The 48,239-nt window shown below is 44.6% G+C and carries 45 protein-coding genes and 3 tRNA genes; 22 read left to right on the top strand and 26 right to left on the bottom strand.

Going from position 1 to position 48,239, the window contains the following annotated elements:
• Nucleotides 1–21: 21 nt before the first annotated feature.
• The 8 genes from JFC07_RS13290 to JFC07_RS08175 form a co-directional block, all read right to left on the bottom strand.
• Complete coding sequence (locus tag JFC07_RS13290) at nucleotides 22–144, bottom strand: hypothetical protein (protein WP_265090564.1); 123 nt, start codon at nucleotides 142–144, stop codon at nucleotides 22–24.
• Between the two features lie 8 nt (nucleotides 145–152).
• Nucleotides 153–356: a hypothetical protein gene (locus JFC07_RS08145; RefSeq protein WP_191690133.1), complete on the bottom strand. Its 204-nt coding sequence runs from the start codon at nucleotides 354–356 to the stop codon at nucleotides 153–155.
• 30 nt (nucleotides 357–386) lie between these two features.
• On the bottom strand, nucleotides 387–1,271 hold the full coding sequence (locus JFC07_RS08150) for an N-acetylmuramoyl-L-alanine amidase (RefSeq protein WP_198328824.1): 885 nt from the start codon (nucleotides 1,269–1,271) through the stop codon (nucleotides 387–389).
• 6 nt (nucleotides 1,272–1,277) lie between these two features.
• A complete protein-coding gene (locus JFC07_RS08155; protein ID WP_198328825.1) occupies nucleotides 1,278–2,051 on the bottom strand; it encodes an MOSC domain-containing protein in 774 nt (257 codons plus the stop codon).
• Nucleotides 2,052–2,250: 199 nt separating this feature from the next.
• Nucleotides 2,251–2,664 (bottom strand): ribosome silencing factor, encoded by a 414-nt coding sequence (gene rsfS / locus JFC07_RS08160; protein ID WP_068406254.1) that lies wholly within the window; start codon nucleotides 2,662–2,664, stop codon nucleotides 2,251–2,253.
• A 149-nt stretch (nucleotides 2,665–2,813) separates the two neighbouring features.
• Nucleotides 2,814–3,707 (bottom strand): nicotinate-nicotinamide nucleotide adenylyltransferase, encoded by an 894-nt coding sequence (locus JFC07_RS08165; RefSeq protein WP_198328826.1) that lies wholly within the window; start codon nucleotides 3,705–3,707, stop codon nucleotides 2,814–2,816.
• Nucleotides 3,708–3,908: 201 nt separating this feature from the next.
• A complete protein-coding gene (pta, locus tag JFC07_RS08170) occupies nucleotides 3,909–6,065 on the bottom strand; it encodes a phosphate acetyltransferase (protein ID WP_198328827.1) in 2,157 nt (718 codons plus the stop codon).
• Nucleotides 6,066–6,175: 110 nt separating this feature from the next.
• Nucleotides 6,176–7,405: an acetate/propionate family kinase gene (locus JFC07_RS08175; RefSeq protein ID WP_144297849.1), complete on the bottom strand. Its 1,230-nt coding sequence runs from the start codon at nucleotides 7,403–7,405 to the stop codon at nucleotides 6,176–6,178.
• A 535-nt stretch (nucleotides 7,406–7,940) separates the two neighbouring features.
• Here JFC07_RS08175 and lptM point away from each other — a divergent pair.
• The 4 genes from lptM (at nucleotide 7,941) to JFC07_RS08195 (ending at nucleotide 11,880) form a co-directional block, all read left to right on the top strand.
• Nucleotides 7,941–8,252, top strand: coding sequence for an LPS translocon maturation chaperone LptM (gene lptM / locus JFC07_RS08180; protein WP_191690119.1), 312 nt, complete (start codon nucleotides 7,941–7,943; stop codon nucleotides 8,250–8,252).
• Between the two features lie 123 nt (nucleotides 8,253–8,375).
• Nucleotides 8,376–9,710, top strand: coding sequence for a diaminopimelate decarboxylase (lysA, locus tag JFC07_RS08185; protein WP_198328828.1), 1,335 nt, complete (start codon nucleotides 8,376–8,378; stop codon nucleotides 9,708–9,710).
• A 223-nt stretch (nucleotides 9,711–9,933) separates the two neighbouring features.
• Nucleotides 9,934–10,821, top strand: a complete 888-nt coding sequence (dapF, locus tag JFC07_RS08190) for a diaminopimelate epimerase (RefSeq protein WP_144297846.1) — start codon at nucleotides 9,934–9,936, stop codon at nucleotides 10,819–10,821.
• A 6-nt stretch (nucleotides 10,822–10,827) separates the two neighbouring features.
• Nucleotides 10,828–11,880, top strand: a complete 1,053-nt coding sequence (locus JFC07_RS08195) for a tyrosine recombinase XerC (protein ID WP_198328829.1) — start codon at nucleotides 10,828–10,830, stop codon at nucleotides 11,878–11,880.
• A gap of 34 nt (nucleotides 11,881–11,914) precedes the next feature.
• Here the strand turns inward: JFC07_RS08195 and JFC07_RS08200 are convergent, their stop codons facing one another.
• The gene (locus JFC07_RS08200; protein WP_198328830.1) at nucleotides 11,915–12,802 is read right to left on the bottom strand and encodes a carbon-nitrogen hydrolase family protein; all 888 of its coding nucleotides are present in this window, start codon (nucleotides 12,800–12,802) and stop codon (nucleotides 11,915–11,917) included.
• A gap of 297 nt (nucleotides 12,803–13,099) precedes the next feature.
• Here JFC07_RS08200 and JFC07_RS08205 point away from each other — a divergent pair, with 297 nt between their 5' ends.
• Nucleotides 13,100–14,839, top strand: coding sequence for an RNA polymerase factor sigma-54 (locus JFC07_RS08205; protein ID WP_198328831.1), 1,740 nt, complete (start codon nucleotides 13,100–13,102; stop codon nucleotides 14,837–14,839).
• Between the two features lie 430 nt (nucleotides 14,840–15,269).
• Nucleotides 15,270–15,650 carry a ribosome hibernation-promoting factor, HPF/YfiA family gene (hpf, locus tag JFC07_RS08210; protein ID WP_068406286.1) on the top strand — a complete coding sequence of 127 codons (381 nt, stop codon included), beginning with the start codon at nucleotides 15,270–15,272 and terminating at the stop codon, nucleotides 15,648–15,650.
• Nucleotides 15,651–15,921: 271 nt separating this feature from the next.
• On the opposite strand, the gene thiS is transcribed toward hpf, so the two are convergent.
• From thiS to JFC07_RS08230, 4 genes are all read right to left on the bottom strand, one after another.
• A complete protein-coding gene (thiS, locus tag JFC07_RS08215; protein WP_102077024.1) occupies nucleotides 15,922–16,122 on the bottom strand; it encodes a sulfur carrier protein ThiS in 201 nt (66 codons plus the stop codon).
• Between the two features lie 66 nt (nucleotides 16,123–16,188).
• On the bottom strand, nucleotides 16,189–16,560 hold the full coding sequence (locus tag JFC07_RS08220; protein WP_068406292.1) for a DUF423 domain-containing protein: 372 nt from the start codon (nucleotides 16,558–16,560) through the stop codon (nucleotides 16,189–16,191).
• Between the two features lie 63 nt (nucleotides 16,561–16,623).
• Nucleotides 16,624–17,487 carry an RNA polymerase sigma factor RpoH gene (gene rpoH, locus JFC07_RS08225; RefSeq protein ID WP_197488882.1) on the bottom strand — a complete coding sequence of 288 codons (864 nt, stop codon included), beginning with the start codon at nucleotides 17,485–17,487 and terminating at the stop codon, nucleotides 16,624–16,626.
• A 240-nt stretch (nucleotides 17,488–17,727) separates the two neighbouring features.
• Nucleotides 17,728–18,210, bottom strand: coding sequence for a sulfurtransferase TusA family protein (locus JFC07_RS08230; protein WP_068406298.1), 483 nt, complete (start codon nucleotides 18,208–18,210; stop codon nucleotides 17,728–17,730).
• A 432-nt stretch (nucleotides 18,211–18,642) separates the two neighbouring features.
• On the opposite strand from JFC07_RS08230, the gene JFC07_RS08235 reads away from it, so the two are divergent.
• Nucleotides 18,643–20,184, top strand: coding sequence for a M48 family metallopeptidase (locus JFC07_RS08235; RefSeq protein ID WP_227678280.1), 1,542 nt, complete (start codon nucleotides 18,643–18,645; stop codon nucleotides 20,182–20,184).
• A 63-nt stretch (nucleotides 20,185–20,247) separates the two neighbouring features.
• Here JFC07_RS08235 and JFC07_RS08240 read toward each other — a convergent pair whose 3' ends face one another.
• Both JFC07_RS08240 and rpsU read right to left on the bottom strand, forming a co-directional pair.
• Complete coding sequence (locus JFC07_RS08240; protein ID WP_068406303.1) at nucleotides 20,248–20,697, bottom strand: GatB/YqeY domain-containing protein; 450 nt, start codon at nucleotides 20,695–20,697, stop codon at nucleotides 20,248–20,250.
• A gap of 174 nt (nucleotides 20,698–20,871) precedes the next feature.
• Nucleotides 20,872–21,087 carry a 30S ribosomal protein S21 gene (gene rpsU / locus JFC07_RS08245; RefSeq protein ID WP_010195908.1) on the bottom strand — a complete coding sequence of 72 codons (216 nt, stop codon included), beginning with the start codon at nucleotides 21,085–21,087 and terminating at the stop codon, nucleotides 20,872–20,874.
• Nucleotides 21,088–21,612: 525 nt separating this feature from the next.
• On the opposite strand from rpsU, the gene JFC07_RS08250 reads away from it, so the two are divergent.
• From JFC07_RS08250 to crcB, 4 genes are all read left to right on the top strand, one after another.
• Complete coding sequence (locus JFC07_RS08250; protein ID WP_227678279.1) at nucleotides 21,613–22,041, top strand: hypothetical protein; 429 nt, start codon at nucleotides 21,613–21,615, stop codon at nucleotides 22,039–22,041.
• 144 nt (nucleotides 22,042–22,185) lie between these two features.
• Nucleotides 22,186–22,713: a c-type cytochrome gene (locus JFC07_RS08255; RefSeq protein ID WP_198328833.1), complete on the top strand. Its 528-nt coding sequence runs from the start codon at nucleotides 22,186–22,188 to the stop codon at nucleotides 22,711–22,713.
• A 94-nt stretch (nucleotides 22,714–22,807) separates the two neighbouring features.
• The gene (gene tsaD, locus JFC07_RS08260; protein ID WP_198328834.1) at nucleotides 22,808–23,845 is read left to right on the top strand and encodes a tRNA (adenosine(37)-N6)-threonylcarbamoyltransferase complex transferase subunit TsaD; all 1,038 of its coding nucleotides are present in this window, start codon (nucleotides 22,808–22,810) and stop codon (nucleotides 23,843–23,845) included.
• A gap of 60 nt (nucleotides 23,846–23,905) precedes the next feature.
• Nucleotides 23,906–24,277 carry a fluoride efflux transporter CrcB gene (gene crcB, locus JFC07_RS08265; RefSeq protein WP_198328835.1) on the top strand — a complete coding sequence of 124 codons (372 nt, stop codon included), beginning with the start codon at nucleotides 23,906–23,908 and terminating at the stop codon, nucleotides 24,275–24,277.
• An 83-nt stretch (nucleotides 24,278–24,360) separates the two neighbouring features.
• Here crcB and JFC07_RS08270 read toward each other — a convergent pair whose 3' ends face one another.
• The 4 genes from JFC07_RS08270 to potA form a co-directional block, all read right to left on the bottom strand.
• Nucleotides 24,361–25,251 carry a LysR family transcriptional regulator gene (locus JFC07_RS08270; RefSeq protein ID WP_198328836.1) on the bottom strand — a complete coding sequence of 297 codons (891 nt, stop codon included), beginning with the start codon at nucleotides 25,249–25,251 and terminating at the stop codon, nucleotides 24,361–24,363.
• A gap of 118 nt (nucleotides 25,252–25,369) precedes the next feature.
• Complete coding sequence (gene potC, locus JFC07_RS08275; protein ID WP_198328837.1) at nucleotides 25,370–26,188, bottom strand: spermidine/putrescine ABC transporter permease PotC; 819 nt, start codon at nucleotides 26,186–26,188, stop codon at nucleotides 25,370–25,372.
• Nucleotides 26,188–27,096: a spermidine/putrescine ABC transporter permease PotB gene (gene potB / locus JFC07_RS08280; RefSeq protein ID WP_198328838.1), complete on the bottom strand. Its 909-nt coding sequence runs from the start codon at nucleotides 27,094–27,096 to the stop codon at nucleotides 26,188–26,190. The genes potC and potB overlap by 1 nt, the downstream gene beginning before the upstream one ends.
• Nucleotides 27,096–28,370 (bottom strand): spermidine/putrescine ABC transporter ATP-binding protein PotA, encoded by a 1,275-nt coding sequence (potA, locus tag JFC07_RS08285; protein ID WP_144297835.1) that lies wholly within the window; start codon nucleotides 28,368–28,370, stop codon nucleotides 27,096–27,098. The genes potB and potA overlap by 1 nt, the downstream gene beginning before the upstream one ends.
• A gap of 464 nt (nucleotides 28,371–28,834) precedes the next feature.
• Here potA and JFC07_RS08290 point away from each other — a divergent pair, with 464 nt between their 5' ends.
• A complete protein-coding gene (locus JFC07_RS08290; RefSeq protein WP_198328839.1) occupies nucleotides 28,835–29,473 on the top strand; it encodes a carbonic anhydrase in 639 nt (212 codons plus the stop codon).
• A 131-nt stretch (nucleotides 29,474–29,604) separates the two neighbouring features.
• Entirely contained in the window at nucleotides 29,605–30,174 is a 570-nt protein-coding gene (gene gloA, locus JFC07_RS08295) for a lactoylglutathione lyase (protein ID WP_227678278.1), read from the top strand.
• 77 nt (nucleotides 30,175–30,251) lie between these two features.
• On the opposite strand, the gene JFC07_RS08300 is transcribed toward gloA, so the two are convergent.
• The 3 genes from JFC07_RS08300 to ribA form a co-directional block, all read right to left on the bottom strand.
• Nucleotides 30,252–30,722, bottom strand: coding sequence for a c-type cytochrome (locus tag JFC07_RS08300; protein WP_198328840.1), 471 nt, complete (start codon nucleotides 30,720–30,722; stop codon nucleotides 30,252–30,254).
• A gap of 490 nt (nucleotides 30,723–31,212) precedes the next feature.
• Nucleotides 31,213–32,220, bottom strand: coding sequence for an oxygen-dependent coproporphyrinogen oxidase (gene hemF, locus JFC07_RS08305; RefSeq protein WP_068406326.1), 1,008 nt, complete (start codon nucleotides 32,218–32,220; stop codon nucleotides 31,213–31,215).
• A gap of 18 nt (nucleotides 32,221–32,238) precedes the next feature.
• Complete coding sequence (gene ribA, locus JFC07_RS08310; protein ID WP_068406328.1) at nucleotides 32,239–32,922, bottom strand: GTP cyclohydrolase II; 684 nt, start codon at nucleotides 32,920–32,922, stop codon at nucleotides 32,239–32,241.
• Between the two features lie 531 nt (nucleotides 32,923–33,453).
• Between ribA and dxs the strand changes: the two genes are divergently transcribed.
• Together dxs and JFC07_RS08320 are read left to right on the top strand one after the other, a co-directional pair.
• Complete coding sequence (gene dxs / locus JFC07_RS08315; protein WP_198328841.1) at nucleotides 33,454–35,502, top strand: 1-deoxy-D-xylulose-5-phosphate synthase; 2,049 nt, start codon at nucleotides 33,454–33,456, stop codon at nucleotides 35,500–35,502.
• 263 nt (nucleotides 35,503–35,765) lie between these two features.
• Complete coding sequence (locus JFC07_RS08320; protein ID WP_068406329.1) at nucleotides 35,766–36,593, top strand: inositol monophosphatase family protein; 828 nt, start codon at nucleotides 35,766–35,768, stop codon at nucleotides 36,591–36,593.
• Between the two features lie 50 nt (nucleotides 36,594–36,643).
• Here the strand turns inward: JFC07_RS08320 and JFC07_RS08325 are convergent, their stop codons facing one another.
• Nucleotides 36,644–38,083, bottom strand: a complete 1,440-nt coding sequence (locus JFC07_RS08325; protein WP_193030066.1) for a WS/DGAT/MGAT family O-acyltransferase — start codon at nucleotides 38,081–38,083, stop codon at nucleotides 36,644–36,646.
• 259 nt (nucleotides 38,084–38,342) lie between these two features.
• Entirely contained in the window at nucleotides 38,343–39,182 is an 840-nt protein-coding gene (locus JFC07_RS08330; protein ID WP_193030068.1) for a thiazole synthase, read from the bottom strand.
• Nucleotides 39,183–39,562: 380 nt separating this feature from the next.
• On the opposite strand from JFC07_RS08330, the gene tnpB reads away from it, so the two are divergent.
• Complete coding sequence (tnpB, locus tag JFC07_RS08335) at nucleotides 39,563–40,714, top strand: IS200/IS605 family element RNA-guided endonuclease TnpB (protein ID WP_193030070.1); 1,152 nt, start codon at nucleotides 39,563–39,565, stop codon at nucleotides 40,712–40,714.
• 242 nt (nucleotides 40,715–40,956) lie between these two features.
• Complete coding sequence (gene gspE, locus JFC07_RS08340) at nucleotides 40,957–42,513, top strand: type II secretion system ATPase GspE (RefSeq protein ID WP_193030072.1); 1,557 nt, start codon at nucleotides 40,957–40,959, stop codon at nucleotides 42,511–42,513.
• A 123-nt stretch (nucleotides 42,514–42,636) separates the two neighbouring features.
• On the opposite strand, the gene JFC07_RS08345 is transcribed toward gspE, so the two are convergent.
• Together JFC07_RS08345 and JFC07_RS08350 are read right to left on the bottom strand one after the other, a co-directional pair.
• Entirely contained in the window at nucleotides 42,637–43,131 is a 495-nt protein-coding gene (locus JFC07_RS08345) for a RidA family protein (RefSeq protein WP_102077047.1), read from the bottom strand.
• 74 nt (nucleotides 43,132–43,205) lie between these two features.
• Complete coding sequence (locus tag JFC07_RS08350) at nucleotides 43,206–43,961, bottom strand: DUF4442 domain-containing protein (protein ID WP_102077048.1); 756 nt, start codon at nucleotides 43,959–43,961, stop codon at nucleotides 43,206–43,208.
• 337 nt (nucleotides 43,962–44,298) lie between these two features.
• Here JFC07_RS08350 and JFC07_RS08355 point away from each other — a divergent pair, with 337 nt between their 5' ends.
• The 5 genes from JFC07_RS08355 to JFC07_RS08375 all read left to right on the top strand — a co-directional run bounded on the left by JFC07_RS08355 (nucleotide 44,299) and on the right by JFC07_RS08375 (nucleotide 47,998).
• Nucleotides 44,299–45,741 carry an McrB family protein gene (locus JFC07_RS08355; RefSeq protein ID WP_226928765.1) on the top strand — a complete coding sequence of 481 codons (1,443 nt, stop codon included), beginning with the start codon at nucleotides 44,299–44,301 and terminating at the stop codon, nucleotides 45,739–45,741.
• An 18-nt stretch (nucleotides 45,742–45,759) separates the two neighbouring features.
• Nucleotides 45,760–47,379: an McrC family protein gene (locus JFC07_RS08360; RefSeq protein ID WP_082894337.1), complete on the top strand. Its 1,620-nt coding sequence runs from the start codon at nucleotides 45,760–45,762 to the stop codon at nucleotides 47,377–47,379.
• Nucleotides 47,380–47,621: 242 nt separating this feature from the next.
• Nucleotides 47,622–47,698 (top strand) — tRNA-Pro (locus JFC07_RS08365).
• 108 nt (nucleotides 47,699–47,806) lie between these two features.
• A tRNA-Arg gene (locus JFC07_RS08370) sits at nucleotides 47,807–47,883 on the top strand.
• Nucleotides 47,884–47,922: 39 nt separating this feature from the next.
• Nucleotides 47,923–47,998 (top strand) — tRNA-His (locus tag JFC07_RS08375).
• Nucleotides 47,999–48,239: the final 241 nt, after the last annotated feature.

Genomic DNA, 48,239 nt, shown 5'->3' on the forward strand with positions numbered 1-48,239 from the left:
GCTTATTCTCCTGTTAGTGGATTATAAGCAGTTACACAGAGTTTGGGAAACTCCCCCACTTTCAACAGAAATACTTAAAGTGTAAGCTCCATTTTCTGCTTTCGCTAGCATACGAAGATCATAAAAGATGATTTCTTTATCCATATTTTTTCCTAATCAGCTTTCCCTTTCTGCGCCTCAGCAATCAACTCATGAATCTTTGCGCTTTCTCTTAACACACAAGCCTCATAAGCCGACAGCTGCTCATGTTCTTGTTCTTTTTTTATTTCCTGTTCTTGCTCCTGCCTTGCTTTTTCTTCCAGATATTTCTGTAGCTCGTCTTGCTCATTTTTCTCGTTGTATTGTGAGTTGCTCATGGCTTATGTCTCCTACTATTTTTTTATCCATTAATAAAAGTCATCACGACCAGCATACTTCTTATTGAGTGCACGTAGTATCGCATACGTTTCTAAATCCAGCTCGCCCGTTGGCTGCTGCGGACGGAAATGCAATTGAAAGGCATACACGACATCGCGACTGGCTTTATCCCACGCGTCTGTGTCATTGATTTGATAACCATAATCGCGAAACGCTTGCTTAATCTCAGGTATCGTTGCCGCGGCAAACGCGTCTTGATTCATAAAGAATTGCTTATCAAACTCATCATACCAAGCCCCAATGCCGTACTCCTTATGCAGTCGCTCCCAAGGGAATTTAGCACCAGGATCGATTTTACGCGACGGTGCCATATCCGCATGACCGATGATATTCTTTGCTGAGATATTATATATTTTCGCCAAGTCTTGTACCAGCTGCGCTACTTTTCGAATCTGAACCTCATTAAATTCGACATAGTGCTCATAAGGATGATAGTCGAGCGCACCGCTTTTTAAGGCGTCTCGATATTCAGGTTTGATGCCTGGGTTGACAATCTCGATGCCGATAGAGGTATCGTTGAGTATCGTTCTACCAGCAAAACCGCCCGTGCCAGCATGCCACGCGCGTTCGCCCTCGGGCACTAAGTTATAAATTTTATTATCGTTATTATCCAAAATCAGATAGTGAGCGCTGACGTCACCAGTAGTCAAAAGCCTAATAGCGCGGGCATTATTACTCACCGTATAATGCAAAATAATGGTTTTGATACGCTCGCTTTTGCCCGTAGCTTGATAGGTTTCGCTATCGATGACGAAAGGCTCGCTGGTCGCTATTTGGACATTATGAGTGGTCACGCAGCCAATGAGGGGCAGCGTTAAGGCACATGCGAATGCTAAAAAGATATTTTTTGCCATGAAATGCTAACCCTTCCTAATTTTCTTTGCTAAAACCTTTTTCCAGCTTTCTTCTAAACATTCAATCGCCAGCCACGGCTCAATCACTTTTGCTGCAAACTTCTCTTTTGAGTTTGATAATTGCCATAGCTTTTCAAGTGTCGCAAAAGGATAGGGGCGTTCGATGAGATAAACCGGCAAATCAGCGTGAATCATACCATCACGTACAACCTGAAAATACCAGCCAGCGATACCTTGTTTGGTCACCCAAGAGGCGATATTTGGCACTTTGTTCAGTTTAAACTGTCCGATTTGGTCATTGATTTTGTAGCAGGGGCGGCGAGGTTGCACGATGCGAAGTTGGACGCTGTTGTTATTATCAGTATTGCCATATTGCCCACCGTATTGAAAAATATCCCCAATACACACCGTCGACTCATCCATTGCAGGCAGGCCATTGACCGCCTCAGTCGTTAAGTTTTCACCCAGTGTGCCAACGCGTACCTTTAAGCCAAACTCTGTATTTATCTTGTCATAAGTTGACGTCGCTAGCTGATGTACAGCTTTTAGCGGGCCGCCATGATGGCGTCTATCGGCTTGTTCATCAGTGCTCAGACCCATGAAGTTGACCGCAACCGCTTCTTTGATGGGTGCCTTATCAATGGCGCTCATCTGCTCACGGGCAAATGGCATGGCTTTGCCAGCACGCACGCAGGTTAAATTGGCGATATGTAGCGGTAAAGGTTGATTGAAATCAGCACTATTTTTTTGGCTAGAAGATGCTATTTGCTCTATGCTCATGGATTATCCTAATCGATAGGGATTTATTAGGCGAGTGGTTAACTCATTAGAGGTGTTAAAGATGGCTATTATCTTAGCCTAATCGGGCATGTGATTATATGGCTTTAGCGATTTAACCTTTATCTGTACCAAATTTTAAACAAAAAAAGACCAGAGTTGACTCTGGTCTTTTTTTAAACAGTGCTGTTAACAAACAAGATTATTTATTTTTATTACGGCGACCTGCGGTTTTCTTCTCACGCGGTACAGCGACCAGCTCAGCCAATTGATCAGGTGACGACCATAGGCCTTCTAAGTCATAGAACTCACGCGCAGCTGGCGTCATCATATGCACGACAACAGAGCCCAAATCAATCAGCGTCCAGTCAGAATCGGTACCGCCTTCACGGCCAAGTGGCATAAAGCCCGCTTGCTTAACTTCAGCGCCGACGCTGTCTGCCATCGCACGGACGTGGCGTTTTGAAGTACCGTCAGCGATGACGATGCGCTCCATCACGTCCGTTAGATTTTCTACGTTTAAAACAGTGATATTTTTTGCTTTCATATCGTCAAGCGTGTTTTCGACTACCGCTAAGCATTCTTTTAAGCGTTCTTCAGTCATGGTATTGGTCATAAATGGTCTTCTCTTCAATCATAAATATTAAAAATAAAATAGTAAATCATCACATTGCTTGCTCACGAGCCCTTGAAAAATAGGTAAATAGGCAGGTGTTTTTACGGCAACATGGATAAAATAGGTAAAGTTAAACGTATAAGGCGATTTTAACGGAATTGAGCAGCAGAATATAGCTGATGGTCGATAATATATTGATAAACGGCAGGATTTAGCCATTTAGCGAACGAATTGGGTACAGTCGGGTTAATGATAGCATTTATTGGCTTTAAAGTTGCGTTTTGCGAACCTTGCTTGCGCAGCTGTTGACGTACTTGGGTGCTTGATATCGCTGCCACAGGGCGCGGGTCTATATAAATGCGTCCTTGAGCGGCGTTTTTCAAGTTACTGCTGGCTGTTAAAGATTTTAAAGCTGGCGCGACAAGGTCAGTAGCCGAGTCAGTGATGAAGTGTTGCAATGCTATGGGAAGCTGAGATTGCAGTGCAGTAAGGTTTGACGTTACTAAGTCTTGATTAATAAGCTTTTCTTGTGCAATAGTATTTTCATCATTATTATTAATAATAGGGTCATTTTCAGCAATGCTAAGCCGATTAAATACCCATAAATTGACATGATCGGTCAGCGTCAAACCGTCTTTCCATTTATCCAAACTCTGCGCGCTGTCCATGCCCATGATAAATATCAGGCTATCGTGCGGGTAGCGCGCGCGTAAGGTTTTTACGCTATCAATGGTATAGACCGGCGGCGTTTGCCACAGCTCAAGCTCATTGATTTGTAGCGGGGTATCTTTTATAGCCAGCTTTAGCATGGCCAGACGGTGCTTAGGGTCGGTGCTGTCTGCTTTAAAAGGCGACCGCGCATTGGGCAATAATGACAGCTGTAGCTCGCGCTGTTGCTGCTTTGCTAGCGGCAGTAGACTTTGATAAACATACAGCGCCATTTGCAGATGACCATTATGCACAGGATCAAATGAGCCGCCCAAATAGGCACGAATGGCGGGTTTGGCGTTTTTCGTTAGGTGATAGTCTTTAGAATGAGGCATAAATAAATGAGCAAAAAGCGCTGCGAATGGACAGTGTCGTTAAGTGAACTATAGCATTATTGTCGAGCGCTCAGTAGGGTCGTATGTTTTAAAGCCCTAAAGATTTAACAAAAATAGTCCATAGAAAACCGACCATCATGATGATAGTCGGTTAAATGTATAGCGATTAAGCATGACTGTAAATTATAAGCTGTAACGAGATTAAATCGCGTCGCTATGCGCTTGGATGGCGGTCAGGGCAATGGTATAAATAATATCATCGACCAACGCACCACGCGATAAGTCATTAACGGGCTTATTCAAGCCTTGCAACATCGGTCCGACACTGACCACATTGGCGCTACGTTGTACGGCTTTATAGGTGGTGTTACCAGTGTTTAGGTCAGGGAAGATGAAGACGTTTGCTTGTCCGGCAACCGGTGAGTCAGGGGCTTTTTGTTTACCGACGCTCATGACCGAAGCGGCATCATATTGCAATGGGCCATCGACGGCGAGGTGCGGCGCACGCTGACGGACGATTTCGGTTGCACGAATGACTTTTTCGACATCAGCGCCCGTACCAGATGAACCCGTTGAGTAGCTAATCATCGCCACTTTTGGATTGATACCAAAGGCGGCGGCAGACTGCGCCGATTGAATGGCGATTTCAGCGAGCTCTTCGGCGTTCGGGTCAGGATTAATGGCACAGTCACCATAGACCACCACTTGCTCAGGTAGCAGCATAAAGAACACTGACGATACCAGCGAATACTGCGGCGCGGTTTTAATCAGTTGAAACGCAGGGCGCACGGTATTCGCTGTAGTATGTATCGCTCCAGAAACGAGACCGTCAACCTCGTCCATTTCGAGCATGGTCGTACCTAAATAAACCGTGTCTTTGAGGTATTCAGCAGCGACTTCGGCGTTGGTTTTACCCTTACGGCGCTCGACCACGGCATTGATATATTTATCCATATCAAGGCTATCAGGGTCGATAATCTCAAGGCCCTCAGGCAACACCAAATCGCGATTTTTCACTACTTGCTCGACCTCACTACGCTTGGCAATCAACACGCAGTTGGCGATACCGCGACTTTGGCAAATGCACGCCGCTTCCACCGTACGTGGCTCTGAGCCTTCTGGGAGCACGATACGTTTTTTGGCATTTTGCGCTTTTTTGACCACTTGATGACGAAATGCCGAAGGAGACAGGCGCATCTCATACTCTTGGCTAAAGTACTCTTTAATCCAGTTGAGGTCTAAATGCGCGGCGACATAACGTGCCACTTCTTCAGCGCGCTCGGTATCATCGCTTGGAATCTCAGAGCTCATATACATCAGGCTTTGTACGGTCTCATAACTGTCACTTTCGACACTCATGATAGGGATGCCGGTTTTGAGCGCCGACTGCCAAAGCTCAGCGACGGTTGCGCTTGGTACCACACCGCCCGTTAATACCAGTCCTGCTAAAGGGATGCCGTTGATACAAGCAAGCCCTGCGGCCAACAGTAAGTCGTCGCGGTCACCCGGCACAACGATAAGCGTACCACGTTTAAAGACTTCATCAACGCGAGCGACCGAGCGCGCGGTCAAACTGATGCGGTTGATACGGCGCGATTTTGCCTCACCGACGTTTAACCAAGTGGCGTCGAGCTCAGCGGCGATATCCCACGTACGCGGTACAGAGAGCGAATCACTAAAGGGCACCACGCCGATTAAGCGAAACTCTTCGGTATTAAAGTGCGGTGACAGGCGCTGTACTTCTTGCATAAAGCCCTCGTCTAAATTGACGATGGCTTCGCCTGGGGCGACCATCTGATTTTCGAGGGTGCTTTGGGCGTTTGGCAAATCGTGCATCCGCATCAAGATACAACCAAGCGTGCGCTCACTGGCTATACCGCCAAATTCACGGGCGTAGACGTCAAGCTTGTCAGCCAGATAGGCAGGTTTACTGGTATCGGCGGTGCTGACAAAAATGATTTTAGCATCTAAGGCATGGGCAATGGCGCGGTTGATTTGCGACGCATAAGAGGTCTCAGTCGTCGATACTAAGCCTTCACAAATTACCACATCGTAGTCGTCGCCTAAGGTATGATAATTGACGACTACTTCTTCCATCAAATCATCAAGATTGTCGTCGCCAAGCATACGCTCAAGGCGCTGACGGCTGATAGATTTGGGTGGATTAAGACCAAAAGCGTGCATTGCCAGCGCGCTTGAGCTGTCTAAACTGTTTTGCTTATCTAAGGTATCGTCTTGTAAAAACGGCTTCATAAAGCCAGCTTTGATACCGTTATAGTCAAAGGCGCGAATCAAGCCTAACGCCGCTGACGTCACACCGATACCGCGACTGATGGGCACAAGTAAAAAAGTTTGCATAATGTATCCTACTATTTATTTTATTTTTTAAGCGCGTTTTATCCTTGTGCCATACAAACGCTCCCTGTTTTCTTATGGCACAAGTAATGGTTTGTTTAGCAATCTGATGCTTACAAACCTAAGGCTTCGCGCGTTTCTTGGGCAATGCGGCATTCTTCATCGGTTGGTACCACCCACAGCTCAATGCTGCTATCGTCGGCATGGAAACTGCCTTCTTTGCCACCGACCAAGCTGGCGTTTTTAGTGCTATCTACCTTGATACCAAAATGCGGCATCATCTCTAAAATACGCGTCCGTGTGGTCACTGAGTTTTCCCCAATCCCGCCGGTAAAGACAATGCCGGTAAAGTCAGGTAGCGCACAGCTTAAGCTGGCAAGGTACTTAGCGACGCGGTAGCAGAACATCTCAATCGCAAGCTTAGCATCTTGATGACCTTCATTTGCTGCTTGCTCGATAGTACGTAAATCATTGGATAAGCCTGAAATACCCAGCAGCCCACTTTCGTTATTGAGCATCTTATCGGTTTCTTCTAAGCTCATGCCTAGCTGGCGCTTGAGATGAATATGCAAGCTTGGGTCAACATCGCCGCTGCGCGTGCCCATCATCAGCCCTTCAAGCGGCGTCAAACCCATACTGGTATCGAGACTTTCACCATTATAGACAGCCGTCGCCGAGCAGCCATTACCTAGGTGCGCGGTCAACCAACCATGTGGCGCTTTAGCACTGGTGATTTCGCTGGCGCGTTCTGATACATAAGCGTGCGAGGTACCATGAAAGCCGTAACGACGGATTTTATATTCATCATAAAGGACTTTTGGCAGTGGATAACGAAAGGCAACAGGTGGCATGGTTTGGTGGAAGGCGGTATCAAATACCACCACTTGCGGAATCTCGGGATAAATTGCTTGTACTGCTTCGATACCGAGCGCATTGGCAGGGTTATGGAGCGGTGCTAATACTTTTAAGCGTTTGACTTCTTCTAACACATGCTGATCGACACGCACCGCTTCTGAATACTCGCGGCCGCCATGCACCACGCGGTGGCCGACAGCAATAAAGTGATATTGCTCAAGTAACTCAAGGATTTTTTTCAAGGCCAGTTCATGACGACCGCCAGCGATGGCGATTTCTAGCTTTTCACCATTTAGCGTTGTGTGTTTGATGCGCGCAGTGTCGAGGCCTAAGTTTTCTGCCAGACCTGTGATACGCGTAGCATTGTCTTCGCTGATGAGTGCGTATTTGATTGAAGAGGAGCCGCAATTAAGGACTAAAGTGGGGTTGGTTAGATTCGATGTTTCAGAGTCTTTATCATTAAAATTGGTGGTTACGCCAGCGCTCATACTCTATCCTTAGAAGTTATTTTTTGGGTGGTGATTCGACATCGATAGTCACCGATTACATAAAAAAACCAGCCATATTCTTGTCGCCGTAAGCCAAACAGCTGCCATACGCAACAATCCTATCGCTGATTTTTATCATTGCTGCTGCAAGGGTTCACTATAATGTACCATATTTTGAGGTTTATACCACGATAACTATAAGGCTTTAATTATGCCGTTTTATACAAGTGTACACCGAATACCATCAACCGCTGCCAGAGATAATAGGATAAAAGCTGTTTTTATAAAATTGTAAGTAAGTTTGTCTGTGGTTCTCTGTCTGTAGCTATTGATAGCGTTTATAAAATCCCATTTTGCCTAGCGTTAGTCGTTAATTCTTATAAATTTATGCGCCAATCAGCAGCAGGGGGCGCACAACTTTATCGAATAATGCTATGATTAAAAAATTGTCCTATTTTTCTACTGCAGCCTTATTTTCGCTGATAGTGATTGTTATCGCCTGCAAACCATTGCAAGATGAAAGGTTAGCCATTCTATGTTTACTATACGCCGTACCTCAAATTTTAACAGCGCTAATTTAAGCGTTGACGTCAAACCTGCTGTTTATCAGGTAACCATAGCGACGCTGGTAATCGGGGCAACTGCGTTGGCAGGTTGCGGACAAAAAGGCGATTTGTATTTAGCAGAATCGAGTAGCCAAACGGTAAAAGACAATACGGCTGTGCTTGAGAGCACCAGTCATCCGCAAGATGCCGCCTTTGCTAAGCTCAATGACAATGCAAATAACGAGCCAGATGCCGAAGATTTTCAGCTGCCTGCGCCGAGTACGGATCCTAACGATTATTAATGCTTGTCTATTAGTATTGGTTTATTAAAAGCCAAATATTCAAACGATTCTTAGCCTATTCAAGCTGCTAAACCCCTAAATTGTTTACTCCCTTAATACATTGATTATATTAGAGACAACTTTATGAGTCAGTCAGTCACGACCAAAACTGAGCAAGGATTGTATGTGCATCCTGAAGCCTTAACCGCCCATTTGCCCGCGCTCGATTATCGCGATGGCGCGTTATATATGGAGCAGGTAAGTATTGATGAGGTGGTCAAGCACTATGGTACGCCGTGTTATGTCTATTCAAAACAAGCAATTTTAGACGTTTATCAGGCTTATACCACAAGCTTTGCCAACCTAGAGCATCAAATTTGCTATGCGGTGAAAGCAAACTCTAACCTTGCCGTACTTGGCATCTTGGCGCAAGCAGGGGCAGGATTTGATATTGTCTCACGCGGTGAGTTGATGCGCGTATTGGCAGCGGGCGGGAAAGCTGAGCGCGTGGTATTTTCAGGCGTTGGCAAAACCTATAGCGAAATCGAATATGCCCTTAACCAAGGTATTGGCTGCTTTAACGTTGAATCGATTAGTGAATTGGCGCTGATTAACGAAGTGGCAAAAGCGCTTGATAAAACAGCGCCGATTTCATTGCGGGTCAATCCAGACGTCGATGCCAAGACCCATCCGTATATCTCAACCGGTTTAAAAGACAATAAATTTGGCATCAGCCATGAAAATGCCGTTGCGGTTTATGAACAAGCGGCACAGTTGTCGCATATTGATATCGTCGGTATCGACTGTCATATCGGTTCGCAACTGACCGAGGTCGCGCCATTTGTTGCAGCGCTTGATAAAGTGATTGAGCTGATATATAGCTTGCGAGCTAAAGGCATTAAGCTGCGTCATATCGATTTGGGCGGCGGGCTTGGCGTACGTTATATCGATGAAACGCCAGTGTCTATCGAGGAGTTTGCGCAAGCGTTACTACCCAAACTGGGTGAGCTTGGTTTAACGGTATTCTTCGAGCCGGGTCGTAGTATCGTGGCCAACGCCGGTGTGCTCTTAACTAAGGTTGATGTGTTAAAACCAACCGAGCACAAGAACTTTGCCATTGTCGATGCGGCAATGAATGACTTGATACGTCCAGCGTTATATCAAGCAGAAATGGCGGTGATTCCAAGTGTTTTACCTAAAGAAGGTATTGATAGCGATGACACGCAGCCATGGGATATCGTTGGCGCGATTTGTGAAACCGGTGACTTTTTAGCAAAAGACCGCTTATTGTCATTAGCAACAGGTGATATTTTAGCCATTACTGGGGCTGGCGCCTATGGCTTTACCATGAGTAGCAATTACAATTCACGCGGTCGTGCTAGCGAAGTGATGGTAGCCGATGATAAGCATCAACTGATTCGCAAACGCGAAACGCTTGAATCTTTATATGCTAATGAAGTGTTGTGGCAGGATAAATAACTCTTTTAACCAATTTAGTGCTTACGAGTTTTTTAATTAAAAAAAACCCATTGTGATAACGACAATGGGTTTTTTATTGCCTGCTTTAATGAAGGTTTGGATAAGAAATATTTATTCGGTGATAGAGCTTTAACTTAGCGTTTGATAGCGGTGATAATTATGATTGTATCTGACAGCGTGCTAATATAAGGCATACATAAAAATAGGATAGGATAACAAGGATATGCTAATAGAATTTACAAAAATGCATGGGCTGGGCAATGATTTTATGGTCATCGATTTGGTGACCCAACGCTTAGAGTTGACCAAGGAATTGGTACAGCTGTTGGGTGATCGTCATTTAGGCATCGGCTTTGATCAATTGCTCGTCGTTGAGCCGCCAATGCGCCCCGATGTTGATTTTAGTTATCGCATTTTTAATACCGATGGCACAGAGGTTGAGCAATGCGGTAATGGCGCGCGCTGTTTTGCCCGTTTTGTGCAAGCGCGTAAACTGTCATTTAAGCAGCGTCTGCGCGTTGAAACGGCGAGCGGGATAATCTCCTTAACGACCGACCGTTATGGCTGGGTCGAGGTTGATATGGGTAAGCCCAAATTTGAGCCAAGTGAGATTCCCTTTACCCCAAGAGCGACGACCAAAATCCAAAATGCCTATCATCTAAACGTTAATGGTACGCCGGTGCAGCTTTATGTCGCCAATATGGGCAATCCGCATGCGGTCATCAGGGTTGATAATGTCCTAGAAGCTGATGTTGAGACCTTGGGTAAAGCCATCGAATCACATCCGGCCTTTCCAGAGCGCGTCAATGTCGGCTTCATGCAGGTCATGAATCAGCGTCATATCCGTCTGCGTGTTTATGAGCGCGGCGTTGGCGAAACCCAAGCTTGTGGTACGGGCGCTTGTGCAGCGGTGGCGGTTGGTATCCGTGAAGGCTGGCTTGATGAAGGCGAAGACATACGCGCGCAGCTTTATGGCGGCAGCATGATTATCAAATGGCAGCCGGGTTATTCTGTGATGATGACTGGGCCAACGGCGTTTGTCTATGAAGGGGTGTTTAGCCCAGATGGCTTAATGGCGCAAGCAGGCATTAAGCCTACTCCAGAAGGCTAATAGATAATGACGACAACGCCTAGCTCGAATATTCAGTCAAACATTACATCAAACACTAAATCAAACACTAAATCAAACACATGGCTATCGGCAGAATTGGCAACAACCATCGAAGCAGATAGTACGCTACGTGAACTGCTAGCGCCAGTGCATCGTTGGCTAAATACGCTGTCGGTACGCAATCACTCCGAGCACACATTGGTGGCTTATTTTGCAGGTCTAAATCAATTGGCGCTGTTTTTACGCGGCAAACGTCTGACATGGACGCGTTGTGATAAGCGGCAGTTAGCCCAGCATATCAGCCAACGCCTAGATGAAGATAAGCTGGCACTGGCGAGCGTTCAGCAAGAGCTATCGGCTATCCGTCATTTTTATGGCTGGTTGATAAAAGAGGGTTTAGCGCGTATTAACCCGACTACGGGCTATCAGCTTAAGCGCAGCCCTAGACCGCTGCCGTCTATCGCCGATGTGGATTTATTGACGCAATTGCTTGACCAAGAAATCCCTGATACGCCAGAGCAGGCGCGCTTGTGGTTGCGTGATAAGGCAATGTTCGAACTGCTTTATAGTAGCGGTCTGCGTGTTGGCGAGTTGGTGGCGCTCGATATGGCCGATATAGACTTGGCTGATTTGCGCGTGCGCGTGACGGGTAAGGGCAACAAAACGCGCTTAGTACCTTTAGGCATCAAAGCCGCCGAGGCGATTAAACGTTATCTACCGCACCGCAATCTTTGGGTAGAGCAGATGGACAATGCGTTGTTTATCAGTGAAAAGTTAGGTACACGTTTATCCACGCGGGCGGTGCAGCAGCGACTCAAAGTTGCGGCTACGCGGGCTGGGATTGCGCAAAATATGTATCCACATTTATTGCGCCACTGCTTTGCATCGCATATGCTATCTGGCAGTGGTGATTTGCGCGCGGTACAAGAAATGCTCGGTCATAGCGACATTAGTACCACGCAGATTTATACTCATGTTGATTTTGCTAAATTGACCCAAGTTTATGATCGCGCCCATCCGCGTGCGTCGCATACGCAAAATGGTGTTGATGTTACTTAAGTTCTGGTCATTTCTTAAGCATTTAATCCTACATTTATGCCAAACGGTGACAGTCAAAGATTGGCATCTTTTGCCGTCCTTGCGCTTGTCCTGCTTTATCTAAGTTTGCTAATACCAAGGCATAATTTTTATTAGCAGAGTTTTTTAAGTCACTATCCTCATAGCTATTGATAATCGTGCCGTCATAAGCAGTAATCGTGCTATGTCCCCATGTTTGCCGACTATCGCCATTCTTATAAAGATGCTCACCACCTTGTGCGGCACCAATCACCATACACTGACTGTCTAATGCCCGCGCGCGTAGCAATAGCGACCAATGTGCCTGTCCCGTTAAATAAGTAAACGCCGATGGCGCACTTAACACCTCTGCGCCCGCCTGCCGTAATCGCTGCGCTAAGGCTGGAAAGCGTAAATCAAAACAGACCATCATACCGAGCTGATAAACGGCATCATTTGCTTCGAGTGGAACCACAACCGTTTGCGTGCCAGGCTCAAAAGTCGCCGCTTCATTATAGCTGCCTTGTTTATCGGCAACGGTTGCAGTGAATAAATGAATTTTGTCGTAGCGTGCCACACGCGTACCATCGGGCGCAAATAGCTGACTGACTTGACGTAGCCTTCCATCGGGCACGATGACGCCATCAGGGCGATAAGGGCAGGGCAGCGAGCCTGCTAATAGATAAATACCAAAAGCACGTGCATACTCGGCCATTGCGTCGGATAGTTCATCAAAACGCTCGGCAGTGGCAAACTGCCGACCCATGCTACAGCAGTTTTCTGGTAAAACGATTAACTGCGCGCCTTGCTTACTTGCCTCGCTAATAGCAGCTTTTATATCGGCTAAATTGGCTTCGATGTCTTGCTGACTGCTCATTTGTACAGCAGCAACGGTCAGCGGTTCATTTTTAGTAATCTCATTCATAATATTATTCTCAATTTTTAAGCTTTATAGGGCTTTACTCTTAGTTATTTTTATTCTGTTATATTTAAAAGCTTGGCATCCCTGCAAAGCTATTGCAGTTTTATAAGGTGAACAAAAGCTAAAAATGGCTTACCTGAACAGAATATAAATTATCATAGCAACATTGTAGCAAAAAATGCTATCGTCATGACCTGATAGGCTAAAGCGCTTATTAGTGATGATAAGCGTTAATAAGCGCAGGCTTTAACCAGCATAACATATAGAATCTCACCACGATCGAAAGGTAATCAGTCACCCATGAGTATGTCGTTTGGATTGGCGACCACGCTAAATACCTCGCAAAAGCTAACCCCGCAAATGCAGCAAGCCATCAAATTGCTGCAGCTCTCTAGTCTTGAGCTTGCGCAGGAGGTACAGGCGAAGCTTGATAGCAATCCTTTGCTAGAGCGTGTGGAAGAGGATGAAGATGACTATGATAATTTCGACAGTTACGACAGTCATAAGGGTGAGCCGCTCAATGAGTTTGGCGAGCCATTAACGCTAGATAGTTGGAACCGAAATGCTAGCGTTGATTCGTTTGCTAAATCTACCCACTCTTTGGATGATGGTTTCGACTATTCTGACAATAGTAGTGATAAATATAGTAGTGCTGAATACAGTAGCGATAGCTTAGATAAATTACAGCAAGCCAGTTTTGATGATGAAGCAATCGACAACCATACCGTAGAGGGCGACGATTATAGCGGTTTTGGCAGCGGTAATTATGCCTCTGCCGCGATAGGTTCAGAGAGTCTTTCATCTCATTCGGCTAACGGCAAAAATGAAGACTTTGATAGCTATCAGGGCAGTACCAGCGCTACCATTCAAGACCATGTACGCTGGCAGCTGAACTTTAAGCGCCTCTCCGAAACAGATACACTTATCGCCGAATATCTCATGGATTCTATGGATGAAATGGGCTTTATACGCCTTGATATCGATGAGTTGTTACAAAGCTTTGATACCATTGCCAGCTTTTATCAATGGGACGAGCGCGTCGAGTACGATGAGGTCATGGCGGTACTGCGCATTATCCAATCGTGCGATCCGCTTGGCGTTGGCGCACGCAACCTCAATGAGTGCTTAGCGCTGCAATTGTCCAAGCTTGATACGAATACAAAATATCTTAAAGAAGCCCAAGCGCTTCTCTCAGCCAGTGAGCATTTGGTCAGCAATAATATCAAAGCCTTGACTGAACTCACCGGCCTCGCGCCTGAACAAATTACTCCAGCGCTTAACCTGCTACGTACGTTAAATCCATCACCCGGCCTACTATTTCAAAGCAGTCAGCCCGATTATATGCAGCCGTCAGAAAGCTACGATATTCCTGATGTATTAGTCACGCCGATTCGCCGCCACAATAGCAATCACACCACTGATAACAAAAATGGAAACGACACGACTGCGCAAATAGATGGCTGGCAAGTGCGCCTCAATCCTGACACTTTACCTAAGTTGCGGGTCAATCAAGAATATGCCAATTTGGTCAAACGTGGCGATGACAGTCCTGACAATCAATATCTGCGCGAAAATCTCACCGATGCGCGCCTGTTTATTCGCAGTATCGAAGAGCGCAATCAAAACCTTTTAAAAGTAGCAACCAGTATCGTACGCTACCAGCAAGAGTTTTTGCAACATGGCGCAACTGCCATGCAGCCCTTGATTTTAAAGGCGATTGCCGAAGAAGTTGATTTGCACGAATCGACTGTCTCGCGCCTGACTACAAGCAAAACCATTTTGACGCCCCAAGGGTTGTTTTCCCTGAAGCATTTCTTCTCATCTCACGTCAGTAGTAGTGACGGAGACATCTCCTCGACCGCCATCAGCGCCATGATTAAACAGCTTATCGCAGATGAAGACCCGAAAAAGCCATTATCTGATAGCCGCATAAAAGATTCTTTATTTGCAGAAGGCATTGATATCGCCAGACGAACGGTAGCCAAATATCGTGAAGCAATGAATATCGGATCATCCACTCAGCGCAAACGAAAATATTAAATGTTGTCATTCAACGACTTATAAATGTCATACCACCAGAATTAAGCTAATTCAAACGTAAATAAAAAATAAAATTTTTTGATTATATAGAAACATTTATGAAACATCATTTTTTATTACATTTACTTACAATTTGATGGCTTGCTACTCTTTGGTTTTCATGACAAATTAGAGTCATACCAACAACGAAAACCCAGTATTGGTTTGGTCGATTTAGTTAATTTAACAAATGATAAAAATGTATTGTAATTTTTTATTTTAATAAAGGAGTAGAAGAATAAAGCAGTGAGCGAATAGAAAATGACAAGCCAAACTTTATGATAAGAAAGGTACTGGATGAATTATTGGTAGGGCAGCATGACAAAAGCTATAAAGCTAACTCACTGCTGATTGTACGTAATAATATAAGCAATAATAAAAGGACGATAATATGAATGTTTCTATCAGTGGTCACCATATCAGTGTTACCGAAGCCATGGACAACGCCGTTCGCGAAAAGCTTGTAAAAGTAGAACGTCATTTCGATCAGATTCAAAGTATTCAGGTAAAATTATCGCTAGATAATAGCGGCTCAAGTGAAGGTGGGAAAAAAACCCATAAAGCCGAAGCGATTATGCGAGTTGCAGGTCAAGAAATGTTCGTCCAAGCCTGCGAAGACGATATGTATAAAGCCATTAATGAGATGGCAGACAAGCTTGATAGACAAGTACGTAAATATAAAACCCGTCAGGATCGTAAGAAAACTCAAGGTCCAGGGCGCGATGAACGCTACGAAGAGCTGACAGTTGATGATGCAGCACCTGTCATGTAATGGGTTCGTCACTGCTCTAAGTAGTATTCACTACAGCAACCGATCTACATAGTAGCTGACTTTATTATTATGACTGTTTGATAAATATAGCCTATAAGATAATTATTATAATTGGCGTATTTACTAAGTAATCATATTGAAATGATAGCTCGTAAAGTTGCTTTATTTGTTAAGAGCACGACAAATAAAAAAGACCTCAACGTATCAACGTAAGAGGTCTTTTTTATTGCTTAATTTTTATCCATGAAAAAATTAGCGGGCTAATATTCGCTTAACCACCACCAACTGCTTGTACCACTTCTATATTCATACCTTCAACAATACGCATTTTATCAAGCTCACTTTTTGGAATAAGTTCACCATCGATTTCAACCGCATAGCGGCCTTTACTAAGTCCAAGCTCATTGACGACCATTTGGACGGTTTGATGCGTGGTCTGCAATTTTTTACCATTAACACTAATATTACTCATAATATGTGCTCCCTAAAAGTTAATAATCCTTTGTTACTCATCCATTAATCCATTTCTTTATTCAACTTAAGCAGTATGGCCTAAGCGAAATGTCGAGACCGCAAGCCATAGCCAACCGGCAATCATAAGCATACCGCCGATAGGGGTAATCGCTCCAAGCCAGCGCGGTGCCCCAAGCGTCATGGCATATAAACTGCCCGCAAAAATAAGTGCGCCGATTTGTAGCAGCCATGCTGTGGTTTGGGTCGTATAATTAAGGCGAATAAGAATACCAACGAGCAATAGTCCAAGCCCGTGTACAAACCAATATAGAGTTGCCGTCTGCCACCATTCAAGCTGCTGGATACTGACCGAATTTTTAAGCCCATGAGCGCCAAACGCGCCCAAGGCGACGGCGATAGCCATATTAATAGCGGCGATACTTATCCAATTTAGCATGGTAAAACTCGTGTTATAAATAGGATTGTTATCATAGGTAAGTTTTAACTAACAAACTAAAGCTTATTGGATATCATCGGGCAAAATAACGCTATCGATGGTCATGGCTTCACGGATTTTATCCATGGCGTTTTTTTCGATTTGGCGTACGCGCTCTGCTGAGATAGAGTAAACCGCTGCTAGTTCATGTAAGGTTGATTTTTGCTCAGAAAGCCAGCGCTGCTCAACGATATCGCGTGAACGATCATCTAGCGTATCCATCGCTGCTAGTAGAGCGGATGAGTTGTTCTCTTCCCAGTCATCCTCTTCAACCATCTCTGCAGGGTCGATACCATCTTCTAAAAACAGCTGCGGCGCGTAGCGACCATCGTCATCATCGCTCGATTGCGCTTCAAACGACGCATCATACGAGGTCAAGCGCGACTCCATTTCTAGCACTTGTTTACGCGTTACGTTTAAATCATTGGCAATGGCATCGGCTTCTTCGAGCGTCAGCTGATTGTTGGTCTTTTTCAGACTGCGTAAGTTAAAGAATAGTTTACGATGTGCTTTAGTGGTTGCAACTTTCACAATACGCCAGTTACGAATGACAAATTCGTGAATCTCAGCTTTGATCCAATGCACAGCAAAGGATACCAAACGCACGCCTTTATTAGGATCAAAGCGTTTGACCGCTTTCATCAAACCCAAGTTACCTTCTTGGATTAAATCGGCTTGCGGCAGACCATAGCCTGAGTAGCTACGGGCAATATGAATCACAAAGCGCAAATGCGACATGACAAGCAGACGCGCTGCTTCAACATCGCCCTCATCATAATAGCGGTGAGCAAGTTCTTGCTCTTGAGTCGGTGTCAAAATCGGAATTTGATGCACGGTATTAATATAAGCGCCCAAGTTTACGCCAGGCGCCGATAAATGTGTTGGCATAGCAGGCACTAAGTCACGGGTACGTGTATCGCCAAGTGCGCTCGCATCGTAAGGCGGACGCGCCGCAGCGGCTTTCAAGGCCGCATCGCGTGCTTCGTTTTTTTCAGGTGCTGCGCTGTCTTTTTTACGGGTATTTGCAGCGTTATTAGAAGTATTAGCCATATTCTTGACCTTGGTTAAATAGATAAGCAATGAGTCAGATAAAAATCTTATAGTTATAATTGTAAAGGATAGCGCCGCTTAGTTGCTATCAGTTTTGGTAATGATGAAGTGATATATTGTATCAACAGCAGTACTGGTTTTTGTTCCTAGCATTTTGTCGCTACTTGCCGCTGTTGCTTGATTGATAAGCAATAATAAGGGATTTGCTGTGCCTGTTTGCTGGCTCTGCTGACAAAAAGCGCTGATATCAGCTTGTGAGTTTGGGTCCGTGGCAACGACATATAGCGATTCACCAACCGCTACTTCTCGTAGCGCCACTTTAGTTTTTAATAGCGGCATAGGGCAGGCAAGACCGCGCCCATCGACCATATTTTTAATTATGATTGGCTGTCTTTGCTCTGCGCTATCCGTCGAGTTAAGATTTTCTACTAAGTTAAGAGTATCTGCTGGCAATAAATCGAGCAGCTGCGTTATCGATTGTTGCTGCGCGTCAGATACGGTTTCGACAAAACAAATAGGATATGAGTCTCGTACAATGACAGATTGGTTATCAGTAGACATAAAATAAACCTTTAAAATATCAATGTTTGAGAAAGTATCACTTGTAGTCCATGGATAACAAGCGCTTACCACGACCTACTATTATAGCAAATTGCCACTACTCAATTGCAGTTGAATATAGTTATCATAATCATTGGTCAATCAGTATATCTAATAACAACCGGGCGATAGGATAAACTTTACATTTAATACTTCGCTTTATAACGCTTAAGTTTACACAAGCATGTTGCACAAGCGTGACGCGTGGCAGCGTTATTGGTAGCCAGATGCAGACGGCAATTGACCTTAACTAAACAAGCTCGTATAGTCAAAAAGACGTTAGGATTACTCGGATAGGATACGCACTTGTATTATTTTCATAGACCAGCATTGCTTAAAAAATCGCTGTTTAAAAGAACGCTAAAAACGTTAACAGGCGTTTTTGTACTAAAGGTGGGTATATCGGCTACCTTGCTGGCACTGGCCACTACTGCCAATAGTGCTGGCACGCAAGTCGCGCCATTTACTTACGGTTCCTGGCAGACGTCAAGTGCTGAAGAATTAGATTTACCCAATTTGCGCGGGCAGGGGCTAAGCTTTGCTGAGCAATATGAAAATAAACTGCTTGGGGAGTGGTCATTAAGAAACATCAATAGTCGCGCGAAGATGGAGCACGACCCTTGGATTTATGAAACCATAAAAGAGATGACGTGGCGGCTAAATGCGCAAGCTCGCCAGCAAGCGCCGCTAGGTTTGGTTATCATTGATAACCCTAGTATCAATGCTTTTGCAGCGCCCGGCGGGGTAATTGGGCTCAATACTGGAACGATACTGGCGGCAAGCAGCATGGATGAGCTTGCCAGCGTCGTTGCTCACGAGGTGGCTCATATTAGCCAGCACCATTATGAGAGCGGCGCGGATGAGCGCAAAAAAGCCTTGCTGATGCAAATAGGCGGCATGCTGGCAGCGATTGCAGCCTCAGCGGTCGATGGCGATGCGGCGGCGGCAGTCATGATGGGCAGCCAAACCGCTACCATGAATAGCAGCATGGCTTTTAGCCGTAGTAATGAGCGTGATGCCGACCGTGTGGGCATGCAAATCATGAACCAAGCGGGTTACGATCCACGCGCCATGCCGCGCTTTTTTGCAACCATGAATCAAAAAAGCCAATTGAACCAAACCGCCAATCAATTCCTGCCCAGTTTTGTGCGCTCGCATCCTTTGAGTAATGAGCGTTTAAGCGAATCGCAAAGCCGCGCCCAGCGTTATGATGCTCTGCCTTTATCCAAGCAGCAGCGCCATCAAGCGTTGTTTGATTTGCTCTATTGGCGCACGCAAAGCACCGGCGAGCATGTCTCTGAAACCGCGTTGACGACCGCTGCTAAAAATAGCGTTGGCGCAAAATTGGCGCTGATGTATTGGTATGGCGAGCAGCAGCGTTTTGGCGAGGCCAATGAGATATATACCGAGCTGTCAGCGCTACCCGCAGCCCAGCGGCAAATACTCGAGCCGTTATTGTCCATAACCCAAAGTCAAATTCTCACTGAGCAGAATAAATGGCAACAAGCGGCTGAACTGCTTGAGAGTCAGCAGCGCTTATATCCTGAACGCCGCGACTTGCGTCTTTATTTAGCGGAAGCACTGACCAATAGCAATCAGCCAGCCAAGGCGCAAGCACTGCTTAAGCCACTGACCGAGCAGCAGCCAAGCGACCGCTATGCGTGGCAAAGCTTGCAATTGGCCAATGAAAAAATCGCCAAAACTACCGAGTCGCCGCAACTGGCAAAAATTGCCACCATCAATGCGCTGCGTTATCGCAGTCATGACCAGCTGTGGAGCGGACATTATGAGCGCGCGCTGACTTCCTTAACGCAAGCCAAGCAATTGACCGAGCAAATGCAAAAAACCGCGCAAGCGAGCAGCGCCCGACCGTTACTTGCCAGTATTAATGCGGAAATCAAAGCGGTAAAAACCGCCAAAGACTTTAAGCCTTAGGCGGTTGTTTGCTAGCTTGGGTCGATACGCAGATTAAGAATATATAACTTTTTTTAACTTCACTTAACCTTGCAGAGCATCTTTTACCAATTTAGAGATTAATGCAGGGTCAGCACGGCCTGCGGTTTTATTCTTTAACACCCCCATCACGCTGCCCATATCGCGCATTGAGGTGGCGCCTTGCTCTTTGATTTCGGCATTGACCAAAGCGGCAAGCTCGGCATCATCCATTTGTTTTGGCATAAACTCATTAATAATATCAATCTCGAACTGCTCTTTACTGGCCAAATCATCGCGGCCATTTTCGGTAAAGATAGACAAGGACTCATGACGCTGTTTGAGCTGCTTTTGTAGCACTTCTAACACTTGCGCATCATCAAGCTCGGTTTGGCGATCAATCTCAATCTGCTTGACCACAGATTGGACGTTGCGCAACACTTTGACGCGTTCAAGCTCGCGCGCTTTCATAGAGGTTTTGATGGTGTCAGATAACGTCTGTTTAAGTTGGCTCATTGTTATTATTCCTTATAAGTATGGGTAAAATAGTTTTTGGTAAGTGTTAAATAAAAATCTGCTGAGCATTTATCAGCAGCAATAACAAAAATTGTAGCATAAAAAACGCCACTGTTATTCATCGATAACAGTGGCGTTAGTGTAGCGCTGGTAGGTAGCTAATCGTATTAGTGATTAGTACATACGAGTGGTACGAATAGTTTCGCGTTGTAATTTTTTCTTATAACGCTTTACAGCAGCGGCTTTTTTGCGCTTGCGTACTTGCGTTGGTTTTTCATAAAATTCACGCTTACGTACGTCTGATAGAACGCCGGCTTTTTCACAAGCACGTTTGAAACGACGGATAGCGATGTCAACTGGTTCGTTTTCTTTAACCTTAACTGCAGGCATGAAATCTCCTTGATTAGGATGAGATATAAGGGCATTAGTTTGGCTGTGTATTAGTATTTAGCCGTAATATCTCAAGATTATCGGCATCAGCTCAAACTAGGATAGTCTTGCGCACTAGCACAAGGGCGCTTATTTTAATCAAAAACTGCAGTAAAGTCAAAGGCTTTAGCGTATTTATGTAAGATAAGGGCTTAAATAGAGGTCAAATAATAGACAATAAAATTTAATTACACCGTACAAATATAATAAGATTTAACCGAAGGCGTGAGTGTTAATATTTTTAATAATCTTTTAACAAATAATCAATAAATAGTGGACAAAACAGCTGTTTAGCAATAACGGCTTATATGGAGTCTATGGTATCCTATCCTATCCTATCCTATCCTATCCTATCCTATACTCAGTCTGTCGCTCATATTTAAGCTGCTTTAAATTTCAAGATTTAGCTATTGAAACTAGACGCTTAAAAATATGCCTAGATAGACGTTACAAGGCTTTTATAGCTATTATTTTGAGGATCTTTGAATGAAAAATGGCATGAAGAAAACAACGATTGGTACTGTATTGTGGGCGACATTGTTTCTGACGATGGGCGTCAGTCTAAGTGCTTGTAGCAGTGACAAGGAAGAAGCGGGCACTGAAACAGGTGTAGTCTTAGCAAAAGATAAAGTCGATGAAGCTTCAGAACTTGCACGTGCAAACGCACCTGAAGCAGAAGATATGGACTTCCCAGAAACAGCGCCGATGCCTGCTGCTGACACGGCAGAAGGGACAGAAGAGGGTGCTACGGGTACTGACACTGCAGTAGCAGAAGATGGCGCAGCGACAGATGCGGCAGGAGGTATGGCTACTACAAGTACTGATACAGAAGCGGCTACTACTGATAGTGCCACGGCGACAAATACCGATGCGGCCGCTACGACTACTGATACGACTGAGCCTGCAACGAACTAATAGTATTTAGTAGCTATGAGTAATTAAGTAAGTAAGCCGCATGCTCATTTCATAATAGCGATTCATCATTGCCAGCGATGACTATTGATATGCCAGCTACGATATTTAGGTTTATATTAACAAACTATAGATGAAGGATTAACTATGACTATGCAGCAAAATACAATAAAGAAAAAATCCGTTGCTAAATTGGCGCTCACAAGCCTAAGCTTGAGTGTGCTTTTGGCATTGAGCGCTTGTAGTGGCGGCGACAATACAGCGGTTGAAGAGCCAGCTACTACCAATGAAACTGAAACGGTGGCTATAGAACCTGAAGCGCCTGTAACAGAAACCGAAGTGGTCACCCCTGAGCCTGCGGTTGAAGCAGAGCCTACGGAAGTACCTGTCGTAGAGGCTGAACCTGAAGCTGCTGCTGAACCAGAAGTGTTGGCGGCCGATGCTGGTGCTCAGCTGTACGAAAAGCAGTGTAAAGTTTGCCATGAGAATGGTTTGCTTGACGCGCCGAAATTTGGTGATAAAGAAGCTTGGGCACCGCACCTTGCCAAAGACATAGAAACGTTACACATGCATTCTGCTAAAGGCTTTAATAAAATGCCTGCGCAAGCGGTTGGAGACGTCACTGAAGCACAAGTTCATGCCGCAGTTGATTATATGGTTGCTGCCGCTCGCTAATATTACGTATTGAAATTTGCTAGAATGACCGCCATTGTAAGCTAACAGTGGCGGTTTTTTATTAATGCTACAAAGCAAATATAAAGGCACATAGATGAAAGTATTGGGTTTAGAGACCTCCTGTGATGAAACAGGTCTGGCGATTTTTGATAGCGAGCAGATAGATAGCAATAATAAAGGCTTGCTTGGGCAAGTGCTGTATTCACAGATAGAGCTGCACGCACTTTATGGCGGAGTAGTGCCTGAGCTTGCCAGCCGCGACCATATTCGTAAGCTGGTACCGTTATTCAACGAATTGCTAGAGCAGTGCGATATCACTAAAAATGAGATTGATGCGATTGCTTATACCAAAGGGCCGGGACTTATAGGGGCGCTGATGACGGGCGCATTATTTGGACGTAGCTTGGCTTATGGCTTGGATGTGCCAGCGATTGGCGTTCACCATATGGAAGGACACCTGTTAGCGCCTTTGATGGGAGCGAATCCGCCAGCGTTTCCATTTGTCTCCTTACTGGTTTCTGGTGGTCATACTTTGCTGATTGCCGCATATGGTATCGGGCAATATGAAATCCTTGGTGAGTCTATCGATGACGCGGCGGGTGAATGTTTTGATAAAGCGGCTAAAATGCTTGGTCTGCCATACCCTGGTGGACCAAATATTGCCAAATTGGCAGAAAATGGCAATCAAAATGCCTATGACTTACCGCGCCCGATGCTACATCGCGGTTTAGATTTTTCCTTCAGCGGTATGAAAACGGCGGTGCATAATCTTATCAAGGACACTGATGGCTCCGACAGCGATCCAAAAGTGCGCGCCGATATTGCGGCAAGCTTTCAACATGCAGTAGTTGATACGCTAGTGAAAAAATGCGTCAAGGCACTGAAACAAGTCGAGATGAGTCGCTTGGTCATTGCAGGCGGCGTCAGTGCCAATAGCCATTTGCGTGAGATATTAGAGCGCGAGCTTGCTAAAATTAATGCGACCGTCCATTACGCGCCGCCAGCCTTATGTACCGATAATGGGGCAATGATTGCTTATGCGGGTTACGAGCGTTTGCAAGCCGGTCAAGCAGATGATTTGGCTGTTAGCTGCGTCCCACGTTGGCCGATGACCGAGTTACCTGCGGTATAAAAGCCCTATAAGGTCGCTTATATCCAGTTTATTAAACTTTATCTCACTCAAGGATAACTTATGCAGTGGCTTGCAATTGGACTAGGTGCTGCCATTGGCGCTTGCCTGCGAGGGTGGCTGGCGCGTTTTAATCCGCTGCATAGCTGGATACCGCTCGGTACGCTTGGCGCCAATGTCTTAGGTGGACTTTTAATAGGATTAGCATTAGTTTGGTTTGAGCGTATGGGTAGCGACTTATCTCCTAATGTCAGGTTGTTTGTCATAACTGGTTTTTTGGGCGGACTGACGACTTTTAGTACCTTTAGTGCTGAAGTATTTACCTTTATCCATAACGGCAAATTGCTTGCGGGCTTAGGACTGATTGGGTTACATGTGGGGCTGACGTTATTAGCAACGGCAATTGGCTTTTATTTGTTTAAATTGGTTTTGTAAGAATAAAAACTCAGCAATAAAAAAGAGCTGTATTAATGTTTAATACGGCTCTTTTTTTAAACGACTTTTTAAAAAAGCACTAGCTATACAGGTTTTAAAATTCCTTCTAATAGACTGGCAAACCCTTGCATATAAGCAATATCTTGGCTTGCGGTGCGCGTCGCCGCATAAAGTTGGCAGTAAACGCCTTTACCGAGCGGCCGCGAAACCACCCAGCCTTTTTTTTCATACTCGCTTACCACCCAATCAGGCAGTGCCGCCACCCCGCGTTCACTTGCCACCAATTGAATTAGCATCGCCGTGAGCTCGGTGGTACGAATCGCTTTAAAACTGACCGCTTCTGGGGTCATAAAATTGGCAATGATATCGAGGCGCTTAGCTTCCACCGGATAGGCAATCAAGGTTTCAGCAACCAAGTCTTGGGCATGAATAAATGGTTGCTCAGCCAAGTCGTGAGTCGGCGACAGCACCAAACGGCTCTCGTACTCAAACAATGGCTGATAACTGATACCTTCTATCGGTAAATTACTGGTGGTAATCAATAAATCGATATCACCTTCTTGCAGTAAATGATGCGGCTCAGGCTCAAAACCGGTGGCAAAATCCAGCTCAACATCTGACCATTCGCGGCGATAATGATTGAGAATGGGCATCAGCCAATCGAAGCAGCTATGACATTCAGAAGCCAAGCGCAATCTGCCCGCTTGACCATGAGCTAAGCGTTTTAAATTGGCTTTGGTGCGTGTGACCTGCGGCATGATAGTGTCTGCCAGCGCCAGTACCGTTTTGCCCGCTGGCGTAAAGGTCAGCGGACGCGTGCGCCGATTGACCAAGCTAATATCGTAGTAGTTCTCTAACTCTTTTAACTGATGCGAGACCGCAGAGGCGGTGACATGCAGCTCATCGGCAGCAGCGGCCAATGATCCATGGGCTCGCAGCGCAGTTAGCGTATTAAGATGACGAAGCTCTAGCATAAAATAACCTAACCACTGACGTTAAAGAAATAGGAAAATAGGTGTTTATAATCTTGGAAAATCATAGGCGCTTTTTGCCTAAAATTACATTGCCATTATTTTACCGTAAAAATTAAAACTAGCGCCGACGCAGCAGTAATTGCGAGATAACCACTAAAACTAATGAAGCGACCAATAAAATGGTCCCAATCGCGTTGACCTCAGGTTTAAGTCCCACGCGCACCATAGAATAAATACGGAGCGGTAAAATCTCATAGCTAGGACCGGTCACAAAGGTCGATACCACCACATCATCAAGCGATAAGGTAAAGGCAAGTAACCAGCCAGCCATCACCGCAGGAAAAATTACTGGAATCAACACCGTACGTACCATTGTTGATTCGCTAGCACCTAAATCTCGCGCCGCTTCCATCAAACGCTCGTCTAAACTGCTTAAACGCGCAAACACAGTGATAACGACAAACGGTAGGCAGAAAGTAATGTGCGCTAGTAATAGCGAGACAAAACCAAGCTGCAGGCCGATTAATAAAAACAGCGCCAATAGCGATATCGCTAGGACAATTTCAGGTGACATCATCAGCACAAATAACAGGCCATTGAGCAGCCCTTTACCGCGAAAGTCATAGCGATGCAGCGCAAGCGCCGTTAATGTACCGATAACGGTCGAAACCGTAGCCGCAACCAAGCCTAAAACAATAGAGTGCCAAAAGGCATCAAGCATGGCTTGATTATTCAGTAGCGACTCGTACCACTTTAAACTAAAGCCGCCCCAGTTATAACCAATTTTTGATTTATTAAATGACATCACCACCAAAACAATGATGGGCAGGTATAATAAAATATAAATCAGACCAAGATAGCCTTTGGCGGCAATATTACCTAATTTGATAGAGCGTTTATTTTTAATTGGAGTGCTATTCAGTGAACTATCAGACATTAGGCCACCTCGTTAAAGTCAGTCTTGCCAATACGGCGGCTACTGGCGCGATAAGCGAGTAATAATACCGCCATCGCAAGGGTCAATAGCACACTGGCGGCGGCACCAAACGGCCAATCACGCGCATCTAAAAACTGGTTTTTGATAATATTACCAACGAGTAAGTTACGTGAGCCGCCCAAGATATCGGCGACATAAAACATCCCCATCGCTGGTAGTAGTACCAACAGCACCCCGGAGATAATCCCCGGTGTGGTTAAGGGTAATACCACGTGCCAAAAGGTTTGGCGCTTTGAAGCACCCAAATCTTGCGAGGCAAGCAGCATATCATTACGCAAATCACTGAATACCGCATACAGTGGCAGCACCATAAAGGGAAATAACAAATAGGTTAAACCGGCAATAACCGCGCCTTGGGTATATAGAATATCAATGGGCGCATCGATAATACCAAGTGTTAATAAGGATTTATTAATCAAACCATTGCTGGCAAATAATAGTTTTAGCGCATAAGTCCGCACCAAAGAGTTGGTCCAAAATGGCAATATCAGCATAAGCATCAATAGTGGCTGCCAGCGTTTATCCACTCGAGAAACAAACCAAGCAAAGGGATAGCCAAGTAATAAGCAAATGACTGTGGTAATGCCCGCCATCCATAATGAATGCACAAAGACATCAAAATAAAGCGGGTCAATCATGCGCACGTAACTGTCGAGAGTGACCGGTAAACTAATAAAAGCGGTGCTATCACGGGTCAAAAAGCTGACGGCAATCACCAGTATATTTGGCAATAGCGCAAAGATGAGCAGCCAACCCCAAATTAGCCATAGCGTTGCGGTACGAAAAGGGCTTTTATTGCTCAAGTTTTTATGACTTGATTTTTTATTACCTACGTTAGGACGCGCCATTAGCTGATATCCTTTTGGGCAGCTAATTTACTAGGGCTATTGTTTATCCCGTTATCAATGCCGCTAGCAAGCGTATCTTCTTCTGGCAACACCCATTCCCAGCCATCGACCCACGATACTTTAACGCCTTCGTTAAGCTTATAATCAAAACTTGGGTCGTCTTCATCAAAGAACTCCGAGGCTTTAATAATATGGCCGTTGGTTAGCTCAATAATCGAGTCTAAGGTACTGCCTTTATAATTACTTTCAATCACCCGCCCCAGTAAGCCGCCATGTTCTTTATCATTGGGGTCATAAATGCGTAAATCTTCAGGGCGCAATAGTAAGTTAACGATATCACCAACTTGCACGTCATTGGCAAAGTCAGGGCGGCGCAGATTGCGTAAGGTCGTCGGCCCCTCTTGCGCTTGTGCTTCGCAGACCTCGACCTCAATACGGCCATTGGTCACGCGCCCATCACGATCGGGCTGCTCAGGGTAAACGCCTTTGACTTCCGCTTTAAACAAGTTGGTTTCACCGATAAATTTGGCGGTAAAGAGATTGGCAGGGGTTTCATAAATCTCGATGGGCGTACCAATTTGCTGAAATCTGCCGTCTTTCATTACCGCAATGCGATCCGACATCGACAGCGCTTCTTCTTGATCGTGGGTGACAAAGACAAAGGTAATGCCAAGCTCACGTTGTAGACGTTTAAGCTCAGATTGCATTTGCAAACGCAATTTATGGTCGAGCGCCGATAAGGGCTCGTCGAGCAATAATAGCTTAGGACGATTGATCACCGCACGTGCAATCGCCACCCGCTGCTGCTGACCACCGGATAAATCTTGTGGTTTGCGATTGGCAAGGTGTTCAAGTTGTACCATCGCCAGCATCTCACGTACCCGCGTTTGTATCTCATCTTTTGGCACTTTTTTGAGTTTAAGCCCATAAGCGACGTTTTGCGCCACCGTCATATGTGGAAATAACGCATATTGCTGAAACACAGTATTGACCGGACGCTTATCCGCTGGCAAGCCTGCCATTTGCATGCCATCAAGATAAATCGCCCCTGCATTTGGCTGCTCAAAACCCGCAATTAATCGCAGCAAAGTCGTCTTACCGCAGCCTGATGGCCCAAGCAAGGTGATAAATTCGCCATGTTCAATATCAAGGTTAATATCCTTTAACACTTCGGTTTGATCATAAATTTTTTGGAGACCAGTCAGTTGCAGCAGCGCCTTGTCACTATTAGGCGACAAAGGCGCAGTTTGCAGGTTTACATTCGTTTCGGTCATAAGGTTGATTCCTAAAACACCAAATGCGCAGCAGCACTAAAATACTAGTGACTGGCAGCAATTTGCATGTTGTTAAGTCTGGCGATAAGCGTTGGCTATATATACAATCTGGTTGCTGAATATTATAACAAACCCTTGTTATAAGTCAGTGCAAGTTCGTTATCGGTTGGTTTAGGTTGTTAAAAAAATAATGAGCTAAATGCTTGACTGCAAATTTCTTGTCTTGAAATGCTTTGGCTTGCAATGCTGCCATCTTACAATAAAGAATTTTTACCATTTTTTTGCCTTGCTTGCGCTACAATAATTTTATGTGTGCCACATACAAGGATATTTGCAATAGCAAACGGCTAAGTTTAAGAGATAAGCTTAAAAGATAAGCATAGCTGAAAGCTGTATCTTAAAGTAGAAAACAGAATGCTAGCGCAATTTATAATTTAAACCATTTTGATAAACAAGGACCCCTTATGTCTAACAGTAACCGCCCAAAAACCGGACAAGAAGCACTGGCACTACTCAAAGAAGGTAATGTACGCTACGTAGAAAGTCTGACCAGCACTGACCCTTGCATGCAAAAACGTCCCGAACTGATCAGCGATCAAGACCCATTAGCGATTATTTTGGGTTGCTCGGACGCCCGCGTCCCGGTTGAGATTGTGTTTGACCAAGGTTTGGGCGATTTGTTTGTCATACGCGTGGCGGGTAATGTGGTTGCGCCATCTCAAATCGGTTCGATTGAATTTGCGGCAGAAAAATTTGGCACCAAACTGGTGGTAGTGCTTGGGCATTCGCATTGCGGAGCGGTGACCGCTTGCGTCGATGCGCTGATCAATCCTGAGCAAAACTATTCGCCAAATTTACAATCAATCGTCGATCGTATTCGCCCAAGTGTCTATAACTTACATGAGCTGGCAACGGCCAACGGACAAGATGTCGATGCGGATGAATTGGTTGATCGCTCTATTCGTGCCAATGTACGCATGTCGGTCAGCCAATTAAAGCATGGTTCGCGCGCGCTAGAAGATTTAACCAGTAGCGGTCAGCTACTCGTCGTTGGCGCTGAATACAATTTAGAGACTGGAAAAGTACGCTTTTTAGATACTTAATCGTTGTTTACTATTAAATTTCTTATCATTTAACGACTAAAATAGTGGCGACGAATGAATTATGAAGGTATCCGCTATTAACGTTAACGATTGATAAGAGATAATTAAAAACACTTAGATATGAGAAAATTATGACGGATTTAACAAATTTAGATGCTAATAAAGACAGTATGGCTCAGCCTGAAAGCAGCGTAAAAGCAGAAGGCGTGCAGCCAATTTCAGCGCAGACCGCAGGTTATACCTTTAACCACACCATGTTACGTGTCAAAGACCCTGCTAAATCATTGGCCTTTTATACGGGTATTTTAGGCATGACGTTACTGGCGGTAAAAAAATTCCCTGCGATGGGTTTTGATTTATATTTCTTGGCCAAGTTGACTGACAGCGAGCGGGAAAATTTGCCAGCGGGTGACGATTTAGAAATTTTCGCCTTCCGTCAGCGCGGTATTTTAGAGCTGACTCATAACTACGGTACCGAAACCCAAGCGGACTTTAGTTACCATGATGGCAATGGTGAACCACAAGGCTTTGGTCATATCTGCTTTAGTGTGCCAAGTCTTGACGAAGCGGTTGCTTGGTTTGATCAAAACAACGTCGAGTTTAAAAAACGTCCAGAAGACGGTAGCATGAAAAATATCGCCTTTATCAAAGATGTTGACGGCTACTGGATTGAAATCGTCCAAGCCGACTTAATGGGTTAAATAACTTACTCTTTAACCAATAAAAAAGCCGCTATATGAACAATAGCGGCTTTCTTATATTTGAAAATGAATACTCGTTAGTCTTTTTTCACTTTAAAATCGGTATGGCATGATTTGCAGCTGTCACCGACTTGCCCAAGCGCAGGCAAAACTTGATCGACACTGGTTGCAGTTTGTGCCGCTGCATTTAGGTTGGCAGTGGCTTTTTGGAAGTCATCAGCTTCAGCGCGGAAACCGTCAACGTTGCTCCAAACCGCTTCAGTAGCATTACCTGTGGCCTCTTGGTTTTCAAAGTGGCTCCAAGGATTGGCAGAGTCTTTTGCTAAAAATGCCGCTTGTTCTTTAAAGACTTCGGCATCAAAGGTATCAGGCGCTTCAGCCATATCACCCATGATACCCATCGCATCGCCCCAGCTTTTCATGGTGTCTTGACGCGCTTTGACGTCAGGATCAACTGGCGTACTACAAGCTGTTAGACCTAAGGCGGCTGCTATCAACGTTACGCCGACGATAGACTTGAATGATTTATTATTAGAAACCTGTGCCATCTGTATTGCTCCTTTATACGTGGCTAATAAAAAGGTGCCGAAGCACTTGCGTGCTCGCCACCTGTTATATTGCTACTATGAATTGAATATTATGTGGTTGTTCTAAATGTTAAAGACAGCTAAGTTCTGGTCTTTTACCATATAGCCTGTTAAACCAACATGACTTTAAATCTATAACGCTTTAAACCCATATTGCTATTAATTAAACCTCAACAGGCTAAAATAAAGTAGGATAATAAAGTACCTTTTTGTAATGTCATTTTGTAATGGCATTTTAATCAGCTATGAATGTTCGCCAAAGCGCGTTTTATAAGCTAAAAGTCAAAATGCCCTGTTTAACAGTTTAGCTACTCTTAAATAAAAACAGTAAATAACAAAGGTCAGCAGTAACGCTGACCTTGATAGTGTTTTTCTGAAATTTTAAAGAGAGCAAATAGGCTGTTTATCCAAGAACCAAAACGCTGTCTGCGGCTTATTATGCCAATGAAGACTATAAAGTCAACCAATCACGCGGTTTTAGATAAAAATCGGTCAATTCAAACTCAGGCGTGCCGGGGGCAGGTTCAAAGCGATAATGCCAGCTGGCAAGCGGCGGCATACTGACTAAGATGGACTCAATGCGTCCATTACTTTGTAGTCCAAATAGAGTGCCACGGTCATAAACAAGGTTGTATTCGACGTAGCGTCCGCGGCGATAAAGCTGAAATTCACGTTGTGCTTCGGTATAAGGGGTGTTTTTACGCTGCTCAAAAATTGGCAATATACCTTCAAGATAACCATTACCGACCGCTTGCATAAATTTAAAGCAGGTATCAAAATCCCAACCGCGGCTCTCGGTATTGACGTCGTCATAAAATAGGCCGCCGATACCGCGCTGCTCATTACGATGGCGCAGATGGAAGTATTCGTCACACCATTGTTTAAAGTCAGGATAGACGCTGTCGCCAAACGGCGCGCACAGGTCGCGACAAACCTGATGCCAATGTACGCAGTCAGCAAGCACCGGATAAAACGGCGTCAAATCAAAACCGCCCCCAAACCACCAAATCGGGTCTTCGCCCTCGGCTTCAGCAACGAATAAACGCACGTTGGCATGGCTGGTTGGCACATTGGGGTTTTTAGGATGCACTACCAATGAAACGCCCATCGCTTGCGCTTTACGGCCAGCGATATCAGGATGCCGCGCAGTTGCGGAAGCGGGCAGGTTATGCACATGAATATGGCTAAACATCACGCCCGCTTTTTCAATCACTTCACCACCTGCGAGCACGCAAGAACGGCCGCCGCCGCCCTCAGGACGTTCCCAATCGTCAGGTACAAAGGTTGCCGGCTGATCATTGCTGCTGCCGTCGCGCTCTTGCGACTCTAACGCTTGGCAGATACGCGCTTGCAGATCCACCAAAAACTCACGCACGCGCGTGATGTCATTGTGGGTTGGCGTCACGGCAGAATTGGTCTCTGGCAAATTGTCATGATTGTCTATATTTGGTATGGTCATAAAATATCTAATTATTTACTATTTATTAAGGTGTAAGGCGGTATTGAAATCTTTATCGAGCAGATGGCCCATGCGGTCGCGTTTGGTCGCGAGATACTCAGCATTCATATCGTTCACCCCAACCAATAACGGCACGCGCTCGACGACATTAATACCATGCTCGGTTAAGTAAGCCACTTTATCGGGATTATTGGTAATCAGGCGCACGCTATCGACGCCGACATGAGCAAGCATCGGCCCGCACATATCATAAACGCGCGCATCAGCCGGTAAACCCAACATAAGATTGGCATCTAACGTATCATGCCCTTGATCTTGCAAGGCATAAGCACGGATTTTATTGGTCAAGCCAATGCCGCGTCCTTCTTGACGCAAGTATAATATCGCCCCGCAGCCGGTTTCTTGTATCGCCTGCATCGCGGTATTAAGCTGGGGACCGCAATCGCATTTTAATGAGCTAAAAGCATCACCCGTCAAGCATTCCGAATGAATGCGAATGAGCGGAATGAGCGCTTCTTTTGACGTCTGACTGTCTTCGATTGATGCCGTGTCCTGCTGATTTAAAACCTCAGTTTGATTGGCCACAGGTAAACCGACAGTAAGCATCACATGCTCTTGACCGTCTGCATTTTCAAAGATATGAATATCAAACTCGCCGTGACGAGTCGGTAGTTTGGCATTGGTGATAAATTGATATGACATTAATGTCCTGCATAAGCCGATCATCGTGACGCTAGCGGTCGGTTAAAGTTTTATAATAATAAAGGTGTGACATAAGCGCTGCTAACTAAAATAGCATACGAAAGCTGTTTGGTGGAAATACACACAAAGTTCACAGACGGCGCACGATGATTAAAGCGACAATTAAAAATAAATGCTATTATGCCATACTATTTTGACGGATACAGTGACAAGTCTTAGCCCTTGCATTACTATGTCGTCACTGTCGCCCAATATGCGCTCAATATGAAAGCAAAATTAGCAGGCGCTATAATATTTTATATGAGGACATAGTCTCATTTTAAAATGTCTATAAAATTGAAAGTTCTAAATTTTGAAAGTTTGTTTTATTTTAAATCGTTATTCACAGCTATTTTAAGCGCTGTATCAATAAACATATAGTCGATGACATTTGTTGATTTATAATGTCCGCACTATTATTAACGCCACTTAGATGCTAGCTAGCATTTAAGGTAGCATCTTGTTAGCAGATTGGTAGGTATCGTACGTTTTATGCAGCAGTCACCTCATTCCCCACAGTCTAAGTCATCATCTGCGTCAGCCATTGATTCTGCTGCATCGCTATCGCACCTGCAAAAAACTTATGCAGTGATTCCACGTGAGCGTCCGCATACGCCGCTACTTGATACAGTAGACGCCCCGATTGATTTAAAAGCGTTTAGCGAAAGTCAGCTCATTACCTTGGCGGATGAGCTACGGCTTTTTCTGCTTTATTCAGCTGGTCAAAGTGGCGGTCATTTCGGGGCCAATTTAGGCGTCATTGAGTTGACCATTGCCCTGCATTATCTGTTAGATGCGCCCCAAGATCAGATTGTTTGGGACGTCGGTCATCAGGCCTATGCCCATAAAGTGTTGACGGGTCGCCGTGAAAAGCTTGGTACTATTCGCGCAAAAGATGGTTTGACCGCTTTTCCAGAACGCGCCGAGTCGGTTTATGACACTTTTGGCGTTGGGCATTCATCGACGTCTATTTCGGCGGGTCTTGGCATGAGCCTGGCGCTACGCTATCAAGGCCGCGCGCAAACGGTTGCATGTATTATAGGTGATGGCGCAATGACCGGCGGCATGGCGTTTGAAGCGATGAATGACGCCGTCCAACAAGATGCGGATTTGCTGGTCATTTTAAACGACAACGACATGTCGATATCTTGCTCGATTGGTGGTTTTTCACGGCATTTAGCGACATTGTGGGAGTCAGGCTATCAGGTTGATATCTCTGATGCTGGCGAGCCAATATTATGCCAGCGTCCTGACATGCAAGCCTACGACCGCCGTAAACGTCATAACGAGCTGCGCGATGTGCCGCAATTAGAAGACAATCTATTTAAAGCCATTGGTTTTACTTATTTCGGTCCGTTTGATGGCCACAATATCCCTGAGCTACTGCGCGTACTATCGCTTGCCAAGCAATTAAAAGGCCCAGTGTTGGTGCATATCTATACCACCAAAGGTAAAGGGTTTGCGCCTGCTGAATTAGATCCAGTTGGCTATCATGCTATCAGTAGATTGCCTGCTGAAGATAGCGAGAAGAAAGCCCCAACCGATAGCTTAGCATCGAGTACACCGCTATTAAAATACTCGCAAGTCTTTGGTCAGTTCTTATGTGATAAAGCTGCTACTGACGAGAAATTGCTTGCCATTACCCCAGCCATGGAAGAAGGCTCGGGTATGATTGAGTTTGCCCGTCAATTTCCTAAGCGCTTTTTTGATGTAGCGATTGCTGAGCAACACGCGGTAACGTTAGCAGGCGGCATGGCGACCCAAGGCGTCAAACCAATCGTCGCCATTTATTCAACCTTTTTGCAGCGCGGTTACGATCAGCTCATTCATGATGTGGCGCTACAAAATCTTGATGTGATGTTTGCTATTGATCGCGCTGGTCTAGTTGGTGAAGATGGTGCTACCCATGCCGGTGTGTTTGATTTTGCCTTTTTACGCTGCGTACCGAATATGCTGATTGCCGCGCCAAAAGATGAAAACGAATGTTATCACTTGCTAAATACTTGCTATGAATATCAAGGCTGTACGGCTGTGCGCTATCCGCGCGGAGTTGGCGTTGGCGCGACGATTACTCAGCCCGCACAGGTTTTTTCCATTGGTAAAGCGGTAGTAGAGTCAGTTTTAGGTCAAGATAACGCACCTAATAAGTTGGCATTATTAGCCTTTGGTACCATGGTGGCGACGGCTCAGCAAGCGGCAGTAAGCCTGATTAACGATAATACAGAAACAGACTGCCAAGTACATGTGGTGAATATGCGCTGGGTGAAACCATTAGATACGCACTTGCTTGAAAGCTTAATCGAGCAAGGCGTTACCCATATCGCTACTTTAGAAGAGCATACGATTATGGGCGGCGCGGGCAGTGCAATCAATGAATATTTACTTAACGAATCAATAGCCTTTAAAAATAGCCGCCCAGTAATCTGTAATATTGGTATACCTGATCGCTTTATCGCTCATGGTTCGCCAACAGAACAAATGGCTGATTGTGGTCTGGATGTTGCAGGGGTCGTCAGCCAGCTGCAGCAATTGCTAAAATAAAATCCTATCACTCAAAAAAAATTGCTAAAATAGCAGATTGAAAAATAAAGCATTTTTGCTTAAACCTCGCCTACTTGCCGTAGGTGTGAATTATTTGACAACTTGGGCGGCACTACTGCTGGCAATCATTTATTTGGTTCGCTAGGCGGCGATGGTTTCATGAGTTATTAATCTGATTTAATTTTAAGCGGCTTTTATTTTTTGTACATTTTATCAGTCACATCTTTTAAGTAGTATTCATTCATCAAGCAAATAGGTTATTTATGGAACCCATGGTCGTTATCGCAGCGCGTGCTGCTGAAAAAGTCGGTAAAGAGATTTTATATGCGCATCAAAACCGCCACAAAATCGAGCTAGATATTGAGTCAAAAGGACTTGATGGTTTGGTCACGCGCATTGATCGTTTCAGTGAAGAGCTGACGATTGAGACTTTAAAAGCCAGCTATCCAAATCACTCGTTTTTGGGTGAAGAGTTTGGTATGCAAGAAGGTCGCGGTGAAGATGCGGATTGGTGCTGGATTATTGATCCGCTAGATGGCACTAAAAACTTCGTCCATGGCGTACCGCAGTTTTGTGTTTCTATCGCGGTGCAACATAAAGGCGTGACCCAGCACGGCGTCATCTATGACCCTGTGCGTGATGAGATGTTCTCGGCTAGCCGTGGTAAAGGCGCGCGTTTAAACAATCGCCGTATGCAAGTGAGCGAGCGTAAAACCATCGACGGCGGCCTATTTACCACCGGTCATCCGCTTGAGCGTAAACGCAATGGCGAAGTCATCTCTTATGCCAAGCAGCATTTTGAAAGCTTACAAAAAATCTCTGAAGCGGGCGGTCAAATTCGCCGTTTAGGCTCAGCCGCGCTAGATTTATGCTATGTAGCAGCTGGTCGTTTTGACGGTTATTTTGAGATGTCTATTAAGCCGTGGGATATTGCTGCTGGTGAGCTTATCGTGACCGAAGCACGCGGCGTGGTCGTTGACCATACAGGCGCGCACAACTCAATGACCTCAGGCTCTATCTTTGCTTGTAACGTTAAATTACTAAAACCGTTAATGCAAGTGGTTGTCCCAACGTGGGGCGATATTTTGTAGTTTTAACTTATTAAAGATTTAGAAAATTAATATTGAAAAAGCTGGTTCCATTATGGCGCCAGCTTTTTTGTTTTGCCGCTTTTCTTGTCGTTACTTTTATCTGTCACCGTAATGCCTTGAAATTCAAGCTCTTTACTGGTGCGCTCTAATAGTTGCAACTCTTCTTCTATGAGGACGAGCATATCTTGTACATGCGGTAAAGCTTTACTGCAAGCGGTAATGCCAAATTCAATCTTATCCAAATAGCTGGCGAGAGTGATATTCATCGCTTGTCCATTGAACACAATCGATGCCGGATACAAAGATTGCAGACGCGCGCCGTTCCAATATAGCGGCTTTTCTGACCCAGGGACGTTGGAGATAATCAGGTTAAAGGCCTGTTTTTTCGGAAACAGCCCAGTTGCCAAATTGATACCTTCCCACGCATAAGAAATCACACTGTAATTGATAACCTGCGCTTGATTCATACGGCGGAATCGGCGTTTGCCGTTATTCATACTGCGATGAATCAGCTCGATGCGGCTGAGTGGATCGTCTAAATGCGTGCCCAAATTGGCAAGAACAAATGACAACTGGTTGCCCGCCACGCTATTATCGGTACGTAATGACATGGGTACAAAAGCAATCAAAGGCTTGCTTGGTAGCGCATCTATCGACAGGAGATAACGGCGAATAGCGCCAGCACAAACGGCAAGCACCACATCGTTTTTACTGATATTTAAGCGCTCAGCGATATCATTAAAGCGCTGTATCTCATAGGACTGCGCGGCGATGCGCCGCGAGGCTGAAATGCGTTTATTAAGCACACTCATCGGCGCTGCAAAGGTACTGACATAACTGTCATCACCGAAATTTTTTAAGTTATCGAGCAATTCTGTAAATACCGGTTTAATGGTTGATATTTGCTCTTTGATAATGCGCCGCGCCGAACGCTCTTTCGGCAAAATCGCATCGACTTGGTTACGATGACGTGCCATTAGTGACCAAATCGGTAGCGTCACCGGTTCGGTTGGCGATTGCGATAAGGATTTTTTGACCAAGCGCATGGCAGCGATGCCATCAACGAGCGAATGATGGATTTTAAAATATAAGGCAAAACGTTCAGGCGCGCCTTCGCTTTCTGGCTCAATTCCTTCAATAACATGACATTCCCATAGCGGCATTGCCCGATCTAACAGGCGACCATGCTCTCTTGATACGTACATCAAAAGCTCGCGTACACGCGCGGGCTGTGGTAGCGCTACATGGTGCAAGTGATGCTCAACATCAAAGTGTTTGTCTTTTTTCCAAAATATCAAATGCTCAAGCACTTGGTTAAAAGGAAAGGTCGGCGGCACCTCAGAGTGTTGCATTTGTTTGACCAATTGACAAACAAAACTGCTGTCCGCATTTTCTGGCAATTCGAATAAAAATAGACCCCCAACATGCATGGGTTGTTTACGCGACTCAAGAAGTAAGAACAACTGGTCGACTGCTGTGAGAAGTCGCATAATAAATCCTTTTATGACGATGAATAAAAAACGGCAATAAATTATATAAGTATTCAGTTAGGCAAAGGTAAAGCATAGTAAAACTAAAAAATATAGCAAAAACGATTAAAAACCTAAAAGTAGTCACAAAAATATCTTAATATAAAAAGCATGGCGCACGGGATTTTTATTATTTCATTATGTGTTAAGCCGTGCTTTTAAAGGTTTAAGCTAGAAAGTTTGCCCTGCAGGATTCAACTTGAAAAATCTAAGCTAAAAACTACTGAAAGAAGTAGCCGGTCTGCGGTGAACTGGCAGCGGCCATTTTGCGCATCGGCATACGACCTGCTAAGAACGCCTGACGCCCTGCCCATATAGCATGTTTCATGGCCTGCGCCATCAACACGGGATTTTGTGCATTGGCAATCGCTGAGTTCATCAGCACGCCATCACAACCAAGCTCCATCGCAATCGCGGCATCAGAAGCGGTACCGACGCCAGCATCAACCAATACGGGTACTTTAGCATTTTCAATAATAAGGCTTAAGGTATGGCGATTAAGCAAACCAAGACCAGAACCAATCAAGCTACCAAGCGGCATGATCGCCACACAGCCCATGCTCTCTAATTCTTGAGCGACGATGGGGTCGTCAGAGGTATAAACCATGACTTCAAAACCATCATCGATTAGCACCTTGGCGGCTTTTAGAGTTTCCATCACGTTTGGATAAAGGGTTTTTTCATCGCCTAATACTTCTAGCTTCACCAGATTATGCCCGCCTAATAGCTCGCGAGCAAGCTTACACGTCCGAATCGCGGTTTCGGCATCAAAACAGCCTGCGGTATTGGGTAAGATGGTATATTTATCCGGTGAAATCACATCTAATAAATTTGGCTCATTGCTATTTTGACCAATATTGGTACGGCGAATAGCAACGGTGACAATCTCAGCTTCTGACGCGCCAATCGCCGCACCCGTCTCAGCCATGTCTTTATATTTACCAGTACCGACCAACAATCGAGAAGAGAATGTACGACTACCAACCGTAAAGGTATCATTAGATAAGGCATTTTGTGAAAATGATTGAACATTGGCAGGAGTATTTGCGGCTTGTGACATAAGGATAATCCTAATAGCGGGCTGACAAAAGTGACTAACGAGGTTATTAAGTTTGTTACTGTGTTTAATGAGAGTTTTTATTAAATAGTAGTAGAGGCAAAACGTAAATAGGCGTTATGTGGCCAAAGGCTTGCGATGTTAAATGCTAATAATATAACTGCTTTAAAAGCAAAGTCATAAATCCAAGCAAAGCCTTGCTACTTGCTTAAAACAAAATGTTATTATAACAAACTCATACGCGCTTACTGACAATCTTTACCAAAAACCGCGCAGAAAGCCCCTACTTCTAAAGTAGCGAGATGAATGCGTTATTGGTAGCAGTCCTTACTACCTATGGTATTATAATTAATAATCATACCACTTATTAACAACAAGCAGCGATGCCAAAGCAAATCCTAAAAGCCCATAAAGTCAGACTATATCCGACCATTGACCAGCAAGTATTCTTTGCCAAGTCATTCGGCTGTGTGCGCTTTATGTGGAATAAGATGCTTAGCGATAAGATTGAGCACTATAAAGAAACTAAAACAACCCTCAAAAACTACCCTGCTCAGTATAAAAAAGAGTTTGAGTGGCTACAAGAGGTCGATAGCCTGGCACTGTCTAAAGTTGAGCGTCATTTGCAAAAAGCCTATCAGTCGTTCTTTAAAAACGGCACAGGCTTTCCCAAGTTCAAGAAAAAAGGGCAACGCGATAGCTACATCACAAACAACCAAAAGGGCACAGTGGCGATCACAAACAACACCGTTAAACTGCCTAAGATTGGCCATATCTCCGCTAAATTCCCGAATAAAATAAACGGTTTGATTAAGAGCGCTACCATCAGTAGAACTCCATCAGGCAAATACTATGTCAGCTTATTGGTTAAAACCATTGCCACACCACTACCAAAAACACACTCTAACATCGGTATTGATTTAGGATTAATTGACTTCATCGTCTTATCGGACGGAACTAAAGTAGCTAATCCTAAGTTTTTATCGAAGTTGCAAGACAAATTAGCTCGCGCACAAAAGATTTTAGCCAAACGTAGAGCAATTGCCAAAGTTGCTAATCGCAAACTGAGTGACAGTCGTAATTATCAAAAGCAGAAATTTAAAGTTGCTAAAGTTTATGAGAAAATAACCAATAGCCGCACTGACTTTCTACACAAACTCTCATTTAATCTCATCAAAAACCACGATGTGATTGCCATAGAGGATTTAAACGTCAAGGGTATGGTTGAGAACCATAAACTCGCCAAAGCTATATCAGACAGTTCATGGTCAACATTCACCACCATGCTTGCTTATAAAGCGGAATGGTATGGCAAAACGCTTGTTAAAATAGACCGATGGTATCCATCCTCTAAAATCTGCTCAGGCTGCAACCACTTGTTGACCAAGGCTGAATTACCCTTGTCATTGCGATCATGGGATTGCCCTAGTTGTTTGCAAACCAATGATCGGGACATTAACGCCAGTATCAACATTCTCAATGAGGGTTTGAAACTGACCACACTCAAAACCGTCGGTGCGACGGAGTTAGCTTAGTCAATGTACCTAACCGCTGATACAGAATGCCGTAACAAGTATGAGTATTACCTAAGAAACCCTACCTCTAAGGTAGTGGGTAGTTCATCCAGTTTAACGATTTAGGCAGGCGGCTTTAAATAGTCAGGTCAGTAGTGTTTTTTGGCATGTATTAGATTGTGTTTTCAAGACTGTTTTCAAAGTTATTTTATAAGCTGTTTTTTAAGTTCTTTTTTAAATTAACCACTCACTAGGTCGTCTTTATGCTGCAGCTGCCGTACAGTTTTGCAAAACGCCATCAAATTTTGGCCATTCTTGCTATTGATCCTGAGTTGCCGCCGACCTTGGTGTTGACCAAAACTACGCCATTGTCCGCCATTAATGAGGCGGTGCGCTTTTTACAGCAGCAAGGCGTACGCGGTGTGCCAAATTATGAAAGTATCAGCATTGAAGATTTCGAAAAACGCATGAATGCTGCTTATGCGGGTAATACGGGTGAGTCGCAGCATATTGCCGCTGGGCTTGAAGACCATCCTGACCTCGATAGCTTGGCCGATAGCGTTCCTGAAACGGAAGATTTGATGGATCAACAAGACGATGCGCCGATTATTCGTCTGATTAATGCGTTGTTGTCTGAAGCGATTCGTCTAAATGCCTCAGATATCCATATTGAAACTTTTGAAAAACGCTTAGTGGTACGCTTTCGTGTCGATGGTGAGCTCAAAGAAATTATTACCCCCAAGCGTCAATTGGCGCCGTTACTGGTCTCGCGTATCAAGGTCATGGCTAAGCTAGATATCGCCGAAAAGCGTGTGCCGCAAGATGGTCGCATCAGTTTAAGGCTGGCAGGGCGCGAGGTCGATGTACGGGTATCGACCTTGCCATCGAGCTTTGGTGAGCGCGTGGTCATGCGTTTATTAGACAAGCAAGCGGGTCGTCTCAATATGACGTATCTCGGTCTATCTGATAATGACTATAGCGAGCTTAAGCGCTTAATCCATCGTCCACATGGCATTATTTTGGTGACTGGACCGACGGGTTCGGGGAAAACCACCACGTTATATTCGGCACTAACGGATTTGAATGATCAAACCCGTAATATTTTGACCGCTGAAGATCCGATTGAATTTCAGCTCGATGGTATTGGGCAAACGCAGGTTAATAATAAAGTCGATATGACCTTTGCTAAGAGCCTGCGTGCCATGTTGCGACAAGATCCAGATGTGGTGATGGTAGGTGAGATTCGTGATTTAGAAACCGCTGAAATTGCCGTGCAAGCATCGTTGACAGGGCATTTGGTATTATCAACGCTACATACCAATACCGCCATCGGTGCGGTCACGCGTTTGCAGGATATGGGCGTAGAGCCATTTTTATTATCGTCCTCACTGATTGGTGTCGTCGCTCAGCGCTTGGTACGGACGTTATGCACACATTGTCATAGCTGGCAAGCTGCCGATAATGAACAAGCCAAATTATTTACTGAAATTGGTATTGCGGCAAATGCTAAAAATACGGCTACTGAAAAATTAAAAGAGAATATTATTAATTTGCCGAAACCAGTGGGCTGTGATAAATGTAATAATTCAGGCTTCAGAGGGCGGACGGCAATTTATGAAGTGATACCGATTGACGATACCTTGCGCCGGATGATTCATAGTAATACTGCCGAGTACGAGCTAGAAGAATACGCCCGTCAGCAAACGCCATCGATACGTGCTGATGGACTACGCAAAGTCATAGAGGGTCGGACGACGTTAGAAGAAGTGCTGCGGGTAACCAAAGAAAGCGCCCTAACTGATGACGCTATGATTGTATAAAAAAACGATAGTATAAAGAAAAACGATTGTATAAAGCAAAACGGTTATTGAGTCAAAAGTCGGTGCAATTGGCTCAATAACCGCTAATCAAAAAGTCAGTTTGGTTTATTTGTAATAGCGCTGCTATTTTGCGGCGATACATTCAATTTCAACACTTGCGCCCGCTGCCAGCTCTGCGACACCAAAAGCTGAGCGTACCGGATAAGGCTTAGCCAATTCTGCTTTATAGATTTTATTAAAGTCATCAAAGTCATCCATATCAGTCAGCATCGCCATACATTTGACGATGTCTGATTTTTGGTAGCCGTACTTTAACAAGGTTTCATGGATATTATCGAGCGCTTGTTTGGCTTCCGCTTTGACGCCGCCTTTGACCAATTTGCCGTCTTTAAAACCAATCTGTCCTGACATATAGAGCGTATCGCCGACCCGTACCGCTTCCGAAAACGGATAGTTACCGCCGTCGCCGAGAAATACTGGGCTAGATTTGGTAATGGTTGCGTTATTGGTCGCTGGCGCGGCATTAGCACTAACGGCGAAACCTAAGCCTAACGAACAGGCGCTAATCAGCACTACTTTAGATAATTGAGTCGTCAGTTTATCGATATATCTAGACATACTTGTCTCCTTATTATTGTGGTATTTCTTAAATCCATTTTTTGGTAGTTACTTACTTTTTTAACAAAGTGAAATTAATTGCTTTCTAGTTCTTGCGTTGAGTGCTTGTTGCTTGCTTCACTTTCGTTTAGCTCGGCTTTAGGCTGCTCACTTTCAGTTTTTTCATTGTCATTTTGCTTATTTTCTAGCGTTTTAGCAGCTTTACCTTGACGACGCGCTTCTAGCTCAGATTTGGGTATCCAAGCCCATGTCATCTCAACGACGATAGGATCACGGTCGTTATCGGACTCACGGTCATGAATCACGCACGGTATGACCATCTCACCTTTTGGCGTATTTAAAATATCTAAGCGCTGCTCGTCAGATAATGATGCCACCGCGGCGATTTGACCTTTTTTAATCGGGCGATAAAAATTCACCGAGTAAGACTTAATCAATAATACGCGATCAGAGGGTAGGTTTAAACCCAAAATAAACCCTGTTGCGGTTTCCGCAAGTAAGGTGATAGCAACCGCATGAACCGAGCCAATATGATTTTGCACCGCTTTGGTGTTATTTAAGCTGACCACCACTTGATTGGGATCGACGTGCTCATAATAAATACCTGTTGTGCCCACGTACGGCACCACTTTACCAAAGGCTTTCGATAAAATGCTGGCGCGCGCGGCCGCAGGCAGAAACTTGGTGACAGATAGCAGTTTGGTAAATTGGTTGCTGATGGGTTTTAATGGGCTATTTGGTTTTTCGTCTAGCATTTTGGTGTTGTCAGAGACTTTGGTTGGCAGTTTATTGCTCAATTTGCTAGGGAGTTTTTTTAATAATCCTGACATACAACATTCCTCAAGTTAAAGTGGGATTTACAGTGTTTTACTAGTGCGATAAAAAATATTGAGATGATTGATAAGTTAGCGAATTCTTTTATCTTAGCAACGATGTTAGTTATGGTACATTAAGTGCCGTATCGCTACCATTATTAACATGAACTGCCGCGCGTATAAAATATGACTAACGTAACGGTATCTTAGGTATGAGAAATAATGCCATTTTTGTTAGCTCGTTTAATTTTAGCGAGCCACGTTATGATCGTCAGGTTTTAGCACATTTCAACTATTTTGCCGTTTTTTTCTCATGTTCGACAATGCCATGCTAGATAAGGTCATGCCAAATATGTCTCCTTCCAAACCAACCAATATCATCTATACAGGCGTTGCTGGTACAGGTAAAACCTATCGCTTGCTCCAAATCGCACAGCAATATACTGACTACTTACCAAAGATAAATGACAAAGAATTATTGAGACAACTTTTGCAGCCGTTAAGCTGGCGTGACGTGGTTTGCTTAATATTTTTGGATTTTAAGTCGAAAAAACAGGACTTGGTCAAGGTACCAGAAATTGTCAATCATGAGTTTTTTGTCAATAAAGCGGCGCAAAATGCGCGCGAGAAAAACTTAAGCAATACCGCTTGGTCTGTGCTGCAAATGCACACGTCTATGAGCTCACAAACGGTGAGTTATAAAAACCGCGCCAGCCAAGCCTATTTTGATAAAGATAATAGCGGCGCATGGTATTTACTGCCAGAAAGTATAGATTTGTTAAGTGATTTAGCGCAGCAATTAGCTGAGTTTCAACAGGCGCAGCGCGAGAATAATAGCCAAAATAAAGAGTTCCGTCAGCAGCGCTTTAGTATGGTCAGCTTTCATCAAGCCTATGGTTATGAGGAATTTGTTGAAGGTATCCGTCCGGTGATGGCGTCATCCGATCATACAGAAAATAGCTCATCTCAAATGAGTTATGACGTGCAAGATGGTGCGTTTTTGAAATTGTGCCAACGCGCTGCCAATAATCCTGAGCAGCGTTATGCGATGCTGATTGATGAGGTCAATCGTGCTAACGTGTCACGGGTCTTTGGCGAGCTATTAAGTTTGATTGAACCCGATAAACGCGCTAGCATGGCAAATGCGATGACGGTTAATTTGGCGTATTCAGGGCGAACCTTTAGCGTCCCTGCCAACGTTGATATTTATGCCACCATGAACACCCAAGACCATTCATTAACGCCGCTTGATATGGCATTACGGCGGCGTTTTCGCTTTATTGATTGTCCGCCGCAGTCGGAATTATTACCTGTTATTTATCTCAATCAAGACTTAAAAGCTGATAATACAGAAGCGTTTAAGTCAGAAGAAACAATAGATTTGGCGAAACTCTTAACCGGTTTAAATCACCGTATTACGCAAACCCTTGGTGCAGAGGCACAATTAGGTCATGCGTTTTTATGGTCAGTAGACAGTCTTGAGCACTTGCAAACGGCACTGATTGAACAAATCATTCCGCAATTGGCACAAGCAGCGGGCGGGCAAGTCACTGTTTTGCAATATATCTTTCAAGATGAGCAGCAGCCCCTAAGCGCGAAGTTTATACAAGATAGCCAAGCGCTGTTTGATAATGCCAATAACTTAGTCAGTCCTAATAATTCAAATCCAATGTTTGCCGACCAGCATTCATTGCTCGGCCAGTCTATGAGTAGTGGCAGTTATAAAATTAATGCCGATTTAATCAATAATACTGCTGAGTTTGCCAAGCCGTTTGTCTATCAGCGTTTATATTAACAAGGTGGCTAGCTTGTGATGAGTAGAGTATTACAGTCTGAGAGCAAAGCGATAGGCAGCGACATTAATCATAACGTTAATAGTGGCAATAATAATAGTGCCAATAGTAATAGTGCGAGTATTGCTAATAACGTCAATGCGGCTGCACTTAATGCTAATATTATTACGGTGTTTGAGCATCAACGTTTAACAGCCCATGATTTTGCGCACGTAGCGGACTTTCATTGGCTAATGGTGCAAGAGTTTGCCGTTTTTAGCATTAAACGTCAGCAAGGACAATGGCAACTAAAAGTCGGCCATTATATTGGTATTATTTTATTGCCAAGTGGGATGTCACTTGAGATGTTGCCCAAGTTAATAGCAAAAACGTCTAGCAAACATAATTCGTCACAGCCATACGGTTTAGCTAAAACCAATGACATCAATCAAACGCGGCAATGGGTGCAGAATATGCTGGCAGATTTAACCAGCAGTCATGATAAAAATAAGCTTCCTAATACAAAAAACTTTGGCCAATTTAGCAATCAGTTAGCAGCGCTACCGACTAAAGCAATGCCATTATCTGACTGGCTGATTGCGCAGTTTTTACAGCGTTTGGCGCATTATCAGCCGACGAAGCACTATCAGGCGAAAATCCATAACCAAGCAGCGTTACAAGGTCGTTTGCTGATTAAAGAGCAATTACGCCATAACAGCATGCAGCCGCATAAGTTTGTCTGTGAAAGCAGTGTACTGAGCCAAGAGATGCTGTGTAATCGCTTGATTAAAAGCGCGCTGAATTTACTTACTCCGTTATCTCCGCCATCAATGTCACTGCCCGCATTACAGCAGTGGCGACAAGTAGCAGTGTTAAGTCGTTATGAGTTGCAGCGGCTTGAGTCTTTTTATCAGCAAGCAAAGCGGCAATTGGCACTGCAGCCTTTATCTCGGCAGCAATTACAAGCGGCGCAGCAGTTATTGGACTTAGCTTATTGGCTCTTGCAGCAATCTGACGCTCATACTGGCAATGGCATTAAGCCGCAAACATTAGCCAAGCAAAACGCCGCACAACCGCGCCTATGTTTATTGATTGATATGAATCAAGCGTTCGAGCAATGGACAAGCCTGCGCATAGCGGCCCAGTTTCAGCAAATTGATTTGGCTTATAAGCCTTTGTTTCAAGCACAGCGAGTGTGGCTACATGATGTAAAAGGGCAGGCGTGTTTGTCCATTCGTCCTGATTTATTGATTTATAAAAGTGCTCATTTGCAGACTGGACCTAACATTAAAGCGCTGGGTGAGGATGACGTAAAATCAGAAACGCATACCTCTGCTCACTCACCCCAATCAGGCAATTATAGCCATGTGATTGATATTAAATGGAAGCATTTACCGCATGCAGGGGCGATAAGTGCGGGCGACGCCTATCAGTTGAGCAGTTACGCGCAGGCTTATCACGCCGAGCAGGGCTGGCTGGTTTATCCGGTACAGGACGATAGCAGACAACCAATCCTGCTCCAGCAACAAGCTTATAATGACGCAGACAATGATAAAAGCTACAAAAAGCCGTCCAATCATGCCAAATTATGGCTGATACCCTTTAATGTGCTGACCGGAAAAGTAAACGGTGACTTGCTTCCAGATTTGAATGTAGTATAATAAGCGCTGTTGGCAATGTAGTATTAAGGTCAGTAAAAAACCAACGTTGCGACGCCGCCATTGTTATAAAAATGGCGCATTTTTGAAAGAATTTAACGATTCTTTAAAATAATCAAAAATAGGTGTTGACACAATCGGCTTTACCCCTTAATATGTGCACCTCGATAGCGAGGAATATTAACAAGTTAGCGGTATTACCAACAACAAGTTAAGTAACAAATTATCGAGATAATAGAGAATTTCGGAGTGTGGCGCAGTTTGGTAGCGCATCTGGTTTGGGACCAGAGGGTCGTAGGTTCGAATCCTATCACTCCGACCATCTATTTAAAGAGCCTTACAGGCTTTTTTTTATGTATGATGATATTGTTTTTATGTTAGATATTTCTGATATGATAAACCAATCAAAATATATAAAAGTCCTCTAAGAGCGCCTGTAGCTCAGCTGGATAGAGCATCTCCCTTCTAAGGAGGTGGCCGCAGGTTCGAATCCTGCCAGGCGCACCATTTAGCCTGTCAATCTTGCCTTATCAGGCAATAGTTATGGCGGTTGTAGCTCAGTTGGTAGAGCCCCGGGTTGTGATCTCGGTTGTCGTGGGTTCGAGTCCCATCAGTCGCCCCATATTTTATTCTGCATCTCCTTCCTTATTAAATTCAAAAATATCAAAATAACACTGCTTGCCTTTACTGGCATTTTTTTGTGCCTGTTTGTTTTATATCAATGCATACTTTTTAAGTTATGATGATATGCGAACTAGCCTGCTGTTTTAATTCTTAGATTAACACATGAAGTGCAATACCAAATGCAAGGTGAAAAAAAGACCTAGATGCGCTAGCATCAAAGTTTTTATCCACCGACCAAA

This window comes from Psychrobacter faecalis (assembly GCF_016107575.1).
In the GTDB taxonomy this organism is placed as follows: domain Bacteria; phylum Pseudomonadota; class Gammaproteobacteria; order Pseudomonadales; family Moraxellaceae; genus Psychrobacter; species Psychrobacter faecalis.

Excerpts from the sequence above, each read along its gene's own strand:
- JFC07_RS13290 (WP_265090564.1), bottom strand. The coding sequence starts at position 144 with ATGGATAAAGAAATCATCTTTTATGATCTTCGTATGCTAGCGAAAGCA.
- JFC07_RS08145 (WP_191690133.1), bottom strand. The coding sequence starts at position 356 with ATGAGCAACTCACAATACAACGAGAAAAATGAGCAAGACGAGCTACAG.
- JFC07_RS08150 (WP_198328824.1), bottom strand. The coding sequence starts at position 1,271 with ATGGCAAAAAATATCTTTTTAGCATTCGCATGTGCCTTAACGCTGCCC.
- JFC07_RS08155 (WP_198328825.1), bottom strand. The coding sequence starts at position 2,051 with ATGAGCATAGAGCAAATAGCATCTTCTAGCCAAAAAAATAGTGCTGAT.
- rsfS (WP_068406254.1), bottom strand. The coding sequence starts at position 2,664 with ATGACCAATACCATGACTGAAGAACGCTTAAAAGAATGCTTAGCGGTA.
- JFC07_RS08165 (WP_198328826.1), bottom strand. The coding sequence starts at position 3,707 with ATGCCTCATTCTAAAGACTATCACCTAACGAAAAACGCCAAACCCGCC.
- pta (WP_198328827.1), bottom strand. The coding sequence starts at position 6,065 with ATGCAAACTTTTTTACTTGTGCCCATCAGTCGCGGTATCGGTGTGACG.
- JFC07_RS08175 (WP_144297849.1), bottom strand. The coding sequence starts at position 7,405 with ATGAGCGCTGGCGTAACCACCAATTTTAATGATAAAGACTCTGAAACA.
- lptM (WP_191690119.1), top strand. The coding sequence starts at position 7,941 with ATGTTTACTATACGCCGTACCTCAAATTTTAACAGCGCTAATTTAAGC.
- lysA (WP_198328828.1), top strand. The coding sequence starts at position 8,376 with ATGAGTCAGTCAGTCACGACCAAAACTGAGCAAGGATTGTATGTGCAT.
- dapF (WP_144297846.1), top strand. The coding sequence starts at position 9,934 with ATGCTAATAGAATTTACAAAAATGCATGGGCTGGGCAATGATTTTATG.
- JFC07_RS08195 (WP_198328829.1), top strand. The coding sequence starts at position 10,828 with ATGACGACAACGCCTAGCTCGAATATTCAGTCAAACATTACATCAAAC.
- JFC07_RS08200 (WP_198328830.1), bottom strand. The coding sequence starts at position 12,802 with ATGAATGAGATTACTAAAAATGAACCGCTGACCGTTGCTGCTGTACAA.
- JFC07_RS08205 (WP_198328831.1), top strand. The coding sequence starts at position 13,100 with ATGAGTATGTCGTTTGGATTGGCGACCACGCTAAATACCTCGCAAAAG.
- hpf (WP_068406286.1), top strand. The coding sequence starts at position 15,270 with ATGAATGTTTCTATCAGTGGTCACCATATCAGTGTTACCGAAGCCATG.
- thiS (WP_102077024.1), bottom strand. The coding sequence starts at position 16,122 with ATGAGTAATATTAGTGTTAATGGTAAAAAATTGCAGACCACGCATCAA.
- JFC07_RS08220 (WP_068406292.1), bottom strand. The coding sequence starts at position 16,560 with ATGCTAAATTGGATAAGTATCGCCGCTATTAATATGGCTATCGCCGTC.
- rpoH (WP_197488882.1), bottom strand. The coding sequence starts at position 17,487 with ATGCCAACACATTTATCGGCGCCTGGCGTAAACTTGGGCGCTTATATT.
- JFC07_RS08230 (WP_068406298.1), bottom strand. The coding sequence starts at position 18,210 with ATGTCTACTGATAACCAATCTGTCATTGTACGAGACTCATATCCTATT.
- JFC07_RS08240 (WP_068406303.1), bottom strand. The coding sequence starts at position 20,697 with ATGAGCCAACTTAAACAGACGTTATCTGACACCATCAAAACCTCTATG.
- rpsU (WP_010195908.1), bottom strand. The coding sequence starts at position 21,087 with ATGCCTGCAGTTAAGGTTAAAGAAAACGAACCAGTTGACATCGCTATC.
- JFC07_RS08250 (WP_227678279.1), top strand. The coding sequence starts at position 21,613 with ATGAAAAATGGCATGAAGAAAACAACGATTGGTACTGTATTGTGGGCG.
- JFC07_RS08255 (WP_198328833.1), top strand. The coding sequence starts at position 22,186 with ATGACTATGCAGCAAAATACAATAAAGAAAAAATCCGTTGCTAAATTG.
- tsaD (WP_198328834.1), top strand. The coding sequence starts at position 22,808 with ATGAAAGTATTGGGTTTAGAGACCTCCTGTGATGAAACAGGTCTGGCG.
- crcB (WP_198328835.1), top strand. The coding sequence starts at position 23,906 with ATGCAGTGGCTTGCAATTGGACTAGGTGCTGCCATTGGCGCTTGCCTG.
- JFC07_RS08270 (WP_198328836.1), bottom strand. The coding sequence starts at position 25,251 with ATGCTAGAGCTTCGTCATCTTAATACGCTAACTGCGCTGCGAGCCCAT.
- potC (WP_198328837.1), bottom strand. The coding sequence starts at position 26,188 with ATGTCTGATAGTTCACTGAATAGCACTCCAATTAAAAATAAACGCTCT.
- potB (WP_198328838.1), bottom strand. The coding sequence starts at position 27,096 with ATGGCGCGTCCTAACGTAGGTAATAAAAAATCAAGTCATAAAAACTTG.
- potA (WP_144297835.1), bottom strand. The coding sequence starts at position 28,370 with ATGACCGAAACGAATGTAAACCTGCAAACTGCGCCTTTGTCGCCTAAT.
- JFC07_RS08290 (WP_198328839.1), top strand. The coding sequence starts at position 28,835 with ATGTCTAACAGTAACCGCCCAAAAACCGGACAAGAAGCACTGGCACTA.
- gloA (WP_227678278.1), top strand. The coding sequence starts at position 29,605 with ATGACGGATTTAACAAATTTAGATGCTAATAAAGACAGTATGGCTCAG.
- JFC07_RS08300 (WP_198328840.1), bottom strand. The coding sequence starts at position 30,722 with ATGGCACAGGTTTCTAATAATAAATCATTCAAGTCTATCGTCGGCGTA.
- hemF (WP_068406326.1), bottom strand. The coding sequence starts at position 32,220 with ATGACCATACCAAATATAGACAATCATGACAATTTGCCAGAGACCAAT.
- ribA (WP_068406328.1), bottom strand. The coding sequence starts at position 32,922 with ATGTCATATCAATTTATCACCAATGCCAAACTACCGACTCGTCACGGC.
- dxs (WP_198328841.1), top strand. The coding sequence starts at position 33,454 with ATGCAGCAGTCACCTCATTCCCCACAGTCTAAGTCATCATCTGCGTCA.
- JFC07_RS08320 (WP_068406329.1), top strand. The coding sequence starts at position 35,766 with ATGGAACCCATGGTCGTTATCGCAGCGCGTGCTGCTGAAAAAGTCGGT.
- JFC07_RS08325 (WP_193030066.1), bottom strand. The coding sequence starts at position 38,083 with ATGCGACTTCTCACAGCAGTCGACCAGTTGTTCTTACTTCTTGAGTCG.
- JFC07_RS08330 (WP_193030068.1), bottom strand. The coding sequence starts at position 39,182 with ATGTCACAAGCCGCAAATACTCCTGCCAATGTTCAATCATTTTCACAA.
- tnpB (WP_193030070.1), top strand. The coding sequence starts at position 39,563 with ATGCCAAAGCAAATCCTAAAAGCCCATAAAGTCAGACTATATCCGACC.
- gspE (WP_193030072.1), top strand. The coding sequence starts at position 40,957 with ATGCTGCAGCTGCCGTACAGTTTTGCAAAACGCCATCAAATTTTGGCC.
- JFC07_RS08345 (WP_102077047.1), bottom strand. The coding sequence starts at position 43,131 with ATGTCTAGATATATCGATAAACTGACGACTCAATTATCTAAAGTAGTG.
- JFC07_RS08350 (WP_102077048.1), bottom strand. The coding sequence starts at position 43,961 with ATGTCAGGATTATTAAAAAAACTCCCTAGCAAATTGAGCAATAAACTG.
- JFC07_RS08355 (WP_226928765.1), top strand. The coding sequence starts at position 44,299 with ATGTCTCCTTCCAAACCAACCAATATCATCTATACAGGCGTTGCTGGT.
- JFC07_RS08360 (WP_082894337.1), top strand. The coding sequence starts at position 45,760 with ATGAGTAGAGTATTACAGTCTGAGAGCAAAGCGATAGGCAGCGACATT.